Origin of the sequence: Microcoleus sp. T3_A4 (genome assembly GCF_036700465.1) — a bacterium.
In the GTDB taxonomy this organism is placed as follows: Bacteria; Cyanobacteriota; Cyanobacteriia; order Cyanobacteriales; family Microcoleaceae; genus Microcoleus.
Map to the genome: position 1 here is coordinate 60,233 of NZ_JAUBOY010000001.1, position 57,671 is coordinate 117,903.

The window sequence follows — 57,671 nt, forward strand, 5'->3', positions numbered from 1 at the left end:
ATTCTCGGTAAGGAAAGCGACGGATTAAGTTGGACGATCGATAAATGTCCAAATCTGTTGGGGTAAATTGTAGCCGGAGGGTGGCGGTTTGGTACATCAGAAACAAGCCGAACAAAGAAAGCGGCAAACTCACCCACTTCTGAACGAACAGTAGCGGTAGGGCCGCCAGTACCATGACTAGGGGAATCGCATAACTCGGAGCGAGTTCGATCGTATTTGTCGGCGCAGTCGAAGAGGCAGTTGTAGTCACGGGTTTAAATCAAGGGTAGTAAACGAATGTTGCCAATTATTCATATTTTATCTGTTTCCTAGCTTACAAGCCCTTGAGTACGCTAGAACCCGTTCCCTGAAACATCAGCCAAGTCAGGAAAAAGTTCACAATAAAAATAGCCAGCAAAGCCGTCACCACCGCCGTAGTAGTCGATTGGCCGACGCCTTTTGCCCCGCCGGTGGTGGTCAAACCCCAGCTAGTGCCGATTACAGCAATCAAGCCACCGAATACAAAAGCCTTAATTGCCGCGCTGCAAATATCCCACAAACTCAGGAAATTGCGGACTGATTCTAAAAACACGCTTTGAGAGATGCCGTACATCGTCGTAGCAATCAGCAGTCCGCCGAGGATGCCGGTGACGAGACACATGATGGTTAAAATTGGCAGCATCAAGCAGCAAGCAATGACGCGGGGAATTACTAAATAGTCGATCGGGTCTGTTCTGAGCATCAGCAGGGCATCTATCTGTTCTGTTACCTGCATCGTGCCGATTTCCGCCGCAAAAGCCGAACCTACTCGCCCCGTCACGATTACGGCTGTTAAGACGGGGCCGAGTTCGCGCGTCAAAGACAAAGCCAAAACGCCACCGACGACATTGCCGGCACCGAGGTTAATAAATTCCCTCGCTACCTGAATAGTAAATACCATGCCGACAAAACCCGCAGTCAGCAAAGCAATCAGCAGAGATTCAGGGCCGACTGCTGCCATTTGATCGAGGGTGTTGCGGCGATGAATTTTGCCCTTCAGCAAGTGCAGCATGACTTGGCCGCCCAATAAAGCTGCTGCCAGCAACCGCTGACTCCACAAACTGAGGCTCGAAGATGTACTGGTGCTCAAGGGGATTTCGAGTATAGAACAACTGCCAAAAATGAAATCTATCTACAAATCTTAAACAAGTTTTTTCTATAACATTTAAGATTTCTGACAGAACTGACCACGGAGGGCGATCGCTGCCTATCGTAGAAAAGGACAAGTTTTGTTTGCTTGCACCTTTCGGCAGTTTAGCTGAATTTACTGACTCTTATGAGCATTTTTCCCAATTTTCTTCGCTCTGTACTGCTCACCAGCCTGTTGAGCTTTGTCGCCCCCTTATTGTTAATCGGTGCGGGATTGACTAGCTTTTCGCTGATCCGCTTCGTGCCTGCTCTCCAAGGATTAGGCCGTTCTGGAGAAGACCTGATTTTGCAGTTCTTAGCTACTTTCGGCAGCGGCTGTCCCCTCCAGGGTTTTTTCGTCATCGGTCTAACTTTTGGTTTGGTGGGTGCTTTGTTTGATACCTACGCTTCTTATCAGCATTCGCGGTGGAGTTAATCGAACCTTCGATTTTAGATTTTAGATGGGAATTCCTGGCTCGAATCTAAAATCTAAAATTGCTTTGTTCGGGTTGGATCGGATATCCGCACCCGCAATTATTTAGCAGTATCGATCGCGAATGTTCGGAAATGCGATCGGCTTTTTTGCGGAAAACCGAATCCCCCTATTTCGGAAGCTGGAATATATTAAATACAGGTTGAGTCAAGTGTTTCTCAACCCTAAAAACTTCAGATAGTCGAGGTATTAGTTATGGCACTTATTCGTTGGGAACCTTTGCGGGAAATGGACTCCTTGCAACGAGAAATGAATCGGTTGTTTGATAGCTTGACACCGGCAACCGATCGCGCATCTAACGGTGTTGCTTTTGTACCCCCCGCCGAACTCGATGAAACTCCCGAAGCCATCCACCTTAAATTAGAAGTTCCGGGCATGGAAGCTAAGGATTTGGATGTACAAGTAACGGCAGAAGCCGTTGCTATTAGCGGCGAACGCCGTCTGGAAACTAAGAGTGAAGATAAAGGCATGACTCGCTCTGAGTTCCGTTACGGTTCGTTCCGCCGGGTGATTCCCCTACCCGCACGGGTACAAAATGACAGTGTAGAAGCTGAGTACAAAAATGGAGTTTTGCACCTGAATTTGCCCAAAGCGGAAGCAGAAAAGAACCGCGTGGTTAAAGTTCAAATCGGTGGCTAATAATTGTTGGCTAATTGCTGATAGATAGGGCGTGCGGTGCGCGCCCTATTTGTTTTAGGTATTGGCAAAATACGGCATTGGGCATGGGGAGTTTGAGGAATGATTCTTCCTTCTTCGATATCCATCGATCCATCCATCCGTTACATCCCGTACATTGCTCGTTGCCAAACTTCCTTTTTCCCATTTTCCACCTGTGCTAAACTCTTATCAGCAATGCTTGATGAGGAGACTTGCGTGCCGAGTCAGGGAGTGGGAGGAAATGGAATTGCATCTGAGTTTGGAGACTTAACCGGCATGACTCGCCAAGAAGTCGATGACTTTTTGCGCGGATTGGGTGCAGAAATCAGAACTACTGAAGGGGGTTATCTTGAATACGAATTTGCCGATCGTTCGCGAGTCAATATCCGTCCTGATGGTGAAGTGGTACGCACCCCAGCTCCCAGATACGGTTCAGATGGCCGAAAAATAAACAAAGGTTTGCGTCTTGACAAAGATGGCAGCTTGGTCAAAACACGCGATGAATTTGGCAATAAGATTCCTGGGACGCACAATACTGGAGAAAAAGTGAGTAATTAATATGCCCGATGACTACAACTTGCTTAATTTAGGCGAACTTACATCCCTGATCACAAATGTCAATGTGTCTTTGTGGGGGAATGAAATTTTATTTGAATGTATTTACGATCCGACAGGCGATCGATTGCCTTATAGCATAGTATTTCATGACTGCCGAGACATCAGTTGGGAGGTGTTCCATCCTGAAGATGTCAAAGATCCTGAAGCTGATTTGATTGGTTTTCATTTGGGTGAAGACGCGCACCGGAAAGCAGCTTTGATTCATACAGACATTTTTGAAATTTCAATTTTGTACGGCAGTTTTAGCATTCACAAGGGAGAAAACCTAAATGCTGAAGTAGCAGATTTACAAACAGAGGTTTTGGTATCACAATCGCCAGCAGTCTTGTAACAATTTAAAAGCACCGCGCCGTTAAATTGCCAAGCGGTTAGTAATATTATATCTGGTAAAATAACTATTACAGGACTTACGCACTCCGACTCCTCGAAACTGGGTTTTTTACGTAATCTGCGGGTTTTAACGCAGTATTTTCGTAAAAAACCCAGTTTCTGGGCCCCCATGCGTAAGTCCTATATTATTAGGTTTGTAGTGAGGACTGAAGTCCTCATCAAAAATGTGAGGATTGAAGTCCTCACTAAAAAATAATTACCAATTTTTCAAAAAAGACAGTAGGTATTGTTGCCCGCCTCAGTTTACGATACTTAATAGAACTTTTTTCCAGATGAGGTAAAACACAATGCCTGATATTGTTGATATTGCCGTAGGTGCGGGTTCGTTCCAAACCCTCGTAACAGCCGTGCAAGTAGCTAATTTAGTAGATGCGCTCAAAAGTCCGGGCCCTTTCACTGTCTTTGCACCCACTGACGATGCTTTTGCGAAATTGCCGCCGGGAACTATCACCACCCTAGTGCAGAACGTTCCCCAACTGACTAGGATTTTGATGTTTCACGTCGTATCGGGGAAGTTTATGAAAGCTGATTTGGCAAAACTCGGTTTTGTTACTTCCTTGGAAGGTTCGCCGATTAAAATTGATTGTTCTGACGGTTTTGAGGTGAAAAATGCTACAGTTGTCGCTGCGGATATCGAAGCTGATAACGGCGTGATCCATGTGATCGATAATGTGATTTTAATGGGCTAGTTTCACCGTCCATTGATTTTCGATTTTCGATTTTTGATTGACTCTACAGATGAATTTCAGGGTTTGAACTTTGGTCTAATTTTTTTTGGTTTAAGCCACGGAAGTCTGGATATTGCATCTATCTTTAGGTGTGATGTTAAGTCGCAGCGGGAGCGAGAGCTTGCATTGAGCAGTGTCTCTTTGCTCCCGATCGCGCCTTGGTTTTTTAGCGCGTGAAGGTAATTTAAATATAAAACCGTTGTCTTTTCGTCGGATATATTTTAAGATGATTGTTTACAAAAATTTGAAAATCAATAATTATAATATAAGCAAACCAGTGTGGTGAGCACTATGCAAATCCTAGCCGCCAGCCTCAAAGCACAAGTCCGCCAGCGTACCTTGGAACTGCAAGTTCTCAACGAACTTACTGCAAAAGTTCAAGCCAGTCTCAGTGCTGATGAAATTTGGTCTGCGTGTCTGGCATATCTCGATCGCCTGATTCCTGGCGCGGCGATCGCCATTTTGACCCTACCGGACGATCGACTATACCTGCAACACTTACAGCCCTTAACTGCTAGCACCCGATCCGAAATGGAAGGGCGCTTGCAAGCTGCTCGCGCTGAATGGCTTGCTGGCAATCGGGACTGGGCGCACAACATCGCTCCGGCACCAATGGCTCAGTTTCAGTCGGTCTTGATGGCACCAGCCAACCCGGATGAAAGTGAGGAATTATTGGGAGTATTTTTCATTGGTGCAGAGCAGGCAAATGTTTTTAATTTGGAACACCTTTGTTTGCTCCACACAGTAGCTCAAATTTGTGCAAAAAAGTTAAATACTCTAGCAGCTAAACCGACCCTTGTCAAGGATAAACTTCAAAATAATTGTGCTCTGGATTCAGAAAGTCAAAAACTATTGTTGCGGGCTGTAATGGACGCTGCTGCGGACAGAGTTTTTGCTAAAAATAGAAATTTTAGATACATTTTTGTTAATCAAAGTTTTGCTGAATATGTGGGGAAAAATGTTGAGGAAATTATCGGCAAAGATGATATTGAATTAGGGTTTTCAGCCGAATTAGTATTTGGCGATCGCAACAACTCAATTAGGGGCATCCGCGAGGAAGATCGAGCTGTGCTGGCTGGGGAGAGGGTTCGCAATCCCTACCAGGCGATCGTCTTTGAAGGCGAAAAACAGCACGTCTTTGATACGCAAAAACTGCCGCTATGCGATGCAGAGGGTAATATATTTGGGGTTTTGGGTTTTTCTAGAGAGATTAATCCTTTGCAGGCCACAGAGGAAGCCAGGAATCAAAGCCAAGCCAAACTGCAAAAAATTACTGCTAGCGTACCGGGTACGGTATATCAAATTGACTTACGTCCAGATGGCTCGATGGCCTTCTCGTTTGTGAGCGCGGGCTGCCGAGAATTGTATGAAATAGAACCAGAGGCTGCTCAGCAGGATTTTAATGTAATTGTTGACATGATTCATCCCGAAGATCGAGATGATTTTCTTAACTCGGTGACGCTTTCTGCTGAAAATTTGCAGCCTTGGCGGTGGGAAGGAAGAATTGTCACTCCGTCAGGAAAACTTAAATGGGTGCAAGGAGCTTCCCAGCCAGAATTCCAAGCATCGGGGGAGATAGTTTACTACGGCTTGTTCACGGATATTAGCGCCCGGAAACAAGCTGAACGGAAGCTGCAACTTTATCAACAAATCTTTTTGAAATCCAACGATGCAATCGCGATCTTAGACCCCGAAGGCTATTACTTAGAAACAAATCAAGCTCACACGGCTTTGCTGGGTCACAGCGCGTCAAAATTGTGGGGAAAAACGCCTGCCACTCACATGGGAGAACAGACATTTGCGTCGGTGCTGCAAAGCTTGGCCACTTCGGGGAGTTACCGAGGCGAAATGACTTGTATTAAGGCTGGGCAAATGGGAATAGTTGAGGTGGAGGTTTCGGCTTTTGCGGTTTTAAATGATGCTGGGGATGTCGTTTGTTATGTAAGTGTCAAAAGAGACATCACCGAACGCAAGCGAGCTGAGGAAAAACTAAAGCTTTACCGAGAAATATTTTTAAACTCCAATGATGCGATCGTCATTATCGATGCTGACGGGTTTTTCGTCGAACAAAATCTTGCTCACCAAACGCTTCTAGGATACACAGACGCGGAATTAGAAGCAGAAGCTTCGCCGCTGGTGGCGGGGGATCGCTTTTTGGCAATTGCCCAAAGTTTAGCAAAAACAGGAAGTTTTCGGGGCGAAATTACTAACTCCACTAAAAAAGGCCAGACGCTGGCGATCGACGTTGCGGCATACTCTGTGATTAACAACGCCGACGATGTAATTTGTCATGTCTGCGTCAAGCGCGACATTACCGAACGCAAAAAAGGAGAAGAAGAACGGCAAAAATTTGTGTCGCTGATTGAAAACAGCAGCGATTTTATCGGTATGGCTACCTTGAAAGGCAAAACGCTGTTTGTCAACGAAGCCGGACGGAAACTGGTGGGTGTAGAGAATCTTTCGGCAGTGCTTTATACGGAGATTTGGGATTATATTGGGCCCTATTTTCAACAGAAATTCAGTCAAGAGATTTTACCAACAATTATCAGTCATGGCCAGTGGCAAGGCGAAGGTCAAATGCAGCACTTGGGCAACGGACAACCCATTGATGTTGTGATGAATGCTTTTCTGGTCAAGCACCCTCAAACCACCGAACCGCTGTGCTTTGCTGCGGTAATTCGCGATGTCACCGAACGCAAGCAAGCTGAGAGAATGCTGCGGGAACAAGCAGAACAAGAACGGCTGGTTTCGGCGATCGCCCAGCGAGTCCGTCAGTCTCTCAACCTCACTCAAACTCTGAGCACTGCTGTACACGAAGTGCGGCAGTTGCTGGCAACTGACCGCACGGTAATTTATCGTTTTGATTCTGAGGAAACAGCGATTGTGGTGGTGGAATCTGTAGGGGATGATTGGATGCCCCTGCTGGGCAGAAAAGTTCAAAGAACGTCCTTTGGGGAAAGTTTTGTATGGCTGTACAGTGCAGGAACTATTCAAACAATGGCAGATATTTATACGGCCAATTTGAGCGAGGAACACCGAGATTTACTTGCTAGTTTGCAGGTAAGGGCTAATTTAGTTGTACCAATTTTTATAGGCGATGAAAGTCAGGGGTTGGCAGCAGAATATTCGCCGGAAACTCGCATTGAACTTCCGGAAAGGAGTTTGGAAACGAGTCAAAATCGGTTGTGGGGATTGCTCATTGCCCATCAGTGCAGCGCTCCGCGTGTTTGGACTGATTCTGAGATGGATTTGCTGGGAAGGTTGAGCGTGCAGTTGGCGATCGCCATTCAGCAATCTACTCTTTTTGAACAAGCGCAGCAGGCCCGAGAAGCAGCCCTAGAAGCATCTCGAATGAAGTCGCTATTTTTAGCAAATATGAGTCACGAAATCCGTACTCCGATGAATGGAGTGATGGGGATGACTGATTTGCTGCTGAAAACAAATCTTACTCCCGAACAGCTTGACTTTGTACAGACGCTAAAACTCAGCGGTCAAAATTTACTCTCCATCATTAATGATATTCTGGATCTCTCCAAACTGGAAGCCGGAGAAATGCGCTTAGAAATACTAGAATTTAACCTCAGTATCTGTGTGAATGAAGTGCTGGATTTGTTGGCAACTCCCGCACAAGAAAAAGGTATAGAAGTGGTGGCACTGATTGACAACGACGTGCCGCTGCAAATTAAAGGTGATGCAGCACGGTTGCGGCAAATACTCACTAATTTGATCAACAATGCTATCAAGTTTACAGAAGCAGGAGAAGTAGTGATTGAGGTGGCTAATGCTAGTAATCCTGAGTCATTGGCAGCCAGCGATAATCAGAAAATTTTAGAGAATATCGAATCGGTAAAAATAGAAAATAGTGAGTCGATACTCTTGCTGTTTAAAGTCATAGATACAGGAATTGGGATTGCTCCAGAAGACCAAAAAAAGCTGTTTCAATCTTTTACTCAAGTTGATGCCTCTACGACAAGAAAATATGGTGGCACAGGTTTGGGGCTGGCTATTTCTAAGGAGTTGGTGGAGTTGATGGGTGGGCAAATCGGTGTGGAAAGTACACCTGGCAAAGGCTCGACTTTTTGGTTTACTGTGCCGACAGTTGCGGAAAATTCAACTGCTGTCGGCACAGCGTGCGAAGTGAATTTTGAAACGGTGCTGGCGGGGCGAAAAATGTTAGTTGCCAGCGACAAGCCGACAGTGCGAAAAGTGCTAGTGAGAATGGCTGTTTTGTGGGGAATGGAGGTTGAGCAGGTTGAGAACGGTTGGATGACGATCGCATCTCTGTACAAAGCTGTCAGCCTTAATTGCCCTTACGATATCGTTTTGGTTGATATTCAGTTGCCGGAAATGGTGGCGGGAAGTCTCGAACGCTTGAGGATTTCTGAGCCTGCAATGCAGCAGACAAAGTGGGTGGTGCTGACTTCAATGACTCAGCTTGCAGAGGCGAAACGCTTGGTAGATAGCGGTTTTAGCGGGTATTTAACTAAACCTGTTAAAGCTCACCGACTATTTGATTGCTTGGCGAATGCGATCGCCCCGAGTACGCTGATTGATGAGCCGCTGGCAAATCCAACCTCCAATCGAGCCTCAGCTATTGACAACCGGCAGTTAGGGAGTTTAAAGATTTTGTTAGTGGAAGATACTCCAATTAATCAAAAAGTTGGTCTGAATCAACTCAGAGTGTTGGGATGCGCGGCGGATGTCGCGAATAACGGCGCAGAGGCCCTATCTATGATTGCTCTGAAAAAGTATGACATTGTGTTGATGGACTGTCAGATGCCGGTTTTGGACGGTTACGAAGCAACGCGGGAATTGCGCCGCCGGGAAGCGGGAGATGTTGCTGCTGGGAAGATGGAGCCACATCAAAAGACGGTGGTGATTGCGATGACGGCGAATGCTTTGAAGGGCGATCGGGAAAAGTGTCTGGCGGCGGGCATGGACGATTATATTAGCAAACCTATTTCGATCGAAAAGTTAAAATCGGTACTAGAAAATTGGTCGGCCAAGCTAAAAATTGAAACTCCCAAGTTTAATGGCGAGGAACTTCCAAACTCTGAGCCCGATATCGAATCGGTAATCGATATGGCACGTTTGCACGAAATTTCGGGCGCTGATTTAGAGTTTGAGCGGGAAATACTGCAAGCTTTTGTGGTGGATACTGCTAGTTATTTAGAAGCTGCTAAGGAGGCGATAGCATCGGGAGATATGGAGACACTCGCCCGCTACGCTCATCAAATTAAAGGTGTCAGCGCTACGGCGGCGGTGCGGTTAATGCCCGATATGGCAGATCAGCTTCAAAGTCTGGCCGAATCACATGATTTGGAGGGGGCTACAAAAATCATCGCTGAATTAGAAATAATTCTGGCGAGGGTTCAAAAGTTGGTGGTGGCTGAGTAATCAATCAATTTTCTTTTGAACCGGGCTATCGGGCGCGATCCCGGACAGCTCTTGGCAGCCCCCGCGAGCGAGCGCGTGTAAAGATTGTTAATCTTTTATCAAGATGTTTATCTGAATGTGAAGGAATTGGGAACTCTTATAACATCTTGTGTGTTGTAACTTGTGACACTACTGCATTAAGTTATTGTGGTCAAATATAAAATAATCATTAAGCCGATCGACATGAGGGTGCTTTTCGTCGATCGGCTTGAGACACCAAGACCAGCTTTTCGCTATCCCCGCCCATTAAGTGCGTATTTACGCTCAACGAGGTTTTATGACTCCAGTCATGTTACGCCAACTTTGGTCATTAATTGAGACCACCCAAGCTACTCTGTTAGTCAATTTAGACGATGCGACCTTGGTACAGTGGCTGCTAAAGCAGTTAAAGACGAACTCTGCGCTTAATGGCAAAGAAGCAGATTTGTTGGACGAATACATCCAGTCTCGGCTTTCCCTAATCCGCGATTTAGCTGAGCAGCGGCTAGCCCCAGAGCTACTGTGAGCGGATTCAATCAAAATCGGATAAATATTCCAGGGAAAGGCGATGAGCCCTTGCGCTGGGCAGAAATAGCAGAAAAGAAACCGGGTTTCAAGGATAAATCTTAGGTTTGACGACCAGGCCTTCAGCCAGAAACCGGGTTTCTAACTCTGGGTTCCCAGTTTGCTCAAAAAAAAACAGGCGGGTAGTCGGTGCAGTTGCCGCAGTGCAGCACCGGATGCAGAACGGCTAATTTGAAACCGGAATCTGTGTAGATCGCCGATCGCCACAGTTCTGACAGCTACAAGGTAGGATTGTCAGGAAAGCGTTCTATTAAAATTTATGCGTAAATGGGGATTTCTGCTGCTAGCAAGTGTATTGTTTGTGGCACCGTTGGTCTCTTGTAGGGATCGATCGGCACAAACCGGACAAACAACAGCAACAACTGCGGCAGGTGGCAACTCGCAACAAGGTTCCAGCCGGATAGATACAATTGTCAGCCGCGGCAAACTGATTTGTGGCATCAGCGGCGAACTGCCGGGTTTTAGCTTTGTAGACGAAAAAGGCAAATATTCGGGACTGGACGTGGATGTGTGCAGGGCTGTCGCGGCAGCAATATTTGACGATCCCGAAAAAGTCGAGTACCGAAAACTCAACGCTAAAGATAGATTTACAGTTTTGCAGGCGGGAGAAATCGACATTCTCAGCCGAAATACTACCTACACCGCGAGTCGCGACAGCACTACCGGACTGGAATTTGCCCCGGTGATCTTTTATGACTCTCAAAGCATCATGGTCAAAAAAGACAGCGGCATCAAAAGTTTAAAAGATTTTGCGGGCAAATCTATCTGCGTGCAGACAGGTACGAGCACGGAACAAAATTTGTCCGACCAAATGCGAAGATTAGGAGTTAAATACACTCCTGTGGTGTTTGAAGATGTGAATTCTACCTTTGCTACCTATCAAGAAGGTCGCTGTCAAGGTGTTACTGCCGATCGATCGCAACTTGTTTCTAAGCGGACAACTCTGCCGAATTCCGAGAATAATGTTGTTTTGCCGATCGTGATGTCAAAAGAACCGTTAGCCCCAGCGGTGAAAAGCGGCGATCCTAAATGGTCGGACGCGGTGAGATGGATTATTTTCGCGGCGATTGAAGCTGAAGATTTGGGGATTAATTCAGGAAATGTAGACAAAATAGTGGCAAGCACTACAGATCCGAACGTCAAACGTTTGCTAGGAACAGAAGGAGATTTAGGTAAAGGTTTGGGACTCCCAAACGACTACGCTGTCCGCGTTGTTAAGAAAGTGGGGAATTACGGGGAAATCTACGATCGCAACCTCGGCCCCAAAAGTACACTCAAGTTAGAACGGGGTCAAAACCGACTCTGGAAAGATGGCGGTTTGCTTTACTCGCCGCCGTTCCGTTAATTTTAGTTAACTGTTAACTGTTGACTGTTGACTGTTGACTGTTAACTGTTGACTGTTGACTGTTGACAGTTAACCAACAAGATATTTTAGGCAGGCTAAAGTTAGGTATAGTGTGTTCTACATTAAACAGTTATGAATCCAGAACCTCAACCGGGGAAATCGGAGAAATTGCCCAAATTTAAAGATATATCAAAACTGCTACGGGACGATCGCTTCTGGAAAATAGCCGGACAGGCGATCGCTCTAATTTTAGTAATAGTTGTTATCGCGATTCTCGCGGACAATCTCAGTGCCAATTACTCGCAACTGGGGATTGCCTTTGGATTTGATTTTCTCAATTCCCAAGCATCTTTTGACATCGGTGAAAGTGTAATCCCCTACAGTCCCGCTAACAGTTACAGACAAGCTTATTTAGTCGGTTTAATCAACTCGCTGCGGGTGATGGGTATCGGCATTATTTTCGCAACAGTTGCGGGCTTGACGGTAGGAATTGCGCGCCTTTCCGACAATTGGCTGCTGCGGAGTTTGGCTGGTTTGTATGTGGAAATTTTACGAAATACGCCGTTATTGCTGCAATTATTTTTCTGGTATTTTGCAGTTTTCATTTCCCTGCCAAAACTGGAAGACAATCAGCAGATGAGGGGGCCGATTTACTTTACAAATCGCGGCATTGCTGTACCAACGCCAGTGGCTTTGCCGGGTTTTGAGATTTGGTTGATTCTGCTAACTGTCGGAGTTTTGGCTGCCGCTGGGCTGTGGATGTGGCGGGCGCGGGTGATGTTGGAAGAAGCTAAGCCGGGAAGACAGTTGTTTTGGGCTCTAGGTGCGATCGGGCTGAGTGCAATCTTAGCTTTTATTATCACCAAAAATCTGCCTTTTCGTCTAGATTTCCCCCGCCTGACACCAGAATTGCAACTCGAAGGAGGATTAAAATTAACTCCTGAATTTGCAGCCTTGGTGACAGGACTCAGCTTGTATACTGGCAGTTACATTGCCGAAATTGTCCGCGCCGGAATTCAATCAGTATCGAAAGGCCAGTGGGAAGCGGGAAAGTCTTTGGGGCTGAAGTCTGGAACAATGATGCGGATGGTAATTTTGCCGCAAGCTTTGCGGGTAATTGTGCCGCCTTTAACCAGTCAGTATCTGAATTTAGCTAAGAATTCGAGTTTAGCGGTTGCGGTTGCTTATCCCGACGTTTATTTTGTTGTGGGTTCTCCGACCTTGAATCAGACCGGTCGGGCGATCGAAGCAATGTTAATTATCATGGTAACATACCTAACAATTAGTTTGATAGTTTCTCTGTTCATGAATTGGTACAATAAAACTGTACAAATCAAGGAGAGGTAAATAGTTTATATTTAATCTATTTTAATTGTAATAAAAGGAGAGCGCGTCAAATGGCATACAGTGACTTTGGCTTAGACCGAGTAACTAAAACTTGTGACTTAAGGATTAAGCAATAATAAATAACTCACAACTATCTTTGGCTTGCTAGTATCAAATTGGAGGTGGAGCAAATGACACAAGAATTAATTGCTCTTAGAAAGAGCATATTGGAAGGAAGGTATACGGATGCTTTGGCAATAGTCGATGAGTTAGATGGAATGAGCAAACAGGCAATTTTGCGACAAATCCAATCTTTTTTAAATATTTTGCTGATTCACTTGATTAAAAATCAAGTTGAACAGCGATTAACTGGTTCTTGGGGAAGTTCGATTCGCCATGCAATCAGAGAAATTAAAAAGGTAAATATTAAAGATAATAAAACATCTTATTACATCAATTCTGATGAATGGGAGAGTTTTATAGAGGAGGAGGTGATTGAGGATGCGATTGCAGAGGCTGCGGAGGAAGTATTGAATGGTGTTTATACTCAATTTCAACTTGCAGAGATGATGGATAGAAACCTGATTATTCAAACTGCTGTGAGGTTATTGACCTTGACTTATATCCATTCCGCCAAAGATTTACCCGCAGTGTTAGCCCAGCATTTAAGTCAGTTACCAGGTGGAGAAGATTGGATAAATCGGCGAAAATAAGTAGGATTTTTTTTAGCTTTGGCGATTGGAAATCGCGTCTATACAAGCAAAACCCGCCTACGCGGGTTAATAAAATAACTGGTTGTTACTCTACGTCATAGGATTGAAAACCGCTATATGGAAACTGTCCCCATATTACCGCCCCCAGCCACCGAATCGCCTACTCCTTGGAATTGGGCGCGCAAAAATTTATTTAGTACCTGGTACAACAGCATTCTGACGGTAGTTTGCCTAATTATCGCTTTCCAAACTATTAAAGGAATTATCGTTTGGGCAACAACAAAAGCTCAATGGCGCGTATTAGAAGCTAACTTGCCGCTATTTTTCGCCGGCAGATTTCCCCGCGAATCCTACTGGCGGCTGTGGATAGTAACGGCCATAATTGCCTTGTTGGGAGGATTAACTTGGGGAAATATTCAGCGGCAAGAACGTCTTTGGAATCCGCCTTTACTAATTATACTTGGTGCTGCGGTTGTGGGTGCGGTCATTTCGCCGATCGACCTAACCTCTCGCCTCTACCTCTTAGGAATTATTATCGCAGCCGCCGCCAGCTATGTCATCGGCAGGCAAATTCACCCAAAAATCATGGACTGGATGCCTGCAATTTGGGTTCTTTCCTTCCCAATAGTTTTGTGGCTAATTAAAGGCGGGTTAGGTTTGTCCGAAGTGTCAACAAATGATTGGGGCGGTTTAGTATTGACGCTGTTTTTAGCAGTTATTAGTATTGTGCTTTCCTTTCCTTTGGGAGTATTGCTAGCACTCGGCAGACAAAGTTCTTTGCCAGTTGTAAGACTGTTATCAACATTATACATTGAAATTATTCGCGGTTTACCATTAATTGGCATTTTGTTTTTAGGTCAAGTGATGCTGCAACTCTTCTTGCCACCCGAATATCCGAAATTGGATAGAGTAATTAGAGCGATTGCTGGATTAACGTTATTTAGTGCGGCATACTTGGCAGAAAACGTGCGCGGTGGCTTGCAGGCAGTGCCCAGGGGACAGATAGAAGCAGCAAGGTCGATCGGACTCAATACACCCCTACTCACAATTCTAATTGTACTGCCTCAAGCACTGCGAATAGTCATTCCGGCGATCGGCGGTCAATTCATCGGATTATTCATGGATACATCCCTACTATCTCTATTCGGAATGTTAGAATTAATCGGAATATCCCGCGCAGTTTTAGCAAATCCTTCCTATATCGGCAGATACGCCGAAGTTTACATATTCGTCGGCATCATTTATTGGATATTTTGCTACTCAATGTCCCTAGCCAGCCGCAAAATAGAGCGAACATTAGGAGTAGGCCAGCGCTAAAAACTCATCTACTTTCATCAGCGTTCATCAACGTTCATCTGCCTCTATCTGCGGTTAAAAAATAAAAAAAATATGGAAACTCAACTAACAGCCCCAGAACAAGTAATCGTAGCAGAAAACGTCCACAAGTGGTACGGACAATTTCACGTACTGCGAGGTGTCAGCATGACCGTCAACCGAGGTGAAGTCGTTGTCGTGATGGGGCCATCCGGTTCGGGAAAATCGACGTTTATTCGCACATTCAACGCCTTAGAAGAATACCAACAAGGTAAAATTACGATCGACGGAATCGAACTTTCCCACGACTTACGCAATATCGAGACAATTCGCCGCGAAGTAGGAATGGTGTTTCAGCAATTTAACCTGTTTCCCCACTTATCAGTTTTGCAAAACGTCATGCTAGCGCCAGTATGGGTGCGCCGCTGGCCGAAGAAAAAAGCCGAAGAAGTGGCGATGCAACTGTTAGAAAGAGTTGGAATTTTGGAACAAGCAAAAAAATATCCCGGACAGTTGTCTGGAGGACAGCAGCAGCGGGTCGCTATTGCACGTTCTCTAGCCATGCAGCCTAAAATTATGCTGTTTGATGAACCGACATCAGCATTAGACCCGGAAATGGTGCGGGAAGTGTTAGATGTAATGCGAAATTTGGCTCAAACTGGAATTACAATGGTGGTGGTGACTCACGAAGTCGGGTTTGCGCGCGAAGTTGCCGATCGCATTGTATTGATGGATGGTGGCGTTTTAGTGGAAGAAGCGAAGCCAGAAGAGTTTTTTCAGAATCCGAAGGAAGAACGCACTCGCAAGTTTTTATCTCAGATATTGTAATTGATTCTCAAGTTTAATCGGTGGGTTTGGCGACGGTAGCAGCAGTCAAAATCGACCTAATTAAGGTAAAATAAAAGAGTGTACAATCAGTCTCTATTTTGCTGAGATAGCTTGCAATGCCATCCACAAAAACTCTGCCGTTAGTTAAAGACTCGGAACGCCTAGAAAGTCGCCTCAAAGAAATTCCGGCGGTTCCTGGTGTATATTTAATGCGCGATGAGAGCGATCGCATCCTTTACATCGGCAAATCCAAAAAACTCCGAAACCGCGTCCGTTCCTACTTCCGCGAAAGCCAAAATCTTAGTCCCCGCATTGCGATGATGGTGCAGCAAGTGCGCGAAATTGAATTCATCGCCACCGACACCGAAGCGGAAGCTTTAGCGTTAGAAGCAAACCTCGTAAAACAGCACCAACCTTACTTTAATGTCCTCCTCAAAGATGATAAAAAATATCCTTATTTGTGCATAACTTGGTCGGAGGAATACCCGCGCATTTTTATCACCCGCAAACGCCGCGCAGGTAGTGCAAAAGACCGCTACTACGGCCCTTACGTCGATACAGGGGCGCTGCGGAGTACGCTGCATTTAATTAAGCGGATTTTCCCGCTGCGGCAGCGCCCTCAACCGCTGTTTAAAGACCGTCCCTGTTTGAACTACGACATCGGCCGCTGCGTTGGCGTTTGTCAAGGGTTAACTTCGCCGGAAGAATATCGAAAAATCATCCAAAAAGTAGCGATGATTTTCCAGGGAAGAACTGAGGAATTGCTCAATATTTTGCAGCCCCAAATGGAAGAGGCAGCCGAAGATTTAAACTTTGAAACGGCGGCGCGCATTCGCGACCAAATTAAGGGTTTGCAGTCTTTAAGTGCGGGTCAGAAAGTGTCTTTGCCCGACGATACGGTTTCCAGAGATGCGATCGCACTTGCGGCCGATAGTCAGCACGCTTGCGTTCAATTGTTCCAAATTCGGGCCGGTCAATTGGTCGGAAGATTGGGATTTATGGCGGAAATACCTCCCCAACCCAGGGCGGGCACGGGGGCACCGCCCCTACAATCGGGGGGGGTAGAGGCCGGAGCGATTTTACAGCGGGTGTTGGAAGAACACTATCAAAATGTCGAATCCGTAGAAATTCCCAGCGAAATTTCAGTGCAGTACGAATTGCCAGAAGCGGAAATATTAGCGGATTGGTTGAGCAACCGTAAGGGACGAAAAGTTACGATTTTGACCCCGCAGCGGCAAACTAAGGCTGAGTTGATTGAGATGGTGGAACGCAATGCTGAGTATGAATTGGCGAGAATGCAAAGATTGAGCGATCGCAATTCTCAAGCAATGGAAGATTTAGCAGAAATTCTCGATTTGCCAGAAGTTCCTCGCCGCATTGAAGGTTACGATATTTCTCACATTCAAGGTTCTGACGCCGTAGCTTCCCGCGTCGTATTTATTGACGGTTTACCGGCCAATCAACACTACCGCCATTACAAAATTAAAAATCCTGAAATAAAATCGGGTCATTCTGATGATTTTGCTAGTTTAGCAGAAGTTATCGGTCGCCGATTCCGAGGATTGAAGGAAGAAGAAACAGGGAAGAGGGAAGATGGATTTAGCGATTTAGAAGAACCCGCAGAAATCAGCCATTTATCCTCGGTTTCTCCTACTATTTCCGACAAACCAGACTTAATTATGATAGATGGCGGCAAAGGTCAACTGTCAGCAGTTGTGGCTGTTTTGCGGGAAATGAATTTGCTAGAAGAGTTGCGCGTTGTCAGTTTGGCAAAGCAGCGAGAGGAGATATTTTTGCCGGGGGAATCTTTGCCGCTGCAAACTAATTCTGAGCAGCCTGGGGTACAATTATTGCGCCGGGTGCGGGATGAGGCGCACAGATTTGCTGTGAGTTTTCACCGCGATCGAAGAAGCGAGAGAATGAAGCGATCGCGCCTTGATGAAATTCCCGGATTGGGACACCACCGACAAAAACAATTGTTGGCACATTTTCGGTCGATCGACTATCTCCGTTTAGCGACTCCCGAACAGTTGGCAGAAGTTTCTGGGATTGGCCCGCGTCTGGCGCAGCAAATTTACGATTATTTCCACCCGTAAAGTCTTACGCAGCATGGGAGACGGGGATTTTTGGGGCCAGGGGGCGATCGGCGAGTAAGTCCCAATTCAGCCCCCGATTCACCCACTGTGAGGGAGGTCTTCAAAAATTTTGCACAGGCCTCTTGCAATCCCCAGAGACTTGTGGTATGTTTAGTTTCTGTGCGCGGGCATAGTTTAGTGGTAAAACTTTAGCCTTCCAAGCTAACTATGCGGGTTCGATTCCCGCTGCCCGCTTACTTCTATAAAAAACCTCAAACCAACGATAAATCAACGGTTTGAGGTTTTTTATAGCTAATTTTCTGGGTTGTCGAGGGGTCGGATTGACTAGAAATTGGATACAAATTGGATACAAAATGACTAAGATTTGACTACGGAACGACCAAACTGAGTATCAACTGAGTATCCAATGACTACCCGATCGCCCTTTGTGGAGACAATTTGGAGACAAATGAATACAAATTGAATACAAAGCATACCTGTATTCAGTTTGAGCCGTTTAGCTTTGTAAGTATCTCTCAAAACGCCTCCACCTGTGAGCTTGTGGTGAGCTGGTTACAAGAATAATTGGTTAACATAGAGTACCCTGGTTTGACAAGATTGCCGATCGAACTCAGCTTGAGTTATGACTGATTCGGAGTCGCATCAGTCACAAGGAGAGCCCGTGAAATATTTTTCAGTAGTAATGTATTTGCTGCGGGAACGGCAACAATTTCTCGAAGAAATTCGCCAAGGTATCAAGCTCAAATCTAAAATTTTCGGTTTGTTGATTTCTAGTACCGTATTTTTTGGCATTTACGGAGCGATATTAGGTGCCTCTAGTACGTGGATGCAATGTCTAGTTTCAGCAATTAAGTTGCCAGCACTTTACTTGCTGACGCTGATTATCTGCTTTCCCACACTGTACTTTTTTAATGTCATGTTTGGTTCTAAACGAACTTTTGAACAGTATTTGACATTGTTGATGACAGCGATGGCGATGATTAGCGTTTTGCTGTTTGGATTTGCACCTGTTAGTTTGTTTTTCCTCATAAGCAGTACCAATTACAATTTTTATCTGTTGCTGAATGTTGCTATCATGGCAATCACAGGATTTTTGGGAGTAAGTTTCATTTATCAAGGAATGCACTTTCTTTCAGAACAAGATGCGGAAGGCAAAGACATCAGGCTAAATATTTTGCGCTTTTGGTTGGGACTTTATGCGTTTGTTGGGACTCAGTTGGGATGGACGCTGAGACCGTTTTTGGGGTCGCCGGGAATGGCTTTTCAACTGTTCCGAGACCGAGAAAGCAATTTTTATATGAGTCTGTGGCAATCAATTATGTCTCTGGGAGGATCGTAATTAATCCCAATTAAAGGAGATTTTGAAGAGTGATACAAGCGGATTTGGAACAGTTAAAAATTTCTGAGAAGGAGTTGGAGGATTTGAGTGGAATAGCTTTGAGCGACGGTTTTGCAGCGGATTTTTACCGACCTGCTGCACTCCGGGACGGCAAAAAGCTATTTTCTCTTTTGGTGAATGAGTTGCTGATATTTTGCGTGACATTAGTTGTTTCGCTGCCTGTTGCTTTACTGGCTAATAAACATTATGTTGGTTTATTTAGCGATTCAGAGATATTTGTCCGTGTTGTACAACTAACTTTGGGTTTGTCCCTGGCGATTACTGTTGCTTGGAATATCTATAAATGGGTTAAGGGCAAGCCTCTGGCAACGCTGGCGGGTCTGCTGGATGAAGTTGAGAAGTATCATGAGGTGATTCAGGCTTTAGATATTATCGATCGCCTAACGGCTGCTGGCAATTTACAAGCCAATTTAATTAACCGAGGAGATGCAATTGAAGCATTAAAAATTACTAGAGAAAGTTTAGTCTGTGCTTTGAAAACAGAAAGAATACTCAGGGAAAATCAGCAATTTATCGGCCGCCGTTACGAGCTATTTGCTAATATTGAAAGTAATTTAGCTGCTTTGATGGCGGTGGAGGTGAGCGATCGGGCTACTGAATACGGGCGGTTGCTAAATGAGGCTTTGGAAATTGGGATGAGCGTACACAAAGAGGTAAGAAAGTTGCAAAATGGGCGTTAGAGTTGTTGCAGCGTTCCTGGTTTGTTGTAAAAGTAGTAACTGAGATATTCCACCATGCTCAAGAACAGGCAGGATGCCTGTGCCACAAAAATTAAATTTTATTGGGGGGTGGGCATCCTGCCCGCCCCTGAAAGGCTGATTGAAAATGGTGCAATATAGAAGTTACTACAAACTTTTTTTACCACCGGAAATTTCAATCATCAAAAATATCCAACTGTTCGCCCTCCGACTCTTTTCTACCATTTTTTTTAACACCTTTCCGCAGCCCGATCGCAATTTTGCTATGTTTCTCAATCTGCTTCATCACCTGTCTCGCCCTGTCAATAACCGACGGCGGTAAACCGGCCAATCTCCCCGCTTCAATTCCGTAAGATTTGTCAGCACCGCCCGGCTGAACTTGGTGCAAAAATATGATTTGATCAGGCAATTCTTTCACTGTCACCTGATAATTGGCGACATTATCTAAAATAGAAGCTAACTCATTCAATTCGTGATAGTGAGTCGCAAAAATTGTCCGCGCCCGAATCTCAGTTGCTAAATATTCTGCTACAGACCAAGCAATCGAAAGTCCGTCAAACGTCGCCGTTCCCCTGCCAATTTCATCTAACAAAACCAATGATTGCGGCGTGGCGTGATTGAGAATATTGGCAGTTTCGTTCATTTCCACCATAAACGTAGATTGACCCGTTGCCAAATCATCTACTGCACCGACGCGGGTAAAAATGCGATCGCAAATTCCCAAACTCGCAGCTTTCGCCGGCACAAAACTACCCATCTGCGCCATTAACTGGATCAAACCCACCTGCCGCAAGTAGCAGCTTTTCCCGCTAGCATTCGGCCCGGTTAAAATAATTAAATCTGGGCGGTTTAACGATTCTTCCCGACCCAAAAAAGCAGAATTAGGTACAAAAAATCCCGGCGGCAAAGACTTTTCCACCACAGGATGACAACCTTCAATAATTTTAATTTCCCGACTTTCTGTCATAGTCGGGCGGCAGTAATTCTGGTAAACTGCTACTTCTGACAAACCGCACAAAACATCGGCCGCAGCCACGGCGCGGGAAACGTTGCGAATAATTTCGGCGTGTTCTCCTACCTCCGATCGCACTTGAGCAAAAATATCGTATTCCAATTGATTTAAATCTTCCCGCGCTGTCAGAATCCGCACCTCCCTTTCTTTTAATTCTTCAGTGCTATAACGTTCTTCATTGGTGAGAGTTTGCTTGCGGGTGTAGTCGTTCGGCACTTGGTCTACTTTCGATTTGGTAATGCTGATGTAATAGCCGAAAGCTTTATTGTAGCCAACTTTTAAATTAGAAATTCCGGTGCGTTTTCTCTCAGTAGCTTCTAAATTTGCAATCCATTCTTGGTCGGCTGAGGCAGTGTGGCGCATTTCATCTAGCATGGCATTGATTCCGGCTCGAATCAAACCTCCTTCTTTTAAATGAATCGGCGGTTCATCAACTAAATGAGCGTGAATTTTAGTTGCTAATTCTTCTAGAATTGGCGGTACATTTTGCAGCGCTTTCAAATAGGGCGATCGTCCTTGGGCTGCGATCGAGGCTAATGTCGGCAGTTTCGAGAGAGAATCAGCTAAAGCGACCAAATCCCGCGCGCTAGCTGTTCCTGAACCGGCGCGGCCTGTCAGTCTTTCGATGTCGTAAATTTGCCGCAGCAACTGCTGCAAATCTTGGCGCAGGGCGTTATTTTCTACTAATTCTTGAATCGTGTCGTGTCGGGCGCAAATGCCTTTAATGCTGAGCAAAGGTTGCAGCACCCAGCGGCGCAAAGCGCGGCCTCCCATTGCGGTGCTGGTTTTGTCTATAGCCCACAGCAGCGAACCGTGAAAAACCCCATCTCTCACTGTTTGAGTAATTTCGAGATTGCGGCGGGTTTGGTAGTCGAGGATGAGAAAATCGGTGAGAGTGTAAGTGTGCAATCTTTGCAAAGAAACTGCTTTTTCCTTTTGAGTTTCTTCGAGATATTGCAACAAGCCGCCGGCGGCGCGGACTGCGAGGGAAAGGTGCGCGCATCCCATACCTTCTAGCGATCGCACTTTGAACTTTTGCAGGATTCTCTGTTTTGCTTCGGACAAACTAAACGGAATTTGCGATCGCAAAGAATAGCAAAACGAATTCGGCAAACACTCCGGTAAATGCTCGGATTTCTCTCCGGGCCTCAACATAGTCACCAAATCCGGCGCATTAGTCGGTATCAAGACTTCCGAAGGCTGCAAGCGCAGCAATTCTAGGGTTAATTGTTCTAAACTGTCTGCTTGAGTAGTGACGAATTCTCCCGTAGAAATATCTGTATAAGCCAATCCCCAATGTTCCCCAGCTATGACGACTGCTGCTAAAAAATTATTTTGTCTGGGTTTGAGCATTCCGTCATCAGTCAAAGTTCCGGGAGTGAGAATGCGGGTAATTTCGCGCTTGACTTGGCGACCTTCTTTAGCAGCTATCGAGGCATCTTCAACTTGGTCACAAACTACCACTGCATAGCCTTTTTCTACTAACATTGAAGTGTAGCGATCGAGGGCGTGGTGCGGCACTCCTGTCATCGGCACTCTGCCGATTTCCTTGCCGCTTTCTTTACTCGTACAAACAAGTTCTAATTCCCGCGAAATCGTAACTGCATCTTGGAAAAAACACTCAAAAAAATCTCCGACTCGAAACAATAAAAGTGCGTGGGGATACTGTTCTTTCACTTCCACATACCGCTGCATCATCGGCGTCAGCTTGGTGAATTCTAGTAGGCGGTGGTCGGCATTGCGGATGTTGGGTTGATTGGGGTCTGTTGGGGTAGATGCAGTGTAAGGCATAAAAGGCTATCGATAAATTTTAATCTTTAACAACTTTAGCGCAAGCTCGGCTTTTAGCTATAACTAATATACAATATTTGACGATTAATCCTCCTTAAGCAGGGTGCGTGATTGTCAATATTGGTGAAGAGTGTTGAGCTATACAAAAGTCACGCACCCTACTTAATAATCGATAAACCCGCTTTTAGTTGAAAAGTTTTAGGTCGCTACTTATCTAATGTGAGCCATTACACCGCTTTAGTGAGATTAAGCGCGAAAATTTTATTAATTGTGAGAGGGGAGGGATCGCCGATCGACAAAAACAACCTCATCCATCTCGTTATTAGCTGTTCTAGCGGATGTTGAACCAAGACCGAAGTTGCAATCTTCCGCAAGGATTTTAGCAATTAACAACGTCCTAACCGTCGGGCGTGGTTGCTATAACTGTTGGCGATTAACAGAATAATGTTAAATTTCCCGCACTTTAGGGGCATAAACTTGACATTTTTGGTATTGAAAACAGCCGGAAGATAGATTTATAAATTATACCTTGGATAGAGAGAAAATATATTTTATATGCTTAAAATTAAAAACATCCAAGCGAGTAATTTATCAGCTTAGTAAAGGTAAGATTTAGAATCAAAAATTTGCTAGCTAGTAGTTAACTAGAGGAAAAAAATAATGAAAGCTCTTTGCTGGCACGGAGCAAATGATGTGCGAGTTGATAATGTACCAGACCCAACAATTATCAATCCGCGCGATGCCATAGTTAAAATAACGTCTACAGCCATCTGCGGCTCAGATTTGCACCTTTATAACGGCTACATCCCGACAATGCAATCGGGCGACATCATGGGTCACGAATTCATGGGGGAAGTAGTCGAACTCGGCAGCGAAGTCAAGAACTTAAAAAAGGGCGATCGCATCGTCATTCCTTTTACTATTTCTTGCGGTAGTTGCTTCTTTTGCAACCGCGATCTGTGGTCGCTGTGCGACAACTCCAACCCCAATGCAGGATTGGCTGAAAAACTCTACGGTCATTCGCCTGCAGGACTGTTTGGCTTCTCGCATTTAACGGGCGGCTATGCAGGAGGTCAAGCAGAATACGCGCGGGTTCCGTTTGCAGATGTCGGCCCTTTAAAAATTCCCGACGGACTTTCGGACGAACAAGTATTGTTCCTCACCGATATCTTTCCTACCGGTTACATGGCGGCCGAAAACTGCAACATTCAGCCGGGGGATACTGTAGCTGTGTGGGGATGCGGGCCCGTCGGACAATTTGCGATCAGAAGCGCGTTTATGCTGGGGGCCGAGCGAGTAATTGCGATCGACCGCGTACCGGAACGCTTGCAAATGGCGGCCGCGGCCAAAGCTGAAATCATCAACTACGAAGAAATGGACGCCGGGGAAGCCGTCACTGAAATGACGGGGGGACGCGGACCCGACTCTTGCATCGACGCTGTGGGAATGGAAGCCCACGGCACCGGCCTCGACGCTTTGTACGACAAAGCTAAGCAAGCCGTGCGCTTGGAGACCGATCGACCCACCGCCCTGCGACAAGTGATCGTAGCTTGCCGCAAAGGCGGCACAGTCTCAATTCCCGGCGTTTACGGCGGCTTTGTTGACAAAGTGCCCCTAGGTGCAGCTTTCAACAAAGGCTTGACCCTGAAAATGGGACAAACGCACGTTCACCGCTATTTGCGGCCTTTGCTCGATCGCGTTCAAAAAGGCGAAATTGACCCGTCATTCGTAATTACGCACCGAATGAAATTGGATGAAGCGCCCCACGCCTACGAGATTTTCCTCAACAAAAAAGACAACTGCATCAAAGTTGTCCTCAAACCCTAACTCGCATTCAATTGACAAGGAGAAACTATGCTTTTACAAGAAAAAGAATCAGGCGACTTGATAGAAATCCTCGATGTAGATGCTTTAATTAGCCCTACAAAACAAGAAGTGCCGGGAAAAAATCAAGCTGGTCAGGAAGAGCAAGATAAAGCAACTTTTGCAAAAAGTAATTTAGTGTTTCCTTCCGGTGAAACTCTGCCGCGCTGCTGGACTGAGGAAAATTATCAAACTCATTGATTCAACTGATTCTCCCTATCCCCCTTAACAAGGGGGGGAGGGGAAAGCTAGGGGTAGGAACAGGGCACATAGGTGTCAGCTTACCCCGAAAAATTGCTCTGAGACGGAAGTCCCTGTCTAAAAGTGCGTAGTGGAGACTTCAGTCCCCGATTGACTAATTAAATAATTATGGACTAAAGTTTTTACTACAAAATATTTTTTTGGAATAAGTCTAATAAGTAACAGCAAATAACTTATGGAATTGCAAGCAGTAATTCTCGATATTGACGGTACTCTGACGCTCAGCAATGACGCCCACGCTCAAGCTTGGGTAGAGTCATTTGCGGCTTACGGCTACGAGGTGCCGTTTGAGAAAATTCGCCCGCTAATTGGCATGGGAGGGGACAAAGTTATACCCAAAATGGTATCAGGACTTTCCGACGAAGAAGGCGACGGGAAAAAGATTGCACAGCGGCGCAAAGAACTGATTATTAACCGCTTTTCTCCAGAACTTTCTCCAACCCCCGGTTCGCGGGATTTGCTGTTAAAAATGCAGCAAGAAGGATTGCGGCTAATTATTGCTACTTCAGCTACCACTGAAGAACTTTCCGGTTTGCTGAAAGCTGCACAAGTTGACGATTTATTGGATCAAGCGGCGACATCTAGCGATGCGGAAGCTTCTAAACCGGAACCGGATATTGTGGAAGCTGCTTTGAGCAAATTGCAGATGGAAGCGAGTCAGACTGTGATGTTAGCTGATACTCCTTACGATGTCGAAGCTGCGGGCAAGTGCGGGGTGCCAGTAATTGCTTTTAGGTGCGGAGGTTTCGATGATGCTTCGCTGGCAAATGCTGCGGCAATTTACGATCACCCTGCGGATTTGTTGGCGCATTATGACGATTCCATTTTAGGGAAAAGGGAATTGGTAGCGCGTTGATGAAATAGGAGCACTAGCGGGTGGATTGCCACTATTAAGTGCGATCGCTCACAATCCACTCTACCTGATGGGCTTCTGTGATATCTGGAATATCCAGGCGCGCCGCTAATTTCCGAATGACTGCTTCCGGTACTGTTGCTGTGCGCGATCGATTCCGCTGCCATATTTCTTCTAGAGGTACTTCCAGATAAACAATGTGAATTCGCGCTTGATAAGCAGCAAAAAAATTAATTAATTGCTGCCGCATTTGTTTAGTTGTATTCGTGGCGTTCCACACAAAAGAACGCCCCTCATTTATATATTCGCGCGCTCTTTGTTTGGCTGCTGTCACCACATTCCCAGGTGTCTCGTTGGGAGGCACATTCATCTCTTTTCGCAGTGCATCCAGCGAGATTACTGGCAAATCTGGCAGATTTTTCCGAATCCAATAATCTTTACCGCTTCCTGGCAAGCCAGACATCAAAATTACTTCGCATCGAGTATCGTCAAATGCTTCGTAATCCGGGTTGCCGTTCTCTTTGCGGAAGTAGATAAATCTGCTGTGTGCTGATGGAAATTGTCGGGGAGAATCCAAACAATTATTTTCTTGACAAAACTCCCGAAATAGTTCTATTTTATCGAGCAATTCTTGTCTGTCGCTACACTGTCGGCCGCGCACGTCTGCTTCGGCTAAAAGTGCGAGGAAATCGCAGCGGACAACTTGACTAACTTTAATTACAGACTGCTGCGGGTTGGGTTTGTCGATCAGCCAGATGGGTAAACTGCCGAATTGGACGATCGCCACAACTGTTTCGCGAATCTCAAACTGCACAGGCGGCTCGAATTGGGATAAAATTTGTCTGACCATTCTCGCACCTTGGCGGGCGTGACCTTTTGAGCTAATTCTGCCGTCGGCTTCTATTTTTGTAAAGGCTGGTTTGGCGACATCGTGCAGCAAAGCGGCGGCAAAAAGTATCGATCGTTCTTTTTCGGGAAGTTGCCGCCAATTTGGGGATGAGATTAATGCTTCGCAGACCATTTTAGTATGAATTAAAACGTCTCCTTCGGCGTGATAAATCGGGTCTTGCTGACATCCTTTTAAGTTTTGAATCCAATCGAAATGATTTTGAATGCTCTCCCAATCCAGAAACCAATCGGGCGGTTGGGGACAAAAGGGAAAAGTCCAAGTTGCCGATGGCGATAACAGTGCATTCATAAATTCACCTGCTGGTTAACTAAAATTAAATAAATCTGCACCTGGACGCAGAATATTGGGTATAATTGGGCGATTTAGCCAATGTCCCTCGGCATTTTTAATAGCCGTCAAAAAGCTGGCACGCACGTATTTATAACGCGCCTTTACTATGCCATCTTCTTCGATTTTAATGTACAGACCTTCCATAATCTCACTCTTGTCAGTCTCTTTCAAACACCGTTCTTCATCTAATCCCAATTCCCGACTGTACAAACCCAAGCGCTCCAAATGCCCCGGTTGAATAAAATTAGATTTTTCCATAAACTGCATCATTTGCTTGGGAGATTTCAGCACTCCCGAAAACAGCACGGGAACTGACACCAACGGCAGTCCGCTTAACAACTTGCGGCGGGATTCTGTACTCAAAAATTGATTTTTTTCTAAGTCCAGCACGTCATATTCCATAAAATAGTGCGGCAAAAAATCATAAAAAACAGTGTGTTTGGCATAAAGCCATTCCCCGTAAAGAATGTAGCGATTTCCCAGCACTTCTCCCAGGGTTCCGCTAAGACTGAAAGCCCACTGTTTGAATAAGTTAAAATGTTTTTCCCTCGGCCCGCCGGTGAGATAGTGGCCGCGACTTTGCAGCAGCATTTGTCCATCTGGTGCGAAGCTGATGCCTGTATTAGCGCCGTCTACCTTTTCTTCAATCACTGTCGGGCGATCGCTCAGGGCGCTAAATGGCACGCTGTCGAGGTCTTCATCACCCGGCTGGAAACGCGAACCTTCGATGTGATAAGTTCGAGGATATTTAACAATTTTGACCATCAGCCAATCCCTTTGAGATTTGAGACTTTAGAGGCGACCCCATCCATTTTAGATTGTAGTAATTTTAGATTTGAGATTTTATAATTTAGAGGCGATCGAATCTATTTAACCATTATAATGGAATGAGCACAAAGGAGCGTGTAAGTTGAAAAATCAAAGTTTCCAGAGCATATCATCAGCACTCGCTGGGATTCTATTAGTAGGCGCGCTACTCATCGCCTTAAACTCTTTTGTCGTCATCAATCCAGGCGAAGCAGGCGTTGTCAGCGTTTTAGGAAAAGCCACAGATGGAGCATTGTTAGAGGGGTTTCACCTCAGACCCCCGCTAATATCCAAGGTAGATGTGTACGATGTAACAGTGCAAAAATTTGAAGTTCCCGCCCAGAGTGCTACTAAAGACCTTCAGGATTTAAATGCCAGTTTTGCCATCAACTTTCGCCTCGATCCTGAGAAAATAGTGGAGATCAGAAGGACTCAAGGAACTTTGGAGAATATAGTCTCAAAAATTATTGCTCCTCAGACGCAAGAAGCATTTAAAACAGCCGCTGCACTGAGAACCGCCGAACAATCTATTACTCAAAGAAGTGAACTGAAGCGAGACTTTGATACTGCGCTGAAGGAAAGGCTATCCAAGTATGATGTCATCGTACTCGATACGAGCGTTGTTAACATTCGATTCTCCACAGATTTTGCGAAAGCGGTTGAAGAGAAACAGGTTGCTGAACAGCGGGCGCAAAGAGCTGTTTATGTGGCTCAGGAAGCAGAACAACAGGCTCAAGCTGACATTAACCGCGCTCAAGGTAGGGCAGAAGCTCAAAGACTTTTGGCTGAAACTTTGAAGGCTCAGGGCGGTGATTTAGTTCTGCAAAAAGAGGCGATCGAAGCTTGGAGAAGCGGCGGGGCTCAGATGCCAAAAGTGCTGGTTATGGGCGCAGGTTCGAGTCGGGTTCCTTTCATTTTTAATATGAGCGATATTCAGGAAGAACCCGATCGCCCGCAAGTGACCAACAATTAAAATATGGCTGAGGGTAACAAGCTCGGTGTCTCCGAAAATATGGGCTTTGCTAACCATAAATCTCGCAATAAACCGAGTTTCCTCAGAAAGCGCACATAAGTCCTATGAGAGTTGCGGGAATATGCTACACTTCTGAAAGCCACAATATAACGACAGTTTAAAACCTGTTGTTATAAAAGCGAAGTCCGCAATTAACACGCAGGCAACACACTCATTTTAGGAAGCCAGGAGAAATCATGACCCGCGCTATTATGGAAACCGACAAAGGCACAATCAATTTGGAATTGTTCGATGCGGATGCGCCTAACACAGTGAAGAATTTTGTTGACTTGGCGGAAAAAGGTTTTTACGATGGATTGTCCTTTCACCGAGTCATTCCTAACTTTATGATTCAAGGTGGCTGTCCAAAAGGCAATGGAACGGGCGGCCCCGGCTACAAAATCAAGTGCGAAATTAACTCCAACAAACATTTGGCAGGAACTTTATCGATGGCTCACGCAGGCCGCGATACGGGTGGCAGCCAATTCTTTATTTGCCATTCTCCTCAGTCTCATCTAGATGGAGTTCACACAACTTTTGGCAAAACTGAGGATATGTCTGTCGTCAATGCTATCCGCCAAGGTGACAAGATTATCTCGCTCAAAATTGAGCATTAATTTTCTCTAATTAGTTGCGTTTGCAATAAGGAATTTAGTCCTTATTGCAAACAAAACGTGTGAAATTTAAGAGTTTTAAAATCTCAAATTTATGACGGTTATCAATGATTATGCTGTGGTGACTGAGTTAACTGAACTATATTTAAAATACGAAAAAGCTCTTTGTACGAATGATATTGAAACTCTCGATAATTTGTTCTGGGATGCGCCGGAAGTCGTGCGGTTTGGGGTGACGGAGAACCTCTACGGGAGCGATGAGGTGAGGGCTTTTCGCAAAGGACGATCGCCTGTAAATGTCGATCGAGAAATGTTCAACCTCAAAGTCGTGACTTTCGATGGAGACACGGCGGCTGTGACGCTGGAATTTCGCCGTGTAATGGATGGAGTGGTGCGGCTGGGGCGGCAGAGTCAGATGTGGCGGAAGTTTCCTCAAGGATGGAAGATTGTTTCCGCTCACGTTTCTTTTTTGCCACTGGAGGGATGAGCGGTGACACACCTCCAATCAAGGTGAAATAATTTCCCCAGTCGGTATTTGAATTTGATTATTGTGGAGCCATTTAATTCGGCAGATATTCTTTTTTTCCTTTACTATTAGTGCCTCTCTCTGTCTTGTCACCTATCTTCTGCTTTCTTGGTTCTCCACTTTTCCAGTAGCTTCCTCATTACCGCTATTTTCCCTGCTCCGATCCTCTAATACAGTTCATATTTGAGCAAAGTACACGGAATCGATCCATTAAAAACCGGAATACGCCGCGATGTCCTGAGTCCCACCTTTTTACCCAACTCCTTATTTCCTGTCAAAATAAACGCATTCCAACCTTTAAAACGATTCTTGAAAATATCCCCCAACATCTTGTACAAATCTCCCAATTCGCTAGCATCTCCCAGGCGCTCTCCGTAGGGAGGATTGCAAATCAAAACGCCTCTGTCTGCGGGGGCTTCCAACTGAGATAACTCGGTTTGAGCAAACTGAATCTTACCGGAAATACCAGCTTGCTGCGCGTTCGTGCGAGCTTGAGTTAACATATCGAAATCGCGATCGCACCCTGCAATCACCTCTTTAAGCTCCGGCAATTCGCTATTTTCAGCTTCGGCCCACAATTTATCCCACAAAGGTTCGTCAAAATCCCGCCAAGTCATAAATCCAAACTTTTCTCGAAACAATCCCGGTGCAATATTCAATCCCTTTAAAGTCGCTTCCAAAGGCAAAGTTCCAGAACCGCACATCGGGTCTAAAAACGGCAAATCTGGCGTCCATTCTGCCATCTCCAACAAAGCCGCAGCTAGGGTTTCTTTGAGGGGAGCAAGCCCCATCGCCGGTCGATATCCCCGGCGGTGCAAACTGCCGCCAGAACTGTCTAAACTTAAAATACAGTTGTCTCGATGAATGTGAATGTTAATTAGTAAATCGGGATGCTCTACATCAACATTAGAACGCTTGTTAAATTGAAGGCGCTGTTGGTCGGCGATCGCATTTTTGACCTGCAAAGCTGTAAAGTGAGTGTGGTTCAACTTTTCGTTGCCGCCGGTGCAGTTTACTGCTAAAGTATTTTCGGGATATAAGTATTCGTCCCAGGGGATTTTCTGCACTTCGCGGTAGAGCATATCCGAGTTGTAACACCGGAATTCGGCGATCGGCATTAGCACTCGAAAAATTGTTCTCGACCAAAGATTGACGCGGTACAATAAAGCGCGATCGCCCGCAAAGTAAACCCCTGTAAAATCTGGCTTGACATCCTGGGCCCCTAAACGTTCTAATTCTTGGGCGGCAATAGTTTCTAAACCGCGCGCAACTGTAGCAAAATATTGATTCATTGATAATTGGTAATTGGTAATTGCTTTTTCTCGATCGCTCTAAATTAGATAGTAGCTGGTTTAAATCCTAACTCTCACAAACAATACTCTACCTTAAGCTAGATGCCTCGGTAAAAAAAATACTAACTTTCCGAACAGCTTTGTTAACAGGCGATCGCCCGAACCCGCACCCGATCGACCTTACCGACACAAAAACCCACCTCCTCCGGGTGGGTTTCCGCGCACCTCACCCTTGCAAGTCACAAACTGTCAGTAATACTCGTAAAATTAAAAGCTTTCACGCGCACTCCGGGCACGACACTACCGCCGTAACGCTTCACCGCACTAACTGCATCCACATCGCGCAACATATCAGGTAAAACTTGATTGAAACGCAGGTTTTTAATCGGGTAAGCAATTTTGCCATCCTCAATCCAAAAAGTACCGTCGCGAGTCATTCCCGTTACTTCCAATGTTTTCGGATTAACGTAGCGCACGTACCAAGCTCGACTGACGAAAATTCCTCGCTCGGTTTGAGCAACTAAATCTGCTAAACTTTGGTCGGAACCTGTCATCACGATCGGGTAATAAGCACCTTTTGCCTCTTTGCCTTTTTGTGCGGCCCAGTAGCGGGAATAAGACAAACTTTGAGGGACGCCATCTTGGATGATTTCCAAATAGTTATTGCTCAATCCGTCGCCGAAAAAAGTATTCGATCGCAGCAAAGGATGAGCCGGATCGCGCTGCACTTGCACTAACGGGCTAAAAAGTTGTTCCCCCGCGCGGTTTCCCGCTGGTTTTCCCTCTGCATCCGCGATCGACATAAACGATCGCCCCTCATCCGCCGCCCTCGCATCCAGCCCCCAAATCACCCACGGTAGCAAGCCCGCAAAAGCAGCGCCGTCAAAGATTACCGGATAAACGCCAGGGGTGATGGGGCGCGGGTTGCGAGATGCGATCGCGCGATCGAGCACTTGTTCTGCTAATTCGGCGATCGGCAATTCGTTGATACTCCAAGCAGTGCTCTGAGCCCAACTAGAACCGTCTTCAATGCGAGCAGTAAAGCTGAAATCCGCCTCTGTAGAATGATTGCAGGCGCGGAGTCCGGTTGACGAGGCGATCGCGTACAGCGACGCGTCAGTGCTCAAAGTGCCCGAACCATGAGCGCCCCCCTGGGAGGATCTGGCGCAAGCTTGCTGCACCAATTCGGCCCGCGCTAGAGGCGATATAGTTGCGGTTGCTGCGTCGAATGCGGGCGATCGCAAATCGTAGGTTTGAGGTGGCAGCAGCGGCATCCATTCGGGGTCTGCCGGCGCAATTCGGGCCAATTCTTCCGATCGCTTAACTGCGGAGGCGATCGCATCTTCATCAAATTCTGTAACAGCAGCAGAGGCGCTTTTGTTGCCAAAATAGCTAGTAATGCTCAGGTTAAATACAGTTTTGCTAATATTTTGGCTGATTTGATTTTCCGAGAATCGGGAAAGAGATTCCTCGCCAGTAGAGAGACTGACAAATACTTCCTCTGCTTTGGATAATTTGACTGCTTTTTCTACTACAGATAAGGCTTGGTCTTCACTTAAAAGTGCGGGCGATGTTGTTACAATCATGATTGGTAATTAGGCATTGCGAATTGGGCATTGCGAATTGGGCATTGCGAATTGGGTATTGCAAATTGGGCATTGTTAGCAATTAACTAATAACTAAGAACCGATGCCCCGTGTCCCATGTCCTATTACCCAATTTGAATATTTCTCACTCGCACCGGCACACAAGCGTGAGTCATTTGAGCAACCTGCATCGGCTCGCCCTTTCCGCATATATTAGTACCGCACTGAACCTGCTCCGAAGCCGGCCCGATCGCATCTATTTGATTCCAGAAATCAGTAGTCATCGCCTGATAAGTTACATCCTTCAACATACCGACAACTTTACCTTTTTCCACCTTCCAAAAAGCATCGCCGCCGAATTGAAAATTGCGCCGTTGCTGGTCGATCGAATAACTACCCATACCGTCGATTAAAATCCCGTCTTCCGTATCCGCAATCATCTCTGCCAAAGTAGCAGTATGGCTGCCGCCATCCGGGCCCGGCTCTAATCCCAAATTGGGAATTCTCACCATCGGCACGCTCGACCAACTGTCAGCGTAAGCAGAACCGTTGCTGCTACCGCGTCCGAGGCGATAAGCCGTCTCTCTGTCAGTGAGATAATCAACTAAAATCCCATCCTTAACAATGTACCACTCTTGTGATTTTACGCCCTCATCATCGTAACCCATTGTACCGCGGCCACCTGGTTGAGTGCGATCGCACTTAAAATTAACCCAAGGTGCAGCATATTGCAGTTTATTTAACTTATCAGTAGTAGCAAAGCTCGTACCAGCAAAATTAGATTCGTAACCGTAAACCCGGTCTAATTCAGTTGGATGTCCTACAGATTCGTGGATTGTCAAATACAAATTTGTCGGCTGGAGAATCAGGGATTTGCAAATACCAGCAGGGATTTTGGGAGCGCGCACTTTCTCAATAGCTTCGGCGGCAACTCTTTCGACTTGACTCAACAAATCATCGGGATTAATATGTTCGTAACCGATATTAAGTGGAGGGCGTTCGTAACTGCGACTTTGGGCATCGCCGCCCGCAATTGCCGTACAGTTAAAACCCGGATAGCTCCGGTAGATTGTTTGTTCGATTAGCGAGCCTTCTGTGGAAGCAAAAACCTTGTCTTCGCGGCTGGACTGCAAAAAAGAAGAAGCTTTTTTGATGCCTTGTGCGCTGTGTGCTAGCAGCTTCTCGTTAATAGTTAGCAGCAGTTCAGCTTTCTCAGCAACGGGTACAGAAAAAGGGTCAATGGTGATGGGAGTAATGTAGGTATCGACATATTTTTCGACAGGCACTAACCGCACCGGTTCCTTTTGAGTTAAGCGGCTGCCTTTAGCGATTTCTACAGCCAAAGCGACTATTCTTGCAACCTCTGCGGGTGTTTTGCTGTGACTGGCGGCAAACCCCCAAGCGCCGTCTAGAAGCACCCGCACGCCAAAACCGGAACTTACATTATCTGACAGTTGACTTAAAGATCGATCGCGCGCGTAAAGATTCTGCCTTCGATAACTGCAAAAACGCACATCACCGTACTCGCAACCTGTTTTCCGAATCAAATCTACAGCCAAATTTGCTAACTCGTTAGCAGAGATTTTTGCAGTTAATTGCACCATAGTTATTCGTCATTCATCGTTAGTTGTCAATTATTATAGCGCTTTTCAATTTTTTGAACGAACCGCGAAGACGCAAAGAGCGCGAAGGAAGGAAAGAGAGAGGTATTTTTCATATCGTTTACGGTTGTTTCGGAATGATTAAACCGCAGAGACCGCAGAGACCGCAGAGGAAGAAAAGAGAGAGATAAATAATTCCGCTTCCAACGAATTTGATGTCATTTCTAAGTAGAGTTATTACCTGAAAACATCTTCTTCTTTCTCTTCCTTCGCGTCCTTCGCGCCTTCGCGGTTCGTTACATCCTACTCCATCTCCTGCAAAACCCCAGTTAAAATTTCCACGATTTTATCGATATGTTCCTTCTCAATTATTAGCGGTGGCGACAAAGCAATAATATCACCAGTCGTGCGAATCAGCAAGCCTTTTTCATAGCACTGAAGAAAACAATCAAAAGCCCGTTTCCCTGGCTTGCCAGCAATAGATTCCAACTCAATCCCCGCCACAAGTCCCAGATTCCGAACATCAATTACGTGCCGCACTCCCTTCAAAGAATGCACCGCATCTTCCCAGTAACCAGCCATCTTATCGGCTCGTTCAAATAACCTTTCTTCCTCATAAATATCCAGCGTCGCCAAAGCAGCCGCACAAGCCAGAGGATGACCAGAATAAGTATAACCGTGAAAAAGCTCGATCGCATTTTCAGGAGCATTCATAAAAGCATCATAAATGCCTTCTTTCACAAACACCGCCCCCATCGGCACCGTACCGTTAGTTATCCCTTTGGCAGCCGTCACAATATCCGGAACCACCCCAAAATATTCCGTAGCAAAACTAGAGCCAAGCCGTCCGAATCCGGTAATTACCTCATCAAAAATCAGCAGAATTCCGTATTTGTCGCAAATCGCCCGCAGCCGCTCCAAATAACCTTTCGGGGGAATCAAAACCCCTGTAGAACCAGCCACAGGTTCCACAATTACCGCTGCAATATTCGACGCATCGTGCAAAGCGACAATCCGCTCCAATTCATCCGCCAAATGTGCTCCCCATTCCGGTTGTTTGCGGCTGAAAGCATTGTGTTCGAGATTGTGAGTGTGAGGCAAATGATCGACTCCCGTCAGCAAACTGCCAAAAAACTTGCGGTTTGTACCGATACCGCCGACAGAAATTCCTCCAAAACCAACGCCGTGATAGCCGCGTTCCCTCCCGATTAATCTTTGGCGAGTTCCTTCACCTTTTACCCGGTGATAAGCAATCGCAATTTTTAAAGCAGTTTCTACAGATTCCGAACCCGAATTAGTAAAGAAAACGCGATCGAAATTGCCCGGAATCATCTTTACCAAACGTTCCGCCAATTCAAAAGCGCCCGGATGTCCCATCTGAAAAGCCGGAGAGTAATCCAAACGCAAAACCTGCTGTTTAACTGCTTCGGCAATTGTCTCGCGGGCGTGTCCTGCATTCACGCACCAAAGCCCTGCAGTACCATCCAAAATTGAGCGGTTATCATCGCTTGTAAAGTGCATATCTTTTGCCGAAACCAATATTCGCGGATTCGCTTTAAACTGTCGGTTGGCAGTGAATGGCATCCAGTAAGCGTCCATATTTGTCATCGTTTTTTTATCTTTTTATATTGATGATTCTGCCTTCAAACTATAACTTGCTACGGATTGGAGATCGCCAGACGCTTATTATAATTTTACAAATATCTTTTTTAAACGAACCGCGAAGACGCAAAGAGCGCGAAGGAAGAGAAGAAAGAGGTTTTTATCATTTTGAAGTAGAGTATTTGCCTGAAGACATCTACCTATCTTCTTCTTTCTTTTCCTTCGCGCCTTTGTGGTTAATTAAATAGATATTCTTTAATTAACGATCGCCTCCACAGACTCATGCTGCAACAAACCAGTTAGCATTTTCACAGGCCGCTCCCCGTAGGGCCACGCGAAAGCATGGCGAAAAGCTGCTTCTTGACACGCTTGCAACTGCCGAAAATCAATGATATCCAAAGTTAACAAATTCTCGTACTCGAAAGGCAATCGCACGTTGTGCAATCCCGCGTTGTCGGTGCAAATGGCAATATCGACGCCAGCTTCAAAACATCGATCGAACACAACCTTCAATTCGCGCATATCCTGCAACGTCCCCGTTTTGAGATAGGTAGTCGGACAAACTTCCAAGCATTGACCCCTGCGCGCGACTTCTGGCAGCAGTTCGGGATATTTTAACGGAATTTGAATCCCGTGGCCGATACGCATCAGATAGGGCAAAAGTTCGGGATAACAGCCAGAGGTAGTTTCGTAGAGGTGGCCGGTAGTTTTGATGCCGATCGACCTCGCGTACTGGTACAATCCGACAAACTCCTCCAAACGATCGCCAATAGCAGCATCGCCGCCAGCTAGATCGATCGCGCAAACGTATTCTCCCATTTGTGCGGCCAAATCTACAATCGCCCGATTCACTTCATAAGGCAAACGCGAGTGCATACACAAAATTTGGCTAGTAACAATCGGACAATCGCTAATTTGACTTGCCTTGCCCACAACCTTTACAATTTCTGCCATCAAATCAATGCGTTCTGACTGATTCAAATGTTCTGGAGTCCGCAAATAAGGCGTATAGCGCAATTCCAAATAAGCCAGATTTTCAAACACGTAAGCGCCCCGCATCAACCGATAGATGAAATAAGGCAATGTCTCAACAGTTTGAACGCTTTCTACCAGCGTGTGCAGTTCCAAATACTCATTGAGAGTATTGCGCGGACGAGTGTAAAACTCCTCAAACTCCGAGTATTCTTGAAATCGATTAACCATCTCAGCATTGTGGCGATCGAAATACCGCCACAGCACCCTAGGAACAACAGAACCACCCAGATGGCGGTGCAACTCAGCGTGTAAAGTCATGCGATTTTAGATTTTAGATTTTAGATTTTAGATTGAAAGAATTGAAGGATTGAAGGATTGAAGAATTGAAGGATTGAAGAATTTGTAATTTAGTCCTAGACGCATCAGTGGCCAGAAACCGGGTTTTCCCAAATACTAGCCAACAACATCCAGCAGGTAAACTCTTCCATATTTAAGCTGCACATGGGATTCCCATAAAAACTCGTCAAATCCTCTCCCCTTCTTCCCCTCTCCTACTCTCCCTTCCCAAGTCCCCCGATAGTGCTGGAAGTGGGTTGATGAGAGCAATACAGCCTCAAGTCTTTCAATTGTAACAAAAATTTATTTGACATCCGGGACACGTTCATACATAATCGGAGATTGTGTCAACCTGAACTGAACGCGAGAAACCCTTGGCTAACGTAGTTGTGATCGGCGCCCAGTGGGGCGATGAAGGAAAAGGCAAAATTACCGATTTGCTCAGCAAATCCGCAGATATCGTTGTCCGCTACCAAGGGGGCGTCAACGCGGGTCACACCGTGGTAGTTAACGGTCAGACTTTCAAGCTGCATTTAATTCCGTCCGGGATTCTCTACCCTGATAAAGAGTGTATTATCGGCTGTGGCACGGTCATCGACCCTAAAGTTTTAATTGCAGAGTTAGATCAGCTAGAGGCACTGAATATTTCGACAGCCTCCCTGATGATTTCGGAGACGGCTCACGTCACGATGCCCTATCATCGATTAATTGATGTAGCATCGGAAACGCAGCGGGGAAATTATAAAATCGGGACGACGGGACGCGGCATCGGCCCTACTTACGCCGACAAGTCGGAACGTACCGGCATTCGGATGCTCGATTTAATGGACTTGGAAGGGTTGCAAGAACAATTGGAATGGACGATTAATTGTAAAAATGTCCTTCTCGAAAAACTCTACAATTTGCCGCCTTTAAATCCGCAAGACGTAATTGATGAATATCGAGTTTATGCGGAACGTTTGCGGCCGCACGTAGTTGATAGTTCCCTGAAGATTTATGAGGGAATTTACAAGCGGAAAAATATTCTGTTTGAAGGCGCGCAAGGCACTTTATTAGACTTAGATCACGGTACTTATCCTTACGTTACTTCCAGCAATCCCATCGCTGGCGGTGCTTGTGTGGGAACCGGAGTCGGCCCAACAGCGATCGATCGCGTAATTGGCGTAGCAAAAGCTTATACAACCCGCGTCGGAGAAGGCCCCTTCCCTACCGAAATGGTAGATGGAATAGGAGCAGTTTTGGGCGAGAGAGGTGCAGAATTCGGCACGACAACGGGCAGAAAACGCCGCTGCGGTTGGTTCGACGCAGTAATCGGCCGCTACGCAGTCCGCATCAACGGCCTTGACTGTCTGGCAATTACCAAACTAGATGTGTTGGATGAATTAGAAGAAATAAAAGTTTGCGTTGCTTACGAAATTGACGGCGAAAAATGTGTTGATTTCCCGAAAAGTTCCCGGATATTTGCTCGGTGCAAACCTATTTACGAAACCCTTCCCGGTTGGAAACAGTCTACGGAAGAGTGCCGGAATTTGGAAGATTTACCGCCGCAAGCTTTGAATTATCTGAAGTTTTTGGCAGATTTGATGGAAGTGCCGATCGCAATCGTTTCTCTCGGTGCGAGCCGCGACCAAACTATCATTGTAGAAGACCCGATTCACGGCCCGAAACGCGCTTTGCTCTCTGCTGACGGTACGCCAGTAGCAGCACAATCATAACAGGTTTAGTTATAATAGACAAAAAGGGTCTAAGCTGTTCTGGATTTAAATTGTATGTCAAAAAACAATAAAACTCTTGTGGGGTGGGCGTCCCGCCCGCCCAGAAGATGCAATTTAAATGCGCGACAGCTTATCTCATGTGTGACGAGGCTCCAATGACCGATGAAGATCGTCTGATCTACCAACTAACCCTTCATCGAGATTTGGTTGGCTGGGTAATCGGAAAGTTAGCTGAAGCTGGCATTGCATCCCAGAGAACTACTGGCAACTATCCGAAAGGAGACATTTTGATTGTCGCTCCAAATGAGGCATCGCAAGTAAAAGAAATAATCCGGGATATTCATAATCAATACACTAGAGAAAATATCAAAGATTCACAGTCAACCTTAGAGGAAAGAAAAACAAACTTACCGCATATAGAAATCAAAACCACATACCTTTCAGGAAAAGCAGTTAATGAAATTATTGATACTGCTACTGTCATTGCAGTTGAAAGTGCCGATAGAATTTCTGGACCTGGCAAGGCTAAATTTATTAAAGCAGTTATAGCTTATGCATAAAATATTCCTTTGAACGAGTTTCTAGATGTTGAGTAGCAGGAGTAATCCCAATGTTTGACATCAGTTTTTATTCAGCCAATGGTGAACCGTCCGATAGTGTAAGAATAACAGCAGCTACTTACGAGTGGTTAGCAAAATCAGCATTTTCAAAAATAGGTGGCGAATCAATCGAAACCAAAATTTACCTAGATGAAGAAAATGTAATTCTGCCTTTAGTTGAATTAAATCAAGATATTCGCCAGCAGTTCAAGAAAATTTTCAGCGAAGCAATCATCAGTGAAAGCGATGCAGTTCTTACTAAGCTTGGTGATTACCCTTCAAAAGAAGAGTATCAATCAGGAACGTACCGTCTGAGAAAAATGCTGGAATTGCTGAAGTGTGTGGAAAACGAAAACTATCAATACCTCCAGCGAATTTAATTGAGCGCGATCGCAATATCACAATTCTGGTAAAATGTGAAAACAATTAGCAGAAAGTCAGAAAATGGAACTCGCAGTAGAATGTCAAAAGCGGGCAGAAGGCAGCAAACCTAACGCCCTCCGCCGCTCTGGATTGATTCCCGCCGTCCTCTACGGTCACAAAGGCTCTGAATCCATTTCCCTTACCATCAAAGCCAAAACAGTTGAACACCTGCTCAAAAAGCACGTAGTCAACAATGCCCTAATTGACCTCAGCATTCCCGACCTCTCTTGGAGCGGCAAAACCTTGCTCCGGGAAGTGCAAGTTCATCCTTGGAAGGGCTATCCTTACCACCTGAGCTTTTTCTCCGTGGCGACTCAAGACAGCCTGGAAGTTGAATTGTCACTGCGTTTTGTCGGCGAACCTGTCGGCGTCAAGTTAGAAGGCGGCATCTTGGATACGGTGCTGACGCAACTCGCAGCTAAGTGCAAACCTGACAGCATTCCTGAAGCAATTGAAGTAGATATTTCTCATTTAAAGGTTGGGGATGCGCTGCACATTCACGAATTAGTTTTGCCTGCAGGAGTGGTAGCTCTCGGCGAACCAGATCAGGTGGTTGTTAGCGTGCTGGGAATTCAAGCAGGTTCTGAAGCCGAAGACGCAGAAGAAGACGCAGCCGCAGCAGCTTAATTAGTAATTGCTAATAGTTGTTAACTAATTGTTGAAAAAAAAGGGCGATCGCTTTCTCCCAAAAGGGCGATCGTTTTTTGCTAAAAAGGCTATTCTCGTTTGGGTTCGATCGCACATTTTGCGCCCTGCTCAGAAACAGGCAAGATGCCTGTTCCACAAACAGTGAATTACTTTCTTGTGGGGTGGGCTTAGAGCTAGCCCGTAATATCTTTTTAGGCGAGTTCCCCTCCACACCACCAGCAATTATCCCACAAGCAAAAACCTGCAGTGTTTACTTTGCTTTACAAAACCTGCGATCAACCAGAAGCTACAAGAGTCGGAACTGGCGCGAAAATCCGCCAGAAACCTTACTGATTCTTACATATTTAGCCGTAAAATCAAAAAATTAGCCGAGAATCCCGGTTCCTCGCCAGCACCCGGAGTCAAAAAAATTAAGAATTGGGGGAACAAGTCCGGTTCTGTTAGTGTCAAACGCGAGTATAATTGTGAAACGTTTTGACTACCCTATTTAATTCCTGCCTCTGGAGCCGCCGCCCATATGCCATCAACAGTGAATACAGAATCAACAGCGGTTCAATTTAACCAACAGGGAGAAACATACTTATCCCAAGGAAAAATAGAAGAAGCGATCGCCTCCTGCGAGCAAGCTTTGAAGATTCACCCCAATTTTGCACCAGCTTACAAAACTTTGGGCAACGCGCTGCAAGCTCAAGGCAGGATGGAAGAGGCGCGGCACTGGTACGCTAAAGCGATTGAAATAGAACCGAATTTTGCGGAAGTATACGCGAATTTAGGTAGTCTTGGCGCGCAGCAGCAAAAATGGCAGGAGGCGATCGGATTTTATCAAAAGGCGATCGCGATTAAGCCGAATTTCGCGGGAGTGTACCGGAATTTAGCAAAAGTATTCGGACAAATTAGCAAACCGGAAGAAGCCCAGCAGTGCTGGTATCAAGCATTTAGTTTGGAACCGGAAAAAGTAGCGCCGGGGGAACACTTGAATATGGGCGACGCTTTTTTTCGGCAGGAAAAATACCCCGAAGCGATCGCTTGTTACGATCGCGCCATAAAATTAAATCCTAATGTCGCTACTGCTTACCAAAATTTGGGCGAAGCGCTAAAAAAACAAGGCAAGTTAGAGGAAGCGACAGCATATTATCGCAAAGCTATTGAACTAAACGCAGCTAATGCGAGAAATGGCAGCGAGGGACAGCAAACCTTGGCGGGTGCAACGGCGACAAACGGTGCAGTTAAGCAGCAGCCCGCAGCAACCGCAGTTAAGCCACCAGTGCAGCAGGCAGTGCAGCCGCCAGTTAATCCGCCAGTTCAGCAGGCAGTTAATTCTACAATTAATATAGAAGATCCAGAAGCATACAAAATACTAGCAGAAGGCTATTTTGCTCAGGGCAAATTGGAACAGGCGATCGCAGCTTGCAAGAAGGCACTGCAAATTAAGCCGGAAGCGCCGCTTTACAAAATGCTGGGCAACGCCCTGCAAGCGGGTGGGAAAATTGATGAAGCTAAAAGTTGCTATGTCAAAGCAATAGAAATTAACCCAAATTTTGCCGAAGCATACGCTAATTACGGCAGCATTTGCGCCCAGCAAGAACAGTGGCAGCAAGCGGTTTCAGCTTACGAAAAGGCGATCGCCCTGAAACCGGATTTTGCAGGTGCTTTTCGCAATTTTGCAAAACTTTTGACGCAGTTAGGCAAGTCAGAGGAGGCGGCTGAGGCTTGGTATCGAGCATTTGCGATCGACCCCAAATCCGGGACGGCTGAAGAACACGAGAATTTAGCCAAAACTTTGATCGAGCAAGGTAAGGTAGATAAGGGAATTGAGTGTTACCGGCGCGCGGTTGAGTTGAACCCAAATGCTGGCGTAGCTTATCACGAATTGGGGGAAATTCTTAAGGGTCAAGAACAGTGGGAAGCGGCGGTAGAAGCTTACACTAATGCCATTAGAAACAATCCTGATCTTTCTTGGTCGCACAACAATTTAGCTGAGTCGCTGGTTAAGTTGGAACGGTGGGAAGAATCTGTAAATGCTTACCGCAAGGCGATCGAATTAAATCCTGATTTTAGCTGGTCTCACAACAATTTAGCCGATGTGTTGCTGAAGCTGGAACGGTGGGAAGAAGCTGTAGAGGCTTACCGCAAAGCAACAGAATTAAATCCTGATTTTAGCTGGTCGCACAACTACTTAGCAGACTCGCTGATTAAATTGGAACGGTGGGAAGAGGCAATTTCGGCTTACCAAAGGTCGATCGAACTCAATCCCGACCATTTTTGGGCGCACAACAATTTAGCAGAATCGCTGGTGAATTTGGAACGTTGGGATGAGGCAGTTGTGGCCTACCGGCGTGCTAACGAAGTTAATCCGAATTTTTTCTGGTCGCAGAGCAAGTTGGGCGACGTGCTGCTAGAAATGGAAAGGTGGGAGGAAGCGATCGATGTTTACCGGCGCGCCGCCGAGTTAAATCCTGATTTTCCGTGGACTTATTACAACATGGCAACGGCTTTTGAGAAGCTGGAACGGTGGGATGAGTCGATCGCCGCTTACCGCCGCGCTGCGGAAATTCAGGCGGATTTGCCGTGGCTTTCGCAAAAGTTGGCTGATGCTTTGAGGATGCGATCGCAGTGGGATTTGAAGGAGGCGATGCGTTTGTACCGACGCGCGATTCAGGAGAATCCTGATGACGTGCAGTTGTATCACAAGGCGCTGGAGATTGCGCCGAATGATGCGGATCTTTATGTTGAGTTGGCTAATGCTTTGGTGCGGCACAGTTGGCCGGATGGGGCGATCGTCTTTTATCAGATGGCGTTGCAAATTCGGCCTGATGACAAGGCTATTTCTGGGCGGTTAGAAGAGGTGTTAAAAAAAAAGGGTGTAAGTAGGGGGGCGGAAAAGAGCGATCGCGCTGTTCACGGAAATTCTGGAAATGCGATCGAACACACCCCTGGGGTAGCTACCGAGTACCACGAATTAGGGGCGTCTCTGCAAGAAGAAGGTAAATTTGCTGAGGCTGTGGCCGCCTACCGCAAAGCAATTTCAATTAATCCCAATTACTTTGGAACTCACCACAATTTAGGCGATGTCCTGAAATGGATGGGTAAAGTTGATGAGTCTATTAAAAGCTATCAGAAAGCGGCTGAACTGAATCCAAATTTTGTTTGGTCCCACCACAACTTAGCGGATGTATTTCAAGAAGAAGGTCGGCTTGATGAAGCTGTTGTTGCTTATCGGAAAGCGATCGAGGTTGCTCCTGACTTTGGCTGGTCGTACCACAATTTAGCCAAAACTTTAGCTAAACAAGACAAGCTTTCGGAAGCTTTGGAAGCTTATCAGACGGCGAGCAAACTCGATCCGAAACTTTTTGGTTTGGATTATCAAAACTTACGAGATTCGCTATTCCTCGGTCAAGACCCAGCTTACACCAAGTGGCGCGCTAAGAACAGCCCCAGAGAAGCTGACTTGCGTAAGATGGCGGAAACATTAGAAATCTTTAACTACAAGCCGCTGATTAGTATTGTCATGCCTGCTTACAATACGCCAGAAAATTATTTGCAGGAGGCAATAGAATCAGTTCTCAATCAGATATATCCTTATTGGGAATTGTGCATTGCGGATGACGCATCAACCGCGCCTCATGTCAAGCAAATTTTGCAAGAATATGCAGCCCAAGATAGCCGGATCAAAGTAGCTTACAGAACCAAAAACGGTCACATTTCTCACTGTTCTAATTCTGCTTTGGAGTTGGCGACGGGTGAATTTGTATCTTTATTAGACCACGACGATACGCTGACACCAGAGGCGTTGTATGAAGTGGTGCTGTTGCTGAACCGCCACCCGGAAGCGGACATGATTTATTCAGATGAAGACAAGATTTATCAGGATCAGGAACTGATAAATCCTTTCTTCAAGCCAGAATGGAGTCCGGATTCATTTTTATCTCGGATGTACACTTGCCATTTGGGAACTTACAGGCGATCGCTAATCAATGAAATCGGCGGTTTTAGACCGGGTTTTGAAGGAGCTCAGGATTATGATTTGGTTTTGAGGTTTACGGAAAAAACAGACAAAATTTTTCATATTCCCAAAATTCTCTATCACTGGAGAATGCACGCGGGTTCGGCTGCTGGAGGTGTAGAGGCTAAACCCTATGCCTATGATGCAGGGCAAAAAGCTTTGCAAGAGGCGATCGAACGCCGGGGCGAACCGGGGAAAATTGAACGGGTTCCCTACTTTTTGGGACACTTTATTGCACGCTACAAAATAGCGGATTACAAGCGGGTCAGCATCATTATTCCGACGCGGGATTTGGGGGATGTTTTGGACAATTGCTTGGAGTCTATCTTTACTAAGAGCGTGTACCCCAACTACGAAGTTATCGTCATCGACAACGGCAGTCAAGAGCAACACACGGCGGAAATTCTGGCTAAATGGAGGGCTAAGGAATCAGCGAGGTTTAAAAGTTATCGCCTAGATATTCCGTTCAATTTCTCTAAGATTAACAACTACGCTGCTAGCAAAGCCGAGGGAGATTACTTGTTGTTCTTGAATAACGATACAGAGGTAATTACTCCCGATTGGATTGACGGGATGGTTGAACAAGCTCAGAGAAGCTCGATCGGGGCGGTGGGCAATTTGTTGGTATATTCAGATAACAAAATCCAGCACGCGGGAGTGGTGATGGGACTCGGCGGCGGGGTTGCCGGTCACAGTTATTACCATATGCCGCGATCGATTCCTGGATATTTCGGGAATGTGGTAGGCATGAACAATGTTTCAGCGGTAACTGCTGCGTGTTTAATGTGCCGCCGCGAAGTGTTTGAAAGTGTTGGGGGATTTGACGAGGAGCTAACAGTGGCTTACAATGATGTGGATTTGTGTTTGAAGATGCTAGAGAAAGGGTACCGCAATATTTACCTGCCTCATGTAGTTCTCTACCACCACGAATCTAAAAGCCGGGGTTACGAGGATTCACCTGAAAAGAAAGAGCGGCTGAAGCAGGAATCGAAGCTGATGGAAAGCCGGTGGCAAAAATATATTGAGAATGACCCTTACTACAGCCCTCATTTAACCAGAGCTTGTCAAGACAGCGGTATCCGATTGGAGGACGAGAATTGGCGGCCGAGTCATTAGGAACATCCCTATGAGGGGTAGGTACGCAGGGCTGTTTAATTCTTTGTAGGGGCAATCCCCCCGCGGTTGTCCTGGTTGGTGGGGAGGGTAGGCACGGGGGCACTACCCCTACAAATCAACAACCTGTAGGGGCGGTGCCCCCGTGCCCGCTCTGAGTGTCGGGAGGATCGAGAGGATGGTGACTCAGACCGAAAACCGATACAATTCACCTGACTGCACCAATGTCAAAAACCTGTAGGGGCGGGTTCACCGATAGCTTAAAGGAATACCCAAAGACTAAAAAACCCGCCCCCACCCCGCGCGAGAATCCTGAAGATTGACATTGGTGCAAGTTCTCAGATACAAGGTAGTTATAAACCCTGTCTCAACAAGCTAAAAAAAGGAAATATACGGTACAAAATTATGAATAACTCATTACAAGTGCATGAAGAGACTGCTTCTAATTATTTTCACAAAGGCAATCTCCTGAAACAATCTGACAAATTTGAGGAAGCCGCCGCAGCCTACCAGCGCTGTACTGAACTCAACCCGGATTTTTCCTGGTATCACCACAATTTGGGTGAAGTTTTGGCGAAATTGGAGCAGCGGGATGGGGCGGAGAAAAGTTACCGCCGGGCCTGCGAACTTAACCCGAATTCGGCTTGGTCTTGGCATAATTTAGGGGAGGTTTTGGAACAGCAGGGCAATCTAGATGAAGCCGTTGCTGCGTACCGCAAAGCTGTGGAAATATATCCTGATTTCTACGAGTTTCATAATAGTTTGGGTAAGGGTTTGTGTTTGCAAGGTCAACTGGATGAATCTATAAGTTGTTTGCGAAGAGCGATCGAGCTTGACTCGGAATCGGCTTTGCCTTACCAAAATTTGTGGGAGGCTTTGGCAAGACAGGGACAGGTTGATGAAGGAATTGAGTGCTTGCGAACGGCGATCGATCTAAATCCGGGTGATGGGGAATTGTACCTGAAGTTGGCAGAGGCTTTGCAGGGTAAGAATGAATTAGCAGAAGCGGTGGGTTATTACCGAAAAGCGATTCAGTTAAAACCAGATTTCCATTGGCTTTACTATAAATTGGGCACGGCTTTAGCGGCACAGGGTCAATGGGAGGAGGCGATCACATCTTACTCGAAAGCCGCTGAGTTGGAACCGGGTTCGGCGATCGTCCACCACTATTTGGGGCATACTTTGTCGATCGTGCAGCGGTGGGATGAGGCGATCGCATCTTATCGGAAAGCGCTTGATCTCGTACCGAATGCGGCAGTGATTTACCAGCATTTGGGCGATGCTTTGGCGAAAGTGCAAAAGTGGGATCAAGCTGTGGGGGCTTACCGCAAGTCGGTTGAGTTTGAGCCAAATTCGCTGGAGGCTCAAGACCATTTGGGGTTTGCTCTATATCAGTTGGGGCGGTATGATGAGGCGATTTCAGCCTATCGCAAAGCTTTGGAAATTGCTCCTGATTCGGATGTAGTTCACTGTCATTTAGGGGAAGCCCTGCAAAGAAGAGCTCGCGTCCAACCGCTTCAAAAAGATGTTGAGCTGGATTTAGATGAGGCGGTAAAGTGTTATCGCAGGGCCAGCAAATTGAATCCCAGCAATTTGGAGGCTGCTCAAAAGGCTGTGGAGATTAAGTCTGATGACTCGGAGCTTTATTTGCAGCTAGGTAAGGCTTTGGCAGAACAAGGGCAGTTTGATGGGGCGATCGCTCAGTACCGCCGCGTTCTCGATCGAAATTCAGACTCTTGGGAGGCGCAGCATTATTTAGGGGAAGCTTTGGCAAAACAAGGGCGGTGGGATGAGGCGATCAATGCTTACGATCGATGTGTGAAGGTTCACCCTGATGATTTTATGTCTTACGCTGGTTTGGGTGATGTTTGGCTGGGTAAGGGAATCCCAGAGAGGGCAATCGAGTTTTATCAAAAGGCGATCGATCTTAATCCTAATTTAGCTGAGGTTTATGATAAGTTGGGTGATACCTTGGCTAAGGTGGGGCGACAAAAGGAGGCTAGTGTTTCTTATCGTCGGGGGCTGGAATTAAAGGCGAAGTAATAAACTTGAGCTTTTTTCTGAAACCCGGTTTTTGGCAAAAACCGGGTTTTTCGGGCTAGGATTTCCCCAGGGGAAGGGTTATGCCCTAGCCCTTGCCAAATGGTAAGATCGAAATTCCTGAGCCTTGTAATTATCCCAGTTTTTTTGTGTTTTCTCTCTGGAAAGCAGGAAGTACAATGCTTGATGGTATGATTAGAGATATTTGTTCTTAGTTACATATCCCTATTGCAGTCTATCTCGGCGAAAGTTCTCTAGCAATCTTCACAACAGTTCCTCAGAGACCGCTTTTAACAAGACATTCATTAAATAGCTATAACACGGAGAGTTCTCTGAGTCAAGCTGCATAGCTTCCTGCAAAGGCACGATCGCGTCTTCCCACCGTTCTAACTGGATCAGTGCTTCCCCTAAATGATAATAAGACCAATAGAACTTAGGGTCAAGGGCTATGGCCTGTTGATAAACCTCAACCCCCTCCTCCCAACGTTGCAAACGGATGAAACAATCGCCTAAACGACTATAAGCCGAAGAAAACTAAAACTCCCCATTCAAATCACAAGCCTTACGATAGGCACACAGCGCGTCTTCCCATTGTTCTAACTTCTCCAAGCACTGACCTAAATTATAATAAGACCAGAAAAACTCCGGGTTTAACTTACTTGACTTACCATAGGCGATCGCGGCTTCTTCCCACTTTTCTAACTTGAATAGGGCATCCCCTAAGTTATGATAAGAGCCAAAAAAGTCTGGGTTTAACTTACTTGACTTACCATAGGCGATCGCGGCTTCTTCCCACCGTTCTAACTTGAACAGGGCATCGCCCAAACTATCATAGGATCAGGCAAACTCCGGGTTTAGCCCGATCGCGTTCTGATAAGCGTCAACCGCGTCGAGCCATTTTTCCTGTTCTAATAAACTATTGGCTAAATTATATTGATTCCAAAATTTCTTGGCCGGGCTCAATTCTACTTGTTTATTCGGCGCGATCATGCCCTGCCTGCACTTCTCCCGTTTGTCCCAGAAGTCCCCCTAATTTTTGACGTACCTCTGACAAATTGGGTTTAATTTCTATGGTTTTTCGGTAATGCGCGATCGCCTCATCCCGTTGTCCTTGAGAGAGAAGAATATCACCGATTTTTCCATAAGCTTCTGCACAATCAGGCTTTAAATAAACTGCCCGACGGAAACAAATCATCGCGTGTTGGGTTTTTTGGACTTGTAATAATGTATTTCCTAAAGTCAGATAATCTTCTGCTGTCGCTGTATTAGGTTCTAACATGAACGCGACATACCCACACTCACAGGCTTCGGCTTGATTATTGAGTTGGGCAAATACTTTCGCTAAATTGCGATAAAATCCAGCACAGGGCTGAATCGCGATCGCTCGTTCATAGGCGGTAATTGCCTTTTCCCACTGTTGTTTCATCGCATAAATTGAGCCCAAATTTGCTAAAGCTGGAGCAAAATCTGACTGAATTTCTAAAGCTTTAATATACCAGCGTTCAGCTTGGTCAATCTGACCAAGAGTTTGAAATATATTTCCCCAAGACTTGCAGATGGGAGCCTCATTGATTTTACCAGGAGAGCTATAGAATTCGGAAAGAATATGTAATTGAACTGTCAGACTACTGCAACGCTGTTGTAGTTCCGTTTGGTGTGCGCTACCCTGAGATTTAGCCTGTTGGAGTTGCTCTTGAATTTGCTGATACTTAGCTTGCCATTCCTCTAATTTGTTTTCAGTCTGATGCAGTCGGGACTGGGATTTTTCTAATTCTGCCTGAGTCTGATGTAGTTGAGACTGGTACTTTTCTAACACCTCCTGAGTCTGATGTAGTTGAGACTGGGATTGTTCCAATTCTGCCTGAGTCTGATGCAGTTGCGAGAGCAGATTGTCAGCATACATTTCACTCCTGGGCAATTCGTAATCTGAATGGGCTACTTTCACAACAATAAGACTACTTTTTAAAGAAACGGGAGAATCATAACAGAAACCATAGTTTCCAGTCCCATAACCAGCATCTTTGATATCAGGGCGGTAAAGTTCAGCATTCACCGTATCTAGCTTTATTCCATCTTGATAAATATCAACCTCTAAAAAATCGTCATAATCATTACGGTTAAAAACCCATCCTTTAACTTGGTTATCAGCAATCTGATCAATATACCCTACAAATTCGTTTATGGTCTGTGTTGTATTTAGGACTTCAGTCCTCAGCTTTAAATGTGTGATCCTCAGCAAGCTTGAATCCATCTGATTATTTCTTATAGCAGATTTAATTGTTTTTCTCATCAGATTATAAAAATCACGAATATTATAATCTTGACCAGCATAGCGGTATAAAAGATTCTCGGAAAATTCTATATCCAAATTTTGGGCATTACTTGGATATAGTGGAAAATGGAAATTAGATAGAAGGGAACAAGATATATTTCTAGCATTTTCTTTGGAAAAATCATCAACACCTATTTTTTCTAAAACCCTGCCTGCTAGTTCAGCCATTAATCCTGAAGTCGGATGATTGAAGGTATGAAAAAGTCGTTCTTTTCTATAATTGGATCGAATAAAATCAGAAAATTTTAGATCAATATCCGCTTCACGAAGCCCTAATTCATTAAGAGATTCTTCTACATAAAATAGTGAAACATTTTTCTCAAACAAATTTAAATTAAGAAATACTTCTTCAAAATGAGAAGCATTTGACCAATTAATTATGTGGTTGTACATTATGGTCTCATCGTAGTGAGGGGGATGAAGCTCTGGATTATACCCCCTGAAGTATAGAGAAGGAAAAGATATCAGTGTACAAGTAGGTTTTTGCAATCTCTCTTCAAACAGATGTTGGGTTGATAGTTTGCCATAGTTATGACCAATTTTTTGATAAATAATTAAATCACAATCGGACATAACCAATTCTACAAAATCCACGTCCGATTGTGTTAGTTGATAGATCCCAGGAATATGATGATATGTAAAAGTTGATTTGAACGTTGGAGAGCAATCCAAATAATAATGTAGATTTTCAGCTTGGCAATTTCCATAAACACAATACTTTAGAGGTTTATTGAATTCAAGACTGTGGTTTGGTTCTTCCTGAATATCTGGGTGTAAAGCCATTTTGGTTATTTACTCTCTATCAATGGTGCAGATCAAGTCAAAATCAAAGCCCGAGGATAACAAGAAATTGCCTCCTAAAAGCGCCCTTATTTGGCCATAGTTTTCCCTAAATTATGGTGATACAAATGAAACTTCTGGTTTTGTTCTATAGCCTGATAGTAATAAGCAAGCGCTTCAGAGAATTAGCCTTTTTGTTTTAGTTCGTTAGCCGTTTGAAAATAGTTAGTAGTCATGGTTGTTGGTTCTTGGTCATTGGCGAAATGGTCTTAATTTATCACTTTATCAGATTTAGGGCCGCTCGATCCAACTCTAACTGGACCTGTTTCAGTTTTAAGCGCGATCGATCCAATTCTATCTGCATTTCTTCTGCTGTTTGTTTCCAGCTATCCAACTGAGATTTCACCCCTTCCTTTTCCGATTGAGTCGCCTCTAATTTAGCTTGTACCTCCTGAGTTGTGCGCTGCCAAGTTTCCACTTGCGTGGCTAACTGGGATTTTTCTGCTTGATTTTGCTGTAAATGTGACTCTTTTTCTTCTAACTGAGACTGTAATTTATCCAGAGATTGGGTAAATTGTGCTTGTATCTGCTGTACTTGCTGGGCTAACTCTTTTGCTTCTGCGATAAAAGCTTCTTTTTGAGCCTCTAAAATAGCGGAGTTAGCCTCTGCATACTGGCGATATTGGTTAAAAATAATCTCCCTCGTGCGAGTAAAATCTGCTCGGTTATGGCTACTTGTGTTAGTGCCATCATTTCTTTGGGTAAATTCGCAGGTAGTTTCTTTGATATGGGCTATGTCAAATTTGCGAGATAGCCGAATTATTAAATCCCAATCTTCATGGGTTGATAGGGTTTCATCAAATAAGCCCACTTCATCTAAGCAGGATTTTTCGTGCATTAGACATAAGTTAGGAGTGCAGTTACTCACTAAGATTTTGTCCTTGTCAAAGTCTAGGGAGTAGGGCACACTACGGTGAAGTGTCACATATTCACCATTTTGTTTTTCCTGTTGCGCCATGACAGCATCGGTGTAGGCGATTTTCTCTTCGCTATTTTCTAAGAATTTGACTAGGGTTTCGATGTGATTGGGGTAGTAAATATCGTCGTCGTCTAAGTAGGCGATGTATTTACCACGGGCGGCGCGGATGCCAGTGTTACGGGCGGCGGAGCGATCGAGAGCGCGATCGTGTTTTTTATAGACAATGTTACCCTTGGTATTGAGGCGTGAAATGACTGATTGTACGTCCATACCACCATCATTAACTACGATGATTTCTAATTGCGTGAATGTTTGATTGAGAACGCTTTGGATAGCTTGGGCAAGCATTTCTGGGCGGTCTTGTGTGGGTATGATGACAGTGACAAGCGGGCGACCTCTGTTAACAGTTGATTCCTCTATTGGGCGATACGGTAGTGCGTTTAGTTCTGATAGAGAAATAGGCACAGGGATGGAAGTTTTTGGGATGACACCCCGTTGGGTAATACCATATTCTTCTAGTATCTTTTGAGTCTCTTGTTGTCCGACGCTTGAAGAAAGTTCTAATCCTTGTGGATTTTCGTAGTATAACCCCAAGGGTTCTGGAATGCGAGCAAAGTTTTCTGTTTTGCCAATTCTCAGCCAAAATTCGTAGTCACCAGCCGATGTAAATTCTGGGCGGAAGTAACCATATTTTTGATGCAGAGATTTTCTCCACATTGGTTGGGAACCTATAATACAGCGGCTCTCTAATTCGTTGTAGTTAAATGATGGCCAATTCCAGCGCCGATTAGCCTTAGTGGTTTCCCAAGTATCATTGGGAGTATTAGTGATTAATTGATCTGGATATACTAGGCTAACTTCTGGTTGATGATCCAGGTAGTTTGCCATAAATTCTAGGGCATCAGGACGCAGACGATCGTCCGTATTGGCATTAGTAATGTAAACGCCTCGTGCCATCTTAATTGCTCTGTTCCATGACGCATAGAGGGTTTCCCGTTCTGAGGTTCGTTCATAAATAATGTGGGGATATTTCGCCTGAAACTCCTTGACAAGCGATTCCTCGTTTTGTTGTGATGCACTATCAATAACCACAATTTCTAGTTCACCTTTTTGATAAAGAGTTTGGTTGACTAGATTTTCTAAACAACCGCGTATGAATTTAGCAGAATTGTAAGTCGAGACGATCGCTGAAATTTTGAAATAGGGGCTATTTTTTATCCCACTAATTTCTTCTTGATAACTATCAATCGCATTTACCTGCGTCGGCACGAACTTGGCATCAATGTCATAACTAATGGGATTGGCATTTGTAACCTGTTCAATAACTTGCTCAGATATCCTGCTAAATTCGTTATTTAACATATCTGGATTACCTAGCAACATATCCCTAAAAGTCTTTAACAAATCTGGCTGGAAAAACTCTATAAATTGAAGTCCCAGTTGTCGCCACAATTCTTGTCTGTAATTTACAGGATGCTTAACATGGTAAGCAATAGGGGTTGCAAAATATTTTACAGTAACCCCTTTCTGGGCAGAGATAATCGGAACAAAGTAATCCCACCAAGGAAGACCAAGACAAAACGAAGAAGGCGGAAACTGTTCTAATAATCGTTTCTCAAAGAAGAAAGCATCAAAACCATATTTGTAAAGTTCTCCCGCTTCTTGGTTGAGAGAATCTATATCTAATCGGGAACTCAAAACTATTGCATTCTCTACCTGGTTGCAGATAAATGATATAAAATTATGATCTGCTTTCAAACGAATATCGGAATTGACAATACCGCAAACATTGCTTCCATAATGTCGCAAATATGAAAATATATCATCAATATACACTAACGGCTTTCCTGCCTCTGCTCGTGCGTCACGGTTGACAGTGTGAAAAGTAACATTTCTGTAGATTGGTTGCAGTTGGGCTACTTCTTGCTTACTATTTAATGAAACAACAGAAAATCCCAGAAAATTCCAGCTTTCAATAGCAGCCCTCTGATTCTCAATATTACCTGGTGCAATACTTGTAACTATCGTAACACTATTATTTGGGGCCTGATTTTGCTTCGAGGCTGCTGAATTTTCAGCATCCATCAGGGCCATGCGGGATGATTTTTTAACAGCTTTTTTACCCGCAGTATTAATTAGTACCATACTAACAATTTGCGCCATTTCTGACCAAGAAAATAACTTGACTCGCTCTAAGCCACTAGCAATTAATGAATTGCGAACTTCAGGTTTTTGGATTTCCAGCATTGCATTGACAAGTCCACTGATATCATTGCCATTGACATATAATGCTGATTCTCCTGCTACTTCTGGTAAGGAAGCATAGGGGCAAGTAATAACTGGACAACCACAAGCCATTGCTTCCAAAACAGGCATACCAAACCCTTCATAGAGGGAGGTATAAACTAAAGAAATTGCACCTGAATAAGCTAGTTTTAATTCTTCATCACTTAAATAGAGCAAATGGACTGTCACCCCTGAAGAAAAGTCTGCGAATTCCGGTTCTAATACAGAACTACCTCCAGTACAGACAATATCAAACTCTAGTTTATTGGGTAGTTGAGCAAATGCCTGAAAGAACAACCTCGCATTTTTATAACCTTTTGGCCAGCCCATCCTATCCCCTACCCAAAGAAAGTAGGGTTTGGTGATTCCTTTTTTCGATTTGAAGCTAACAACAGATTCTGGTTTCGCTGGGCAAAATGTGCTTTCTATTCCACAGTGGGCTACTGTTACAGTGTTAAGGGGTATGCTTGAAAAAAAACCGACTAAGTTCCTGGCTGTGTTTTCGGAGATTGCGATATATGCCGATGCGTGTGAGATGCCATAATGTTTTTCTCGCCACATCGGATGATCTAGATTCTGCTCTACCAACTCTGGAATCATGTCATAAGCCATGAATACGGAAGGGGTTGAAAGTGGCGTAGTGTAGTAAGTGGATATAAATAAATCAGCACCTTCTTCATCACAAACTTTTTGAAGCATTTGGCGATCGGCATCTGTGGCATTATAATCATAACTAGCTACAGTTCGATAGCGGATATTGTGAATTTTAGGTGCAGTGTTTTGGCGATCAAGAACAACAATATCTTGGCCAAAGGAACTAGAAGCCCATTCTTCTAGTAAACATTTCCAAACACGAGCAATACCCGTATTATTTAACTGGAAAAATACACCATCAACCACAACTTTGGGAAAACCTCTTTCAGTTATAGCAGCTTGTTTCGGTAAATTATCTAACTTTCCAAATTTCCAGCTAATACCATTAGGCTCTTTCCTTGCTAGAGGAACCACACCAAGTGCTGCTGATGTATTTACCATTGTTTCATCATGCACCCAACCTAAATACTGGCGTAACAATACTGGAAAATGGGTTTGTGTTTGCAATTCCATCCATTGTGAAACAGCATTTTGATAACCATAGTATTTTTCTTTAAACTGTAACTGCTGAACCGTTACATAAGCAAAGTGATGAAATACTAATCCTTGTTGCTCCGTTTCATCATGTAAAAATGGATTAACTGCTGCTACATCCTGACATTGACCATTGGGTAAAGATTCAACTAATCGCGGTGGCTCGTGAGCTTCCCAAACCATCCCAGGTTTAAATCGCCAAGTTCGCAGCCATTCTTGTTGCGGATTGTGGGCATAGCAGTTACGAGTGCTGATGACTAAGTTTTCTCCTACAAAATACCAACACCAATACCAAGCTGCTGTTTTATTGGGATTGTTAATAAACATCTGCTGTGCTGTGCAAATCTGGTCTAATGTCCATAGTTCATCAACATCAATTTGCCAGAGCAAACATTCTTCATTAATGTTAGGTAGGGGAGCCTTTACCATTTCTCGCTTACCATCCCAGAAAATCCCTTCTGGTTTGCGGTAAATTGTAATATTATCTGGATATTGTCGCTTAAGTTCGTTTAAATATTCAGTAGTGCCGTCATTGCTGCGACCGTTTCTATGAATTTCATCAGTAATTTTTCCGCCTAATGATACACTCCAGGCTGTGTCGTGCTTGAGTTCGGCAACACCTTCAACTATATGCCAATGCCATTTGAATGGGAGTTGTTTAAAGACTTCAATATGGTAATGAATGAAAGGGACACCATTGAGAACTATCGTAAAAAAGTGAACAGGTACTACAACATTGTTGTTGGAAGCTATAAATTCATTTCTTTTAAAAATCGCATAACCATTTCTGACTGAGCTATTTTCAGCGATAAGTGTATAATTAGGATCGAGCATAAGCCTTTGACGATTATGGTAATTTTTGAAAATATTGGTATCGTCAAGAGCAATATATTTAGCACCATAAACTTCATCTAACTCTGAAACTCCCGTAAATTCTGAGCCATCTATTAAAACAAAATCAAAATAATCTATATGGTTTTCTTGTTTGATAATTCTAATGCCATTACTGGGAACACCGCTACTTTTTACGTATTCAATATCCTGATATAGCCACCTAATAACTTCCTGTAATGGATAGTTATTTAATGCGGTTGATGTAGTATTATAAAATTCTATAATTTGATTCTCTTCAGGAAACTGTTCTAAGTTAACTGATGATACGTTGTATGGTTTGACAAACGCATCACTACTATATCTTTTTTGGAGAGCAGAAAACCTAACCTTCGATAGTTCCATGCAAAACAAGGTAGGTCGGTTTGGGTTATTTCGTAAACCAATAACAAACGCTTCTGTACTACCCTCGCCTGATGATGAACCAATTTCTAAAACTGTCTTAATACTTGCGGTGGAAGCAAGATTAAGGATTATATTATAAAACTCATCATCCTTGATTTCTGGCGGAATGATTTGACTGAGTTGCGAATTAGCTAGAGATGTTTGTGAGTCGATATTGTCTGAGTTCATTGTTGCCTCCGTTTTTTTTTCATTATCACCTTTATACCTGCTCAATATTAGGTGTAGGTGGAATTACTCTCTCAAGTCAGCGGTGATATCATATCTAATGCTTTACAGGTCAATAATTACCCATATTAATGATTTGATTTGTTACTTATTCATTATCAATGACAACTTAATACCTACTAAATCAAAAAGACTAAAACCTTTTTTTGTGAGATGGATGTCCACATCGCTAAATAGAGGTTTATTAGTATAGACCTGCATGAAATCTACCTCTACAGCAGTAGCTAGAACACTTGATAAACAACGACTAGCTCCTTCCAAAACTGGAATCTCTCCACCCTGAACATAAATCTGGAGATAATCTATGTCTGTGTTTAATCCATTACTTCCCCAAAAAACTTCATCTATCGTTGTAGTTTCTAATTCTAGCGTAGACATAACTTTATACATATCCACCACCAAAAGGCGCCAAATACTCTTCATTAGGTGGATATAGGCTACTACACGGTTGATATTTTTTTAGATGAAGGGTGGCTTTACCTACAGAATCCCAAATAGCATGAGGAAGATGTTTTTTATTCCAGTTGAATTGACGATTTTTTATATCTTTGTTCATTTCATGACCAGCAGAAGGATCAGCCTCAAATCCATAAATTGTTAAATTAGGTGCAAAACTTCCCCAACCATCTCGCTCTGCGTAATCCTCATTAAACTCCTTAAGCTTACGAGAGCCGACAATACAAATCGTGACGTGAATCTGGTTTAGATGTCCACTTTTCTTGAGACTTGGTAGAAATAATGACATGATACGAACTTCTCCTTTTCCTAATAAATAACGTAAACAGTAAATTCAAACCAAGCCCAGGGACAATATCTAGGTGTTGTGGGGCAGGATTCCAGAGAGGGTTAACTCCCAATTGGCATAGGAAATCAAGCCATATCCTAAAGCTTCAGGAGGAATTAAGCTACGGTTGTGCTGCGCTTCAACACCCTCCCATACTTCCTGTATACCACCCGGTACATGAGAGTAATCATGATTTTG

Annotated in this window: 44 protein-coding genes, 1 tRNA gene and 1 pseudogene (2 of these 46 running past the window's edge); 28 read left to right on the top strand and 18 right to left on the bottom strand. The window is 44.8% G+C overall.

All coding sequences use genetic code 11. The features are described from left to right. Together QUA07_RS00295 and QUA07_RS00300 are read right to left on the bottom strand one after the other, a co-directional pair. A protein-coding gene (locus QUA07_RS00295; protein WP_333321465.1) for a DUF3119 family protein crosses the window boundary here: on the bottom strand, positions 1-250 show its 5' portion. The gene continues 143 nt to the left of window position 1, outside the view; the window shows 250 of its 393 coding nt (coding positions 1-250); its start codon is at positions 248-250; the stop codon falls past the left edge of the window. Positions 251-313: 63 nt separating this feature from the next. Continuing rightward, the gene (locus QUA07_RS00300) at positions 314-1,108 is read right to left on the bottom strand and encodes an MlaE family lipid ABC transporter permease subunit (RefSeq protein WP_333321466.1); all 795 of its coding nucleotides are present in this window, start codon (positions 1,106-1,108) and stop codon (positions 314-316) included. Positions 1,109-1,294: 186 nt separating this feature from the next. On the opposite strand from QUA07_RS00300, the gene QUA07_RS00305 reads away from it, so the two are divergent. The 16 genes from QUA07_RS00305 to QUA07_RS00380 all read left to right on the top strand — a co-directional run bounded on the left by QUA07_RS00305 (position 1,295) and on the right by QUA07_RS00380 (position 19,733). Further along, positions 1,295-1,582, top strand: coding sequence for a hypothetical protein (locus tag QUA07_RS00305; protein ID WP_333321468.1), 288 nt, complete (start codon positions 1,295-1,297; stop codon positions 1,580-1,582). A gap of 252 nt (positions 1,583-1,834) precedes the next feature. After that, positions 1,835-2,278, top strand: a complete 444-nt coding sequence (locus QUA07_RS00310; RefSeq protein ID WP_333036736.1) for an Hsp20/alpha crystallin family protein — start codon at positions 1,835-1,837, stop codon at positions 2,276-2,278. A 99-nt stretch (positions 2,279-2,377) separates the two neighbouring features. Next, complete coding sequence (locus QUA07_RS00315) at positions 2,378-2,854, top strand: hypothetical protein (protein WP_333321470.1); 477 nt, start codon at positions 2,378-2,380, stop codon at positions 2,852-2,854. A 1-nt stretch (position 2,855) separates the two neighbouring features. Continuing rightward, on the top strand, positions 2,856-3,245 hold the full coding sequence (locus QUA07_RS00320) for a hypothetical protein (RefSeq protein WP_333321472.1): 390 nt from the start codon (positions 2,856-2,858) through the stop codon (positions 3,243-3,245). Positions 3,246-3,591: 346 nt separating this feature from the next. After that, positions 3,592-3,993, top strand: a complete 402-nt coding sequence (locus QUA07_RS00325; RefSeq protein ID WP_006634220.1) for a fasciclin domain-containing protein — start codon at positions 3,592-3,594, stop codon at positions 3,991-3,993. Between the two features lie 330 nt (positions 3,994-4,323). After that, positions 4,324-9,429 (top strand): PAS domain S-box protein, encoded by a 5,106-nt coding sequence (locus tag QUA07_RS00330; RefSeq protein ID WP_333321474.1) that lies wholly within the window; start codon positions 4,324-4,326, stop codon positions 9,427-9,429. 316 nt (positions 9,430-9,745) lie between these two features. Next, positions 9,746-9,973: a hypothetical protein gene (locus QUA07_RS00335; protein ID WP_015178453.1), complete on the top strand. Its 228-nt coding sequence runs from the start codon at positions 9,746-9,748 to the stop codon at positions 9,971-9,973. A 318-nt stretch (positions 9,974-10,291) separates the two neighbouring features. Then, entirely contained in the window at positions 10,292-11,377 is a 1,086-nt protein-coding gene (locus QUA07_RS00340; protein WP_333321476.1) for an amino acid ABC transporter substrate-binding protein, read from the top strand. A 132-nt stretch (positions 11,378-11,509) separates the two neighbouring features. Continuing rightward, entirely contained in the window at positions 11,510-12,724 is a 1,215-nt protein-coding gene (locus QUA07_RS00345) for an ABC transporter permease subunit (protein WP_333321479.1), read from the top strand. A 170-nt stretch (positions 12,725-12,894) separates the two neighbouring features. Further along, positions 12,895-13,416, top strand: coding sequence for a DUF29 family protein (locus tag QUA07_RS00350; protein WP_333321481.1), 522 nt, complete (start codon positions 12,895-12,897; stop codon positions 13,414-13,416). A gap of 117 nt (positions 13,417-13,533) precedes the next feature. Then, positions 13,534-14,733, top strand: coding sequence for an amino acid ABC transporter permease (locus QUA07_RS00355; protein WP_333321483.1), 1,200 nt, complete (start codon positions 13,534-13,536; stop codon positions 14,731-14,733). 72 nt (positions 14,734-14,805) lie between these two features. Next, the gene (locus QUA07_RS00360; RefSeq protein ID WP_333321485.1) at positions 14,806-15,558 is read left to right on the top strand and encodes an amino acid ABC transporter ATP-binding protein; all 753 of its coding nucleotides are present in this window, start codon (positions 14,806-14,808) and stop codon (positions 15,556-15,558) included. Positions 15,559-15,674: 116 nt separating this feature from the next. Next, positions 15,675-17,654 (top strand): excinuclease ABC subunit UvrC, encoded by a 1,980-nt coding sequence (uvrC, locus tag QUA07_RS00365; protein ID WP_333321487.1) that lies wholly within the window; start codon positions 15,675-15,677, stop codon positions 17,652-17,654. Between the two features lie 163 nt (positions 17,655-17,817). Beyond that, positions 17,818-17,888, top strand: a tRNA-Gly gene (locus QUA07_RS00370). A 427-nt stretch (positions 17,889-18,315) separates the two neighbouring features. Beyond that, positions 18,316-18,993 (top strand): actin-binding WH2 domain-containing protein, encoded by a 678-nt coding sequence (locus QUA07_RS00375; protein ID WP_333321489.1) that lies wholly within the window; start codon positions 18,316-18,318, stop codon positions 18,991-18,993. 29 nt (positions 18,994-19,022) lie between these two features. Beyond that, a complete protein-coding gene (locus QUA07_RS00380; RefSeq protein WP_333321491.1) occupies positions 19,023-19,733 on the top strand; it encodes a hypothetical protein in 711 nt (236 codons plus the stop codon). 193 nt (positions 19,734-19,926) lie between these two features. Here the strand turns inward: QUA07_RS00380 and mutS are convergent, their stop codons facing one another. Beyond that, on the bottom strand, positions 19,927-22,554 hold the full coding sequence (mutS, locus tag QUA07_RS00385; protein ID WP_333321493.1) for a DNA mismatch repair protein MutS: 2,628 nt from the start codon (positions 22,552-22,554) through the stop codon (positions 19,927-19,929). Between the two features lie 660 nt (positions 22,555-23,214). On the opposite strand from mutS, the gene QUA07_RS00390 reads away from it, so the two are divergent. The 3 genes from QUA07_RS00390 (at position 23,215) to QUA07_RS00400 (ending at position 25,534) form a co-directional block, all read left to right on the top strand. Then, positions 23,215-24,381 (top strand): zinc-dependent alcohol dehydrogenase, encoded by a 1,167-nt coding sequence (locus QUA07_RS00390; RefSeq protein ID WP_333219036.1) that lies wholly within the window; start codon positions 23,215-23,217, stop codon positions 24,379-24,381. Between the two features lie 27 nt (positions 24,382-24,408). Then, complete coding sequence (locus tag QUA07_RS00395) at positions 24,409-24,618, top strand: acetyltransferase (protein ID WP_333321496.1); 210 nt, start codon at positions 24,409-24,411, stop codon at positions 24,616-24,618. A gap of 235 nt (positions 24,619-24,853) precedes the next feature. After that, complete coding sequence (locus tag QUA07_RS00400) at positions 24,854-25,534, top strand: HAD family hydrolase (protein WP_333321499.1); 681 nt, start codon at positions 24,854-24,856, stop codon at positions 25,532-25,534. Positions 25,535-25,568: 34 nt separating this feature from the next. Here the strand turns inward: QUA07_RS00400 and QUA07_RS00405 are convergent, their stop codons facing one another. Then, complete coding sequence (locus QUA07_RS00405) at positions 25,569-26,729, bottom strand: AAA family ATPase (RefSeq protein WP_333321503.1); 1,161 nt, start codon at positions 26,727-26,729, stop codon at positions 25,569-25,571. Between the two features lie 15 nt (positions 26,730-26,744). Then, a complete protein-coding gene (locus tag QUA07_RS00410) occupies positions 26,745-27,536 on the bottom strand; it encodes an RNA ligase family protein (RefSeq protein WP_333321507.1) in 792 nt (263 codons plus the stop codon). A gap of 145 nt (positions 27,537-27,681) precedes the next feature. Between QUA07_RS00410 and QUA07_RS00415 the strand changes: the two genes are divergently transcribed. The 3 genes from QUA07_RS00415 (at position 27,682) to hpxZ (ending at position 29,691) form a co-directional block, all read left to right on the top strand. Next, entirely contained in the window at positions 27,682-28,551 is an 870-nt protein-coding gene (locus QUA07_RS00415; RefSeq protein WP_333321511.1) for a prohibitin family protein, read from the top strand. Positions 28,552-28,787: 236 nt separating this feature from the next. Then, on the top strand, positions 28,788-29,207 hold the full coding sequence (locus QUA07_RS00420) for a peptidylprolyl isomerase (RefSeq protein ID WP_190732048.1): 420 nt from the start codon (positions 28,788-28,790) through the stop codon (positions 29,205-29,207). A 91-nt stretch (positions 29,208-29,298) separates the two neighbouring features. Beyond that, positions 29,299-29,691 (top strand): oxalurate catabolism protein HpxZ, encoded by a 393-nt coding sequence (gene hpxZ, locus QUA07_RS00425; protein WP_333321515.1) that lies wholly within the window; start codon positions 29,299-29,301, stop codon positions 29,689-29,691. 206 nt (positions 29,692-29,897) lie between these two features. On the opposite strand, the gene QUA07_RS00430 is transcribed toward hpxZ, so the two are convergent. The 5 genes from QUA07_RS00430 to QUA07_RS00450 form a co-directional block, all read right to left on the bottom strand. Then, on the bottom strand, positions 29,898-31,022 hold the full coding sequence (locus QUA07_RS00430; protein ID WP_333321518.1) for a class I SAM-dependent RNA methyltransferase: 1,125 nt from the start codon (positions 31,020-31,022) through the stop codon (positions 29,898-29,900). 239 nt (positions 31,023-31,261) lie between these two features. Continuing rightward, positions 31,262-32,608, bottom strand: a complete 1,347-nt coding sequence (locus QUA07_RS00435; RefSeq protein ID WP_333321522.1) for a TldD/PmbA family protein — start codon at positions 32,606-32,608, stop codon at positions 31,262-31,264. A 125-nt stretch (positions 32,609-32,733) separates the two neighbouring features. Further along, positions 32,734-34,212: a TldD/PmbA family protein gene (locus QUA07_RS00440; protein ID WP_333321524.1), complete on the bottom strand. Its 1,479-nt coding sequence runs from the start codon at positions 34,210-34,212 to the stop codon at positions 32,734-32,736. A 300-nt stretch (positions 34,213-34,512) separates the two neighbouring features. Then, a complete protein-coding gene (locus QUA07_RS00445) occupies positions 34,513-35,817 on the bottom strand; it encodes an aspartate aminotransferase family protein (protein WP_333321526.1) in 1,305 nt (434 codons plus the stop codon). A gap of 249 nt (positions 35,818-36,066) precedes the next feature. Then, positions 36,067-37,104: an adenosine deaminase gene (locus tag QUA07_RS00450; RefSeq protein ID WP_333321528.1), complete on the bottom strand. Its 1,038-nt coding sequence runs from the start codon at positions 37,102-37,104 to the stop codon at positions 36,067-36,069. Positions 37,105-37,496: 392 nt separating this feature from the next. On the opposite strand from QUA07_RS00450, the gene QUA07_RS00455 reads away from it, so the two are divergent. The 6 genes from QUA07_RS00455 (at position 37,497) to QUA07_RS00480 (ending at position 47,666) form a co-directional block, all read left to right on the top strand. Continuing rightward, a complete protein-coding gene (locus QUA07_RS00455) occupies positions 37,497-38,837 on the top strand; it encodes an adenylosuccinate synthase (protein WP_333321530.1) in 1,341 nt (446 codons plus the stop codon). A 155-nt stretch (positions 38,838-38,992) separates the two neighbouring features. Continuing rightward, positions 38,993-39,397: a hypothetical protein gene (locus QUA07_RS00460; RefSeq protein ID WP_333321532.1), complete on the top strand. Its 405-nt coding sequence runs from the start codon at positions 38,993-38,995 to the stop codon at positions 39,395-39,397. 50 nt (positions 39,398-39,447) lie between these two features. After that, on the top strand, positions 39,448-39,816 hold the full coding sequence (locus QUA07_RS00465) for a hypothetical protein (RefSeq protein ID WP_333321534.1): 369 nt from the start codon (positions 39,448-39,450) through the stop codon (positions 39,814-39,816). 64 nt (positions 39,817-39,880) lie between these two features. Continuing rightward, the gene (locus QUA07_RS00470; protein WP_333227981.1) at positions 39,881-40,486 is read left to right on the top strand and encodes a 50S ribosomal protein L25/general stress protein Ctc; all 606 of its coding nucleotides are present in this window, start codon (positions 39,881-39,883) and stop codon (positions 40,484-40,486) included. 538 nt (positions 40,487-41,024) lie between these two features. Continuing rightward, positions 41,025-45,626 (top strand): tetratricopeptide repeat protein, encoded by a 4,602-nt coding sequence (locus QUA07_RS00475; protein WP_333321536.1) that lies wholly within the window; start codon positions 41,025-41,027, stop codon positions 45,624-45,626. A gap of 402 nt (positions 45,627-46,028) precedes the next feature. Beyond that, positions 46,029-47,666, top strand: a complete 1,638-nt coding sequence (locus QUA07_RS00480; protein WP_333321538.1) for a tetratricopeptide repeat protein — start codon at positions 46,029-46,031, stop codon at positions 47,664-47,666. Positions 47,667-47,927: 261 nt separating this feature from the next. Here the strand turns inward: QUA07_RS00480 and QUA07_RS00485 are convergent. The 8 genes and pseudogenes from QUA07_RS00485 to QUA07_RS00520 all read right to left on the bottom strand — a co-directional run. After that, positions 47,928-48,179: pseudogene (locus QUA07_RS00485) on the bottom strand (tetratricopeptide repeat protein); the annotation flags it as partial. An 18-nt stretch (positions 48,180-48,197) separates the two neighbouring features. Then, complete coding sequence (locus QUA07_RS00490) at positions 48,198-48,488, bottom strand: tetratricopeptide repeat protein (RefSeq protein WP_333321540.1); 291 nt, start codon at positions 48,486-48,488, stop codon at positions 48,198-48,200. A gap of 12 nt (positions 48,489-48,500) precedes the next feature. Continuing rightward, a complete protein-coding gene (locus QUA07_RS00495; RefSeq protein WP_333321542.1) occupies positions 48,501-48,653 on the bottom strand; it encodes a tetratricopeptide repeat protein in 153 nt (50 codons plus the stop codon). Continuing rightward, positions 48,637-50,778, bottom strand: a complete 2,142-nt coding sequence (locus QUA07_RS00500) for a WcbI family polysaccharide biosynthesis putative acetyltransferase (protein WP_333321544.1) — start codon at positions 50,776-50,778, stop codon at positions 48,637-48,639. Before QUA07_RS00500 ends, QUA07_RS00495 begins: the two co-directional genes overlap by 17 nt. A gap of 274 nt (positions 50,779-51,052) precedes the next feature. Beyond that, on the bottom strand, positions 51,053-56,632 hold the full coding sequence (locus QUA07_RS00505) for a glycosyltransferase (protein ID WP_333321546.1): 5,580 nt from the start codon (positions 56,630-56,632) through the stop codon (positions 51,053-51,055). Between the two features lie 141 nt (positions 56,633-56,773). Further along, positions 56,774-57,067, bottom strand: a complete 294-nt coding sequence (locus tag QUA07_RS00510) for an FkbM family methyltransferase (RefSeq protein ID WP_333321548.1) — start codon at positions 57,065-57,067, stop codon at positions 56,774-56,776. A gap of 4 nt (positions 57,068-57,071) precedes the next feature. After that, on the bottom strand, positions 57,072-57,434 hold the full coding sequence (locus tag QUA07_RS00515) for a hypothetical protein (protein WP_333321550.1): 363 nt from the start codon (positions 57,432-57,434) through the stop codon (positions 57,072-57,074). Between the two features lie 69 nt (positions 57,435-57,503). Continuing rightward, positions 57,504-57,671 carry the final stretch of a hypothetical protein gene (locus QUA07_RS00520; RefSeq protein WP_333321552.1) on the bottom strand. 894 nt of this gene lie beyond the right edge of the window, so the window shows 168 of its 1,062 coding nt (coding positions 895-1,062); the start codon falls outside the window, past its right edge; it ends in the stop codon at positions 57,504-57,506.

Excerpts from the sequence above, each read along its gene's own strand:
- QUA07_RS00440 (WP_333321524.1), bottom strand. The coding sequence starts at position 34,212 with ATGGTGCAATTAACTGCAAAAATCTCTGCTAACGAGTTAGCAAATTTG.
- QUA07_RS00450 (WP_333321528.1), bottom strand. The coding sequence starts at position 37,104 with ATGACTTTACACGCTGAGTTGCACCGCCATCTGGGTGGTTCTGTTGTT.
- QUA07_RS00505 (WP_333321546.1), bottom strand. The coding sequence starts at position 56,632 with ATGAACTCAGACAATATCGACTCACAAACATCTCTAGCTAATTCGCAA.
- QUA07_RS00410 (WP_333321507.1), bottom strand. The coding sequence starts at position 27,536 with ATGGTCAAAATTGTTAAATATCCTCGAACTTATCACATCGAAGGTTCG.
- QUA07_RS00510 (WP_333321548.1), bottom strand. The coding sequence starts at position 57,067 with ATGTCTACGCTAGAATTAGAAACTACAACGATAGATGAAGTTTTTTGG.
- QUA07_RS00430 (WP_333321518.1), bottom strand. The coding sequence starts at position 31,022 with ATGAATCAATATTTTGCTACAGTTGCGCGCGGTTTAGAAACTATTGCC.
- hpxZ (WP_333321515.1), top strand. The coding sequence starts at position 29,299 with ATGACGGTTATCAATGATTATGCTGTGGTGACTGAGTTAACTGAACTA.
- QUA07_RS00470 (WP_333227981.1), top strand. The coding sequence starts at position 39,881 with ATGGAACTCGCAGTAGAATGTCAAAAGCGGGCAGAAGGCAGCAAACCT.
- QUA07_RS00355 (WP_333321483.1), top strand. The coding sequence starts at position 13,534 with ATGGAAACTGTCCCCATATTACCGCCCCCAGCCACCGAATCGCCTACT.
- QUA07_RS00435 (WP_333321522.1), bottom strand. The coding sequence starts at position 32,608 with ATGATTGTAACAACATCGCCCGCACTTTTAAGTGAAGACCAAGCCTTA.
- QUA07_RS00495 (WP_333321542.1), bottom strand. The coding sequence starts at position 48,653 with ATGATCGCGCCGAATAAACAAGTAGAATTGAGCCCGGCCAAGAAATTT.
- QUA07_RS00305 (WP_333321468.1), top strand. The coding sequence starts at position 1,295 with ATGAGCATTTTTCCCAATTTTCTTCGCTCTGTACTGCTCACCAGCCTG.
- uvrC (WP_333321487.1), top strand. The coding sequence starts at position 15,675 with ATGCCATCCACAAAAACTCTGCCGTTAGTTAAAGACTCGGAACGCCTA.
- QUA07_RS00475 (WP_333321536.1), top strand. The coding sequence starts at position 41,025 with ATGCCATCAACAGTGAATACAGAATCAACAGCGGTTCAATTTAACCAA.
- QUA07_RS00515 (WP_333321550.1), bottom strand. The coding sequence starts at position 57,434 with ATGTCATTATTTCTACCAAGTCTCAAGAAAAGTGGACATCTAAACCAG.
- QUA07_RS00420 (WP_190732048.1), top strand. The coding sequence starts at position 28,788 with ATGACCCGCGCTATTATGGAAACCGACAAAGGCACAATCAATTTGGAA.
- QUA07_RS00500 (WP_333321544.1), bottom strand. The coding sequence starts at position 50,778 with ATGGCTTTACACCCAGATATTCAGGAAGAACCAAACCACAGTCTTGAA.
- QUA07_RS00335 (WP_015178453.1), top strand. The coding sequence starts at position 9,746 with ATGACTCCAGTCATGTTACGCCAACTTTGGTCATTAATTGAGACCACC.
- QUA07_RS00445 (WP_333321526.1), bottom strand. The coding sequence starts at position 35,817 with ATGACAAATATGGACGCTTACTGGATGCCATTCACTGCCAACCGACAG.
- QUA07_RS00465 (WP_333321534.1), top strand. The coding sequence starts at position 39,448 with ATGTTTGACATCAGTTTTTATTCAGCCAATGGTGAACCGTCCGATAGT.
- QUA07_RS00400 (WP_333321499.1), top strand. The coding sequence starts at position 24,854 with ATGGAATTGCAAGCAGTAATTCTCGATATTGACGGTACTCTGACGCTC.
- mutS (WP_333321493.1), bottom strand. The coding sequence starts at position 22,554 with ATGCCTTACACTGCATCTACCCCAACAGACCCCAATCAACCCAACATC.
- QUA07_RS00350 (WP_333321481.1), top strand. The coding sequence starts at position 12,895 with ATGACACAAGAATTAATTGCTCTTAGAAAGAGCATATTGGAAGGAAGG.
- QUA07_RS00390 (WP_333219036.1), top strand. The coding sequence starts at position 23,215 with ATGAAAGCTCTTTGCTGGCACGGAGCAAATGATGTGCGAGTTGATAAT.
- QUA07_RS00340 (WP_333321476.1), top strand. The coding sequence starts at position 10,292 with ATGCGTAAATGGGGATTTCTGCTGCTAGCAAGTGTATTGTTTGTGGCA.
- QUA07_RS00405 (WP_333321503.1), bottom strand. The coding sequence starts at position 26,729 with ATGAATGCACTGTTATCGCCATCGGCAACTTGGACTTTTCCCTTTTGT.
- QUA07_RS00395 (WP_333321496.1), top strand. The coding sequence starts at position 24,409 with ATGCTTTTACAAGAAAAAGAATCAGGCGACTTGATAGAAATCCTCGAT.
- QUA07_RS00325 (WP_006634220.1), top strand. The coding sequence starts at position 3,592 with ATGCCTGATATTGTTGATATTGCCGTAGGTGCGGGTTCGTTCCAAACC.
- QUA07_RS00330 (WP_333321474.1), top strand. The coding sequence starts at position 4,324 with ATGCAAATCCTAGCCGCCAGCCTCAAAGCACAAGTCCGCCAGCGTACC.
- QUA07_RS00320 (WP_333321472.1), top strand. The coding sequence starts at position 2,856 with ATGCCCGATGACTACAACTTGCTTAATTTAGGCGAACTTACATCCCTG.
- QUA07_RS00460 (WP_333321532.1), top strand. The coding sequence starts at position 38,993 with ATGACCGATGAAGATCGTCTGATCTACCAACTAACCCTTCATCGAGAT.
- QUA07_RS00360 (WP_333321485.1), top strand. The coding sequence starts at position 14,806 with ATGGAAACTCAACTAACAGCCCCAGAACAAGTAATCGTAGCAGAAAAC.
- QUA07_RS00345 (WP_333321479.1), top strand. The coding sequence starts at position 11,510 with ATGAATCCAGAACCTCAACCGGGGAAATCGGAGAAATTGCCCAAATTT.
- QUA07_RS00315 (WP_333321470.1), top strand. The coding sequence starts at position 2,378 with ATGATTCTTCCTTCTTCGATATCCATCGATCCATCCATCCGTTACATC.
- QUA07_RS00310 (WP_333036736.1), top strand. The coding sequence starts at position 1,835 with ATGGCACTTATTCGTTGGGAACCTTTGCGGGAAATGGACTCCTTGCAA.
- QUA07_RS00480 (WP_333321538.1), top strand. The coding sequence starts at position 46,029 with ATGAATAACTCATTACAAGTGCATGAAGAGACTGCTTCTAATTATTTT.